Genomic DNA, 55,326 nt, shown 5'->3' on the forward strand with positions numbered 1-55,326 from the left:
TGGCGTGCACAGCGGCGTCCATTCGGTCGGGGGAGTCCATTCCGGCGACCCAGGTCACCATCTGCTGCTCCAGCTGCGGCCACTGTCCGACGTGGTGGACACGGCCCTGTTCGTACAGCTGGGCGATGGGCTCGGCGCGCAGCCTCTTGCCGTGCTTCGCGGTGACCGAGAGCACGGCGGGCATCAGCATGTTCTCGGTGCGCTGCTCGCGCGCTAGTTCCTGCCACGCCTGGTGAAGGATCTGGCGGCTCATGTCGCCGCCGTAGTTGGCCTCCACCACGATCGCGTCCGCCCGCAGCTCGATCGCGAGCAGGCACGCCTCTCGGCCCCAGGCGTCGGCGCCACGGTTTCCGGACCGGTCGTCCAGGACGTACATGTGGCCTTCGGCGTCGCGGGCCGCCGCGACGATGCCCGTCTCGTCGCCCACAGCGGACTCGCCCCCCGCGGGGTCGACTGCGACCACGATCCGGCTGAGGTCGATGCCACGCAGCTGCGCGGCGCTGATCCGGTGGCCGGTGATCCACGCCCAGTCCCAGACTCCGCCGTCCTGCGGCCGGGGCTGCTGCTGGTAGAGACTCCACCAGACGCGCTCACCTACAGAGCGGCGGATCTCCGCGAGCGCGGCTTCGTTGTACCGCTCCGGCCAGAGCGGACCGCCCACCTGACGCCCGAGGGCGTCGTCGTCGGACAGGGCGAGAGCGGGCAGGTCGATGACGGTCCAGCGGCTGCCCTCGTCGGCGAGGACTCGGCCGGCGAGGTCGTCCTCGTCCCATCGGGTCTGGATGAGGATCACGGAGCCGCCCGGCTCGATACGGGTCAGGAGGACGGCCTGCCACCACTCCCACAGGCGCCTGCGCATCGTGGGCGAGGACGCCTCGGCGGCGTCCTTGATCGGGTCGTCCACCACCGCGAGGTGGGCGCCCTTACCGGTCAGGCCACCGCCGACGCCCGCCATGACGGCGCCGCCCTCGGTCCCCGACAAATCGAAGCGGTTTGCCGCCGAGGAGCCCGGCCGCAGCGAGATCCCGATCTGCGGCCCGTAGGTGAGGATCGCGTCGCGGATCCACCGGCCGTGGTCGTCGGCCAGGTCGGAGGAGTAGGAGGCGATCATCACCCGGTGCTCGGGGCGCCGCCGCAGGTACCACAGCGGTGCCCAGCGGGCGGCCCTACGACTCTTGCCGTGCCGGGGAGGCATGGTGAGCAGCAGCTTCGTCGGGACGCCGGCCGCGACCCGTTCGAAGGCAGCGTCGATCAGTCCCAGGTGCGGGGCCTGCATCTCCCGGCCCTCGGTGAGGACGGAAGCCATCGCCCCCGGGGAGCGATCCATCGCCATGTCCCGCTCGATGCGGGCGAGCTGGGCACGGAGCTGTGGTGTGGAGGCGGCGGCTATCTCACGGCGGCGCGGCGCGGGAAGCGACCGGTACAGCTGGAGGACCGCAGCCTCGTCAGCCCTGGCCACCCTCGCCCGGGTCGCCCGCGAGAGCGATCAGCCGCTGGAGCTCTTCCAGCCCCGCGGTCTCGACCTGCACGGCGCCGCCGTCCGGACCTGACACCTCAGTGCGTACTGGCCGGTTGAGTCCCAGAAGGTGGCTGCTGCGCTCGATGATGCGCACGGCGCGGTCGACGGCCTGGAGGTCACCGTTGCGGATCGCGGACCGGTAGACGCCGAAGAAGAGCCGCTCCAGGCGCTCCACCATCAGCTTGCGCAGCTCATCGGCGCTGTCGTCCAGCACGGTGCTGCGCTCGGCCAAGGCCTTGGAGACGTCCTTACAGGCGAGCTCGATCAGCCGGGAATCGGTGGGGGGCTCGTCGCCTCGCTTGTAGGTGTCGATGCCGTACCCCTGCGGGTAGGCGACACCATCGCTGTTGATCGACGGATCGGCGGCGAGTTTCCGTCCGATGGTCAGCCAGTCGACGCCGGCCAGCTTCAAATCGATCGCGTCGGCGCGGCGTTGGGTGATTGCAGCACGCACGGCCCGAGTGGGGCGGCCCATGAACACAACTCCTGGGCCCCGCGCCACCCTCCCATGATCCTGTAGCGAAGGGTGCCGCCCGCGGGTGTGGCACAGCCCGCCCCGCGTCCGAGTGCCTTGACGGACGCGGGGGCCGGGCGGGGAAGGGCTAGCTCTGTGCCAGGGTCCACTTCGTGAGGCGGTCGACGATGTCGAGGACGGAGCGGCGGGGCCCGTCCGCGATGAAGGCGAAGACGACGAATGAGGGAATGAGGGCGATCACGACGAACAGGGCCGGGATGATGCGCACGACGATCGTCAGGAAGTCGACGAGGGCGCGGAGCGTCTTGGCCTGGGCGAGTACGTCAACAAGGCGGTCGAACAAGGTGTCTCCTCAGTTGCGAGTCGGGGCGAGCAACCTGGCTTCCGCTCCGAGGGCAGAGTTCTCCCTCGGTTCGGGGTCTGCCGTCTCCGGCAGAACGTCCAAGTTCAAACCGCCCCGCTGACCCGAACTGCGTGAGTCAGCGGCAGGCTTGGTACCGACTCGCTGATGGCACTTGTGACGCCCTTCCCGACCGTGACCCTGAGGGCCTGTTCCTTCGCCAGACATGCGCCTGGCGGCCCACAGACGCTAGCGGGCCGCCAGACTGCTATACAAGAGGTCGTTCAAGCCACTGGCTGAACAGCATCGGCCGAATTACTCGAAGGCGAGCTGCCCGGTGTCCCCCCGTGGGTCCGGTCGAGATAGCTTCTCGGGGGCATCGGGAACTTCCCTGTGGGTTCGAAGCCACCAGCCGAATTGCCAGTTCCGGCACGTCCGAAACAGTCGAGCTTGTCGCATCGGTGCCTCGGCCGGAATGGAATGCTCCCCCCAGCCAGTGATGGGTCTGGCGTCAGTCAGCCGTACTCGGAGCCCAGGGGTCAGGGCGTTCCCTTCCCACAGCTCACCGGGTGCGTACTCGAAGGCCAGGTGCGCGTTACGGCTCCAATCCCAGGGGGTGGGGAGCGCGCACAGGTACCAGGCCACCGGCGGAGAGTCCGCCGGCAGGAGCAGGGTCTGCCTCTCCAGCCGGCGGTCTACCGTCGGCCTGTCGCACTCGGCGAACGTCTTAAGGCAGTGCTGTGTGAGGTCGAGCTGGCGTATCCCGGCCAGCCACACGATGCCGTACTTTTCGCGTGATTCTATTTCTATGCGAACCTTTTCATGATTCGCCCCCGATTCCATTTACTACCCCTCCATTTGATTATTCCTATCCTTGATCAATTCTATCAGAATTTCGACGATTCCCTCATGTTTGTCATGTCGGAAGTCGTTGGGGTAAGGCATATTGAATTCATTCCGAAAGGCCTCCTCGTATTCCTCGACAGGGAAGGGGCGCGGCTTGCGGCAGACAGCCTTGACGGTCGCCCGCGTCACGTCGCTCACCTCGACTTCCTCGAAGTAGCGGGACAGGAGGCCGCGCAGCGACTCGGGGGTGTGGTACCGGATCCGCTGCCACTTCCCGCGCACGAACCGCATGTCCACGTTTTCGCTGTCCAGGAACGCCAGGCGTGTGGAGTCACGGCTGATGGAGTGCCCGGAGGTCTCGTACGCCTTCTCGCGTTCCAGGTTCCGGGTACCGATGCACACCTGCCCGTCGGCTGCGCACAGCGCGTTCACGGTGAGCAGCACCCAGTGTTGGTATTCGAGGGAGGTGGTCGCGTTGATCACCGAGTCCAACACGACGACCTCGTACAACCCCCGCTCTCGAAGCTCCCGTTCGATCCCGCGGATCATCGACACGATCCCGCGGACGTCGAGGCTGTACTTGCCCTTGAGCGTCCGGTACGGCTCGTAGTCCTGGACCTGGTAGCCCTGAGCGCGCAGGTACTTCGCGTAGTCACCGTGTCCCGCCCCAAAGTCCACGACCCGGTGCGAGGTCGTGAGCCACGGCAGAACCAGCCGCTCCCACACCTCCGACTTGTAGCGGACCTTGTCGGCCTTCGCCTTCGAGGAGTGCTCGCGCAGCCGATTCGGCTGGACGATGTGCTGATTCCAGACGGGGGCCTGATCCTCCAGCCCCGTCCAGTCGTAGACGCCGTACTCCCCGGTCAGGTCTTCCACGAGCTGGCCGGCGTCGAAGGAGGCGACGGTCCACGCGAGGATGTCGAACCTCTGGGCGCGGGCAACGGCCGCGTACTCGGCGTTCAGGACCACACGGCCCTGGTCATCGATGACGACAGATCCCCAGGGGCCGTGAGCTGCGGTCATGAACCCGATCGCCTGCTGGAACGGCAGGTTGCGGGAGGCGATAACCTCGATGCTCTGCCACGGAATCCAGCACCATTGGCCGATCGGCCCGGCCTCCGCGTAGACGACGCTGCTCTCAGTCTCGACGCGGTTGTGCAGGAGGTTGAACTTGATCTCGTCCTGGAGACGCACCTTCTGGGGAAGGATCATCGCGGGCACCGTGGTCTGCCCGATCGCCTTCAACCCCTTGGTCCTCTGGTGACCGGCGACCAGGGTCCCGTCTGCGTTGAGGATGACCGGCTTCACCACGCCGTGGCGGCGCAGCGATCCCTGGAGGCGGACGAAGGAACTCTCCGACAGGCGTCGAGGGTTGTAGTCCGCCGGCCGCAACTTCTCCAGCGGATAGGCGGGATCGAACCGTACGTCGAGGGGGTTCACGCCGCGTCCCCCTCACTGGCGTGGTGCTCCTCGTTGAGGACGTGCCAGCCGAACCCGAGGTCGGAGTCCTGCTCGTCCACGTACCGCTTATAGATCGCGTTGAGGAACTCCACCTCGTCCTGCGTGATCCGCACGCGGGTGGATGACCACTGGAGGTAGCCCCACTGGAGGTAGTCCACGGTCGCAGCGGCCCCCGTGCCAGCGCCGTCGCTCGGCAGCTCGATTGGCGCGGGCAGAGAGGTGTCGTCCAGGAGGTCGTCCAGCTGCTCCTGGTCGTAGCCGGTCCCCTCCAGGTTCGGGAGGTCGGTGAGGATGTCCGCGAGGAGAGCCGTGTCGTAACCTGCCAGGTCGCTGGTCCGGTTGTCGACGATGACGATCTTCGCGGCGGTGGCCTCGTCAACGTCCAGCCAGGTGACCGCGATGTCGTCCCAGCCGAGCTTGCGGGCGGCCTTCGCCGTGTGATTGCCCGCGAGGATCTCGTTCGGACGGCCGGTGTGTGTACCGCGGTTCACCACGATCGGCTTGTACTGGCCGTGCGTGGACAGGGACTCCGCGATGGCGTCCAGGTCGCCGGTGCGGGGGTTGCGGTGGAACGGGGCCAGGTCCGCGAGCGGCACGACGAGGTCGGCCAGCGAAGCAGGAATGCGAGATGCGTCAGTGGACACGGGGCTCCAGCCCCGCGCCCACCTACGACCCTAGGTGATCAAGCGGGTCGCTCCTCCGGCTGCCTCATACGGCCACGTCGCTGTACGTCTGGGCTTGCTTCCGCCACATCGCGGCGTACTCGGCGTCCTGCGCGATCAGCGTGTCGTGGGTGCCCTCTTCGATGACGTGCCCGCGGTCGAGTACAAGGATGCGGTCAGCGGACCGGGTTGAGCCGAGGCGGTGGGTGATGAGGATGACGGTGCGCCCGGCGCTCAGGGCGCGGATCCGCTCGTACATTGCCTCCTCGGCGCGCGGGTCGAGCGCGGAGGTCGGTTCGTCGCAGATGAGGAGCGGGGCCTCGGCTCGGTAGAACGCGCGGGCGGCGGCGAGTCGCTGCCACTGGCCGCCGGAGAGGTCCACGCCGCCCCACTGCGAGGGTGCGAGGTTGGTGTCCAGGCCGTCGGGGAGCCGTTCGAGTACCGCGTCGGCGCTGGCCGCCGCTGCTGCTGCGAGGACGGCAGCATCTCCGCCTTCGCCCTGGCCGAGGGTGATGTTGGCGCGGGCGGTGGTCTGCCAGCGGGCGATGTCCTGGGGGAGCATGGCCAGGCGCCGCCAGATTTCCTCGGGGTCGGCATCGGCAAGGTTGATGCCGTCCCAGGTCACAGCCCCCTGGTCGGGGGCGTAGAGGCCGCAGAGGACTTTGGCGAGGGTGGACTTGCCGGAGCCGTTCGCGCCGACGATGGCGAGGACTTCGCCCCGGTGGACGGTCACGGACACATCGGAGAGGGCGGGTGCCTTGCTGCCGGGGTAGGTGAAGGTGACTTTCTGGGCGCGGATGATGCCGGGCTCCGCGGGGACGGTGGCCGCCGGGAGAGGGAGACGGGTTCGTGTGTCGGCGTCCTTGAGGAAGCTGGCCCAGTCCTGGAGGTAGAGGCCGACCTTGTAGGTGGTGTGGATGCCGGTGACCAGCCCGGTCAGGAGGATGCGGCTGGTCTGTACGGCGATCACTGCTGTGCCTGCGGCGGCGATCGGCACGGTCCCGCCGGTGACCAGCCACACCAGAGCCGCGTAGACCAGGAGCATCGCGCCGCCGGCGAGGGCGTCCCCGAGGAGCTGATAGCGGGCGGTGCTGCGCCCGACCTGTTCGGCATGGGCTTCAAGGCGCCGGGTGACGGTCCCGAACTCGGAGAGCAGCCAGGGCCGCATCGTGGCCGCGCGGACGTCCAGAGCGGTCGCGCGGCCGGAGGTGTGGTACATCAGCGTGTGCCGAAGCCGCCGGTCGGCGAGCGTGTGCCGCTCGGCGCGGTGGCCGGCCCGGGCGCTGTAGACGGCCGCGGCTCCCTTGGGGAGGACGGCGAGGAGCAGTAGCGGCACCAGCACGGGGTGCAGGGTGGCGAGGATCCCGAGGGCGGCAAGGATCCCGAGCGTGGACGCGGCCACCGAGGCGAGGGCCTCGACCATGAGGTGGGTGTCCTTCGAGGCCCGGTTGGCGGCTTCGCTGTGGTCGCACCACGCGGGGTCGTCGTAGGAGGCGAGCGGGACGCGGGTGGCGGCGTCGAGGTAGCGCAGCTCCGCCATGCCATCGACGCGCGGGCCGATGCACGCCGTCACGCTCACCGCCATCGCGGAGGCCAGGGAGCGGGCGACGGCCGCGCCGGTGATCAATGCGAGGGACGGCAGGGCCTGCTGCAGCCGGTCGGCCGCTGCCCCGGGCGTAAACAGCGGGGTGAGGGCGCCGCGGGTGGCGTACAGGCCGATCGCGGTCAGAGCCCCGCCGACAAGCTGGAGCACGGCCAGCCACAGCACGGCACGCCGATCAGCCGTCCAGGCCAGGCGCAGCGCGGCGGCGGCGAGGGCGGGCAGGCGGCGAAGCATGGTGGGTAGCGAGTCGGCGAGTGCGTCTTCGTGACGCTCGGCGCTCACCTTGTACTGCGGCAGGACGTCGCCGACCGCCGGAGTTCGGTTCCGGCGGACAGCGGACCACCGGCGGGCGGCGCTGGAGGGGGTGGGAGTGGTGTCTTCCGTGCCGCTGATGCGGGGTTGTGTGTCTGTCACGCATGGAGCAACGGCTCACCCATACGGGTGGTTGTGGTGGCGAGGGGTGGCGAATTTCAGTTCGATCGTTCCACCTGGAGGGCGGGTGCGTACGGCCACACGCGGTCGGTTTCGGCTTGCCCGACAGCGACTCCTTCGGCCTCGATCCAGGCGTGCGCACCGTGCGGTACGAAGCGTGCGCCCAGAACCCAGCGGACATGGAGGCCGGTCAGCGCGGCGGCAAGGTAGGCACCCAGGGACTCCTCCAGGCAGGCGGCCCGTCCAGGCCAGCCGAGGGCCGCCCGGCGAACAGCTGCGTGAGCGAGGGCAGCCTCGTCGGCGGTCGCAGCCCGGCCTGGGAGCCGCGTCGCGGCGCGGGCAACGGACACGGAGCAGCGCACGGGCAGGCACCGCAGCAACACGAGAGCGAACGCCAGCCCGGCCTGGCCGGCGATCTGATGTCGCAGTGGGACGCCCCCGGCAGAGGCGAAGCGGACCGTCGGGACGGTCTCGTCGCCTGCGGGCGGCTCCTGGACGCCGACAGCGAGTCCGGCGGTCTCGAGATCGTCGGCGACCGCGCGCAGGTCTGCGCGCACTCGGTCCGCGTCGACGCCCCGGCTCGACCAGTGCGCGACCAGTTCCTCGATCGCCTCGGGCACCGCCATGCCTGCGGTCGTCCTTGCCCACAGCTCGGCGCCAACCGGGTCGAGGAACCGCCACTGTCCGCGTCCTCGGCGGGTGTCCAGCAGAGCGACACCGGCGCTGGTCCGTGCGGCGTGGACGCCGCTGGCGCGCTTCACACCGCCTCCTTCGTGGCCGGTACCTGCTCCCAGAACAGCTCACGGCGGATGGGGAGGGAGGCCCGCCACCGTTCGATGGCGACCAGGCTGTGCAGCCCGGCCAGTGCGGCGGGCTCCCCGTGCACGGCAGCCTCCAGGGCGGCGACGACCCGAACCGGGTCGATCAGCCCGGCCTGCGCCAGGGCCGAGGACCTGATGATTCCGGTCAGGGAGGTGGAGTTGGCCCGCAGACCGGCGTAGACGCTCTGCGTGTGCGCCGTCTTCGTCCGCCGGTTCAGCGCGTACGCGGGCATGACCGTGCTGAACGCTGCACGGGCCAGGGGCTTGAAGTCCCCGGGGCGTGAGCGTTCCCAGCCGGGGACCGCGTGGCAGGCGTCGACGACGAGCGTGTCCAGGTAGGGGGCGTGGATCGGAAGGCCCCACCGCTGGCGGGCGATGGCGTCGAACGTCGCGTGCTCTTCCCCCATCCGCTCCAGAGCGAGCCGCTCGTGAAGTGCCCCCGGCCGGGTGTCCGGGTCCGCGCGCCGGGCCGCGTCATCCACCAGGTCGGCTACGGCGGACCGTCCGCCGGCGGTGAGCCACGCTGCGGCAGCTGTCGGCCCGCACCAGGCCATCGGCCCCGGCCGCGAAACCAGCGGCGAGGGGTATTCCAGCTCCTCCGCGAGCCGCGTCAACGCCTGCGGGTACGTCGTGCGCGTGGTGTGGGCGGCCTCGTTGAGGACGGAGAGGACGGAGCGTTGCCGGGCACGGGCGTACGCGCTGGTGTGACGGACGGCCGCTGCCCGCTGCCCGTTGCGGAAGAGGTCGAGGTACGTCGTCGGGGGCGCATCCAGTACGTCGTCGCCGCCGCGTCCGGTCAGGTGGGCGCGGGAGCCGTAGGCGAGCGCGGGCTCCAGGTGCGCGGCCTTGATGGCCAAGAGGCCCAAACTCAGCGACGGGCTGTCGGTCAACGGGAGACCTGTGAGACTGCCGAGCCGGTCGAAGTGCTTCACCCCCTGCGCGGAACCGTCGACCACCGCGTGCTCGACACCGGGCAGATCCTCGGCGAGACGCCGCGCGTACAGCAGGTCGTCCTCCGCGGCCATCTGCCGGTCGGTGTAGGTGATGGCGAGGACCGGGGCCCGCTCAGATGCCACGGCGGTCACTACGCTGCTGTCGATGCCCCCGGAGATGTCGGTGGACGTCTTGCCGTAGAGGGCCGCGCGGCGCACCACCGCCGTCGTGAGCCGTTCCGCCAGGGCCTCGGCTCCGTCCTCGAAACTGAGCGTGCCGGAGACGGAAGGCGTGACCGGTTCGGTGCGCGGGAGCCGGCCGGGCTCCAGCACCAGCGCCCAGCCCGGGGGGACCCTGCTGACCCCTTCGAAGTACGAATGACGGCGGCCCAGCGGATCGATCCGGTGGACGGTGAACGAGGCGGCCAGACCCTCCAACGATGGCTGCGACCCCTCGTACGCCGCCAGCACCAGAGCCGACGTCGACCACAGGACCGCCTCGCCGTCCACGACCCAGAACACGGGGATCGTCCCGGCGCGATCACCGGCCACCCGCACGGTGTCTGCGGTGCGGACCACGCTCAGGTAGGCCCCCGGCAGCCGCGAAGCCAACGCCGTGTTCCCGCGCTCTGCTGCATCCCTGGCCTCGCGCAGCTCGGAGGCCGTGGCCAGGCACGAGCCGAGCGCCACGACCTCGGCGGACCCGCCCAGAGCCGGGCTGGTGCGGACCTCCACGTCGCTGTAGTTCGCGTACCAGATACGGCCCGGCCCCTCCATGGGGATCTCGCGCCGTGCGCACGGCTGCCACCTCCCGCCCGGCGCCCTGCCGCGCCCGGTGTCGTACATCCCTGCCACGAACCTCATCGCCCCGCCCTCCTGCACCTACGAACCGGACCTTCGCCGTCTCAGCGAAAGTGCCCGGGACTCCCGACCTGGCGGGTCGTCCCGGGCACCTGCTCACCGCGTGACGCCCTTTCGGGCGGGCGGGTTAGGACCAGTACTGGGTGTCGTCCGCGTTGTCGTTGCCGGCCGACCCGAGGGTGGCGCCGGTGACCGTGCCGAGGGTCGACACGGCCGGGGTGACGTACTCGGAGGTCTCGTTGACGTCCATTGCATCCTCCACAGAATGCTCGGGGGGGGTAGGGACTGTCCGACGCCCGTCCGGTCTTGCTTTCGCCCCGGTCGGCCGTTCGAACACCTCTATGACACCCCGGCCCAACAGCGTTCAGAAGAGTCGCAGTTGGGCCCTTACTGGGATGCTGTCTGGGAGGAACCTGGTATCGGGTTGGGACGTGCCGAGGTCAGGGCGCATCCAGCAGATCCAGAACGGCCTGGTGGTAGATCGCGTAGACCCGAGGCAGCTCGGAGAGGTCCGCCCGCTCATCGATGCCGTGCAGCCCTTCGTAGGGGAGCCCGAACCCCGCGGTGGCCGGGATGCCGTACATGGCCAGCAGGTTGCCGATGTTGGAGGGTCCGGCGGTCTTGGGACGCACCGGTGCCCCGAGCCGGTGTGCTGCGGACATCAGGGCCGCGGCGGGCTGTTCTTCGGCCCCGAGCTGGAACGGCGGCCAGGCCGCCACGAGCTCGATGCCGGTGGGCTGCGGGCCGGGAAGCTCCGCGTCGAACTCCGCGACCGTCTTGCGGACCAGGTTCTCGGCGTCCGCCGCATCGAAGCCGGGGGTGGTGCGCACGTCGATGTTGAGGTCGCACCGCTGCGGTACGACGGAGAACCCCTGTCCGCCGTGGAACGCGGTCACGGACAGCTTGGGAGGCAGCGGGAAGCGCGCGCCGGCCTCGGGGGTCTGGGGGAGCTGCGCCGCGTCCAGGAGCTGCACGAGGACGGCGGCGCGGGAGATCGCGCCCATGACGGTGCGGCTCGACCCTGAATGCCCAGAGGGGGCGTGCACGGAGATCGTTGCCCGCCATAGCCCGCGCCCGCCCACCACGACCTCGTCCATGCCGGGGTAGCCGATCATCACGCCCGCAGGGGTAGGGGCGTGGGGGTCCGCGAGGTAGGCCAGGGCGCCGCCGAAGCCGCCGGTGTGCTCATCGACATCGAGAAGCACCGCGAGCCCGCCGGCCAGCTCGTGCGCGCGTTCGTGGATCTGGGCCGCGATGTGGCAGAACGCGGAGGCCGCCAGTTTCGAGTCGGCCGATCCCCGGCCCCGCAGCCAGCCGTCTTGGACATCGGCGACGGTGGGGGAGAACGACCAGGAGCGGGCGTCACCGAAGTCGGCGGTGTCCACGCAGGCGTCGAGCGTCCACCACGGTCCGGGCCTGCCACCCGCGATCTCCACCAGGAGGCCGACGAGGTGGCCGTCCGCGTCGTGGAGACGCCGGTGGGGCAGATCCCGGGCAGTCAGCCACGCCTCCAGCGTTGTGAGCACCGGACCGTAGTCATCGACGCCGCCCCGGCTGGGCTGCCGGATCAGATCCTGGGCCAGCCCCACCACGGACTCCACCTGATGGGCTGCAGCCGCCACGGTCTCGTTCACGCTTCTCCCTGTCACAGCGCCCCGCCCTGCCGGTGCGGCAGCGCGCGTACAGCCGCCATCGTCTCCAACGGCCTTGCCGACGCGCACGCTTCTTTCCCATGCTGGAGCAGGCCCACGGCAGCCTCCCGGTTTAGCAGGACCCCGCAGTCGAAGCCGTCGGCCCCGTGGAAGCTCGGGAGCGGCACCACTGCGGCGGTCTCCGAAGCGACGAAGAATCGCTCCATCGCGGACGACGGCTCGACCATCCCGATGTGCATGGTCTTCTGCCCGTTTCGGCGTTCCCCGGGATCACGTAACTCCAGCAGCCGCAGCAGGTGGGCGGCGAGAGCCTCATGCTTGGGCGGCCCGTACAGCACCCGGTAGTGCACAAGGTCCGGCTGCTGCGCCACTGTCGTCTCGATCGCCGACAAGTACGACTTCTCCCTGGACCGCGACCCCGTCACCACCAGCTGCTCGCGGGCGCCGGCCACCACCTCGACCATGGCCTCCAGGAGATCGGAGTGCCGGTTCAGGACACGCACCACCACGGCGGTGCCGCTCGCCTCCAGCACGCTCGTGTTCTCGGCGCCGTCCTGATGGGCGAAGAGGATCTCCCCCCGCTCCCGGTACAGCTGGCACAGGCCCCGCCGGTTCTTCAACCCCGTCCGCTTGCGGCCGGACTCCCACGCGCTGAGCAGGCTCGCGTCCGTCGAGCCGCGCGTGATGGCGTTCAGGGCTGCGGCTGCCTCCTCCAGCGTCATGTGCCGCGACTGGCGGGCGCGCTTGAGCCCCGAGTCGGGATGGACGGAGGCGTTCATGAGTCCCCCAAGGAGAGCGGCGGCGAGGCCGGACGGTGTCGGCAGGCGCAGAACGCAACGCCGCCCAGCATCATGCGCGTTGAGGGCGGAAGCGTGGAGGGGGTACGCGCCATCGCAGCTGAATTTCGCCCCGGACCTGGACGCTTTCGGCCCGCAGGTCGAGCCCGACCCTGGACGTGATCGTGCCCCGCCGACGGGGGATGCGGCGGGGCACAGACCGATCGTATCGGGCGAGTTACGCAGATGCTCCCCTGTCGGGGTCAGGGCTGCGACGAAGGGGCGGGTTCACGCCGCGACGACCCACGCGAGGGTGCGAGCCTCACGCCGCAGCTCGACCAGTGCGGCGTAGGAGTGGCCCGGCTCGGTCCAGTAGGGGTGGGCGTACAGCTCGCGGAGCTCCTGAATCAGCTGGCGTCGGAGAGCCGTGGTGCCGAGTGTCGGACGCTGCCGGGTGAGAGCGTCGTAGGTCCGAATCACGCGGACCTGGGTCAGCAGAAGATCATCGGGGAAGGTGGTTCGCGACATGCAGAAATTAGGCCACCTGTTCGATTTGGCGCGCAAGTCGATCTCGGGCTTCCAGGAGTGGAGCATTCGTTCGGAAGGGCGCCCGTACGGGGCATCGGTCGTAGCCCCAGTCGCGGAGGAGTGGAGTCGCCCGGCTGTCACACCTTAGGCGCGACGCTGGGCGTGCGGAGTCGTTGTTCCGCTGTGAACATCGAAGCGAATCAGGCGGGCCTCCTGCGCATTGAGATCACCGCGCAGGACCTCGACGCGGCCCAGGCGGCAGCGGAGCGGATCTCGACGCTCTGGCTGTCCAGCTCGACTCAGCCCCGGAGAATTCCGGGCGTGGACGGAGTCCAGGTGACCGTTCATGCGGACATGGAACGCAGCCCGGCGGAGGGCGGCTACCTCGAGCCGCCCTCCGCCGAGAACTACGCCATGGGTTAAGGGCCCACCCCGGGTGTCGAACCCGGAACTCTGCGGCCGATATCCCTGAGGGCCGGTACCGCGCACCTCTACCGATTGGGTCAGGCGGGCATGTGTGCTTGATCTAGTGGCTTTGTCAGTGACAACCAGCTCCACTGGAAGGTCTGTCCTGGATCCGCTTGAGGATCTTCTAGCGGCATGATTGTCGGTGAGATTGGGAGCCACCTGGCTTTCCTCTCGCTTGCCACACAGAGCCTGCCTAGGCCGTCTTACGGATCTTGCCTGACCCGGCGTTGTCGGACCGCGTGAGTACGTCCGGTACGAGCCGCAGTCCTCCGCCGTGGAAGCCACCGCCGCCCTGCGCTTCGACACGACACGGGCGTGGCCGCCCACATGGCCGTAAGCGCCTCCTCCAACCGGAGCACCCCTGCCGAGGTGGGGGCCCGCACCCGGCCCGCCGTCGGGTCCGCACGTTCCACGGGCAACGGAGACCTGAGGAATCGTTACGTCTGGGGCATTCGTGTGAATGCCCCAGGTCGCGTTCGCGGCATCGTTGTGCCGATGGGCAGAATCGGTTCTGGTCAGCCGCAGGCGGGCCTGGTGACAGTGTCCGTCCGTGCCTCCCGCATGTGATGCCGCAGTCGGTCCGGGACCGGTACTGAGGCCGCCCGTCGATCACCCAGACCCCGTGATCATTCAGCTATCCGTCAGCTTCCGTGCCACCCAGACCCCGTGGCCGCGCAGGCACTTCACCGATCACCGCGCCCCCGTGATCTTCCTTTAGCTCCTTAATTCGCACGGCCCGTTGCCGTGGTTCCTCGGTGTTGCTCCAGCTGTTCTCGATGTGAGTCGGAGTCCTGCCGCGGGCCCATGTCCCGGACCGTTCTGCACACCTCTCTCCAGCCGCATCCGTACCGGTCGCCGTGCCGGGCAACAGCTATGCCCCGCCGGACTGTCGGCGGACGGGGCCGGTCTGCCGTGCCCTGTCCAGGGGCGGGGTGAAGTTCCCCGGCCGGTGGCTCCCTCACCTGCCCTGCGGGGTGTGCCCAGGGGGCTGCGGTGCCCCGGTGAGGCAGAACGTTCCTCCAGACAGGCCCCGGACCGGGGCCCCCGGTCCGGCGCGCCTGCGCCGGACCGGACGCAGGACATCAACGAAGAAGTGTGAAGGGAAGGACGTCATGAACACAGGTCTCAGGAAGAGGTCCCGGACCGTGCTGTCGGCGGCAGCGGTGGTCGTATCGCTGGCGGCGTTCACGCTGCCCGGCGCTGCGACGGCCGGGGCGGCCGCCGCGACGATGTGCGACGGGAAGGTCGCCACGATCGTCGGGACGGCAGGTAACGACACCCTCGAACAGGCAGATGAGAACGACGTCATCGCGGGTCTGGGAGGCGATGACACCATCACCTTCAGCAGCGACAGTGGCGTCACGGTCTGCGGGGGTGCGGGCAACGACACCATCATCTTCGGCGGGGACGGAGGTACATTCGGCACCAGTGCCGGTTCCGCCAGGATTCTCGGCGGTGACGGTGACGACACGATCAAGGTCGAGGGCACCTTCACCGGAGGCGCGATCTACGGCGGTGTCGGCAACGACCGCATCAGCATCATCGGCGATAGCGGCAGCTCCTCAGGCAACGGTAAGCCGGGCATGACCGGCGGCGCTGTCTACGGCGGCACCGGCCCCGGCGACCTCGACCTCCTCGGCGTCGACACCATTACCATCGAAGGCGGTATCCAGAGCAACGGCAACACTCACGGGGTCACCGCAGGCACCATCGACGGTGGCGCGGCGAATGACACGATCACCATCCGCGGGGGTACATACAGCGTCGGCGGCGACGATACGGGCAACGGTGCGGCGGGTATGACCGGGGGGACGATCACCAACTTCTCCGGCAGCGACACCGTCACCATCACCGGAGCCGACGCCTACCGCACCGACGACAGGCCTGAGGGCGGAACCGGCGGCGCCGGCACCTCCGGGAGCGGCACCCGCATCGACGGCAGCGTCCTGTCCGGCGCCTTCCACGTCACGATCACCGGCGGGCGGGGTGCGGGCAACCATGCTGGTGGTGTCGGTAACTCCAGCACCCTGACCGGCAGCGCCCTCGCCGGCGACACCTTCAGCATCACCGGCGGTGAGCCCAACTTCGACAACGCCAACCCGGTCTCCTCCGCGCACGGCGGGACCGGCAACACCGGCACCGTCAACGGCGGCGGCGGCAACGACACCCTCACCGCAACCGGCGGCAAGGGCGGCGGCGACGCGAACACCGGCGGCGCCGGCAACACCGGCACCCTCAACGGCGGCGCGGGCAACGACCACCTGACCGCCACCGGCGGCACCCCCGGCGGCACCAGCAACGTCGGCGGCACCATCAACGGCGGTGCGGGCACCGACACCTGCAACGCCACCGGCGGCAGCATCACCTGCTGACCCGTCCGCCATCACCGCTGAACGCGGAGACGATCAGCCGTGGCCGGGCCGGGCGCATGCCCGGCCCGGCCACGTGTTTGTCTTCCGCGGTACGCGGGCGCGGGGTCAGCTGTCCGCTGCGTCGGCTGCGGCCTGGGCTCGCTAGCACCCCGAACCTCCCACCACCAGCCCCCCACTGGAGCCAAAACCCATCAACACGAACTCCACCCAGCCCAAGTGGAGCCAGAGGTCACCTTCCGACTGGAGCCGCTTGTCGTCGATAGAGCCAATCTAGGTTGCCGTGGCGCGGGGGCCTACGTACCGCGCCCAGACGTCTGTGCCCTGAGACCGCGCTTCGTAGGCGCCCGCCGGGCGGAAGCTGGAGTGCAGGCCGGCGCGGATGCGGTAGGCGAGATTCGCCGCCCGGCTGGTCGAGTCGCGTGCGTCCACGTGCGCCCACTCGCCGTGCCGGTCCCTCAGGGATCTTGCGGCGGTGTCGGCGTCCGAGTTCCGGGAGGGCGGGGGCTCGAAGCGGGCGTGCATCAGCGGGTGACTCCGTTCGCGTACGGTGCCTCGGCGAGCTGGCGAATGCGGGCAGCGGTGGACCACTGGGCGCCCGCGAGGTCCTCGCAGAGCCTGTTGGAGAGCTCGGCGATCTCCGCGAGGGCCTGCTCGGCGGAGGGGGCGAGGGTGGGCCGGGTGCGAGTGGAGGATCGGCGGGCCGCGGGGGTGTAGGGCATCGTGTTGTCCCTTAGCGGTTGTTGCAACGGCAGGTGTTGGTGATGACGTTGAACCAGCTGTCGCAGGAGTTGCACCAGACCGAGCCGGGGGCCGGGGCGGAGTCGGGGTCGTGGTCCATGGCGTCTTCCTGGTTAGAACGTGTTGGGGAGTGCGGAGTGCGGGCCGTTGGGCGCGAGGGTGGCGACGATGAGCGGAAGGTCGCGCGGCCGCCACAGGGCCACTTCGAGACCGCACGCCGCCAGGTGTGTCAGCCACTCGCGTTGGGCGGGTCGCACCTTGCCGGTGTCGGTCTTCAACTCGACGAAGAGCGTCCGCTGGGTGAGCGGGTGCCCGTACACCTCGTCAGGCCAACCGGCGTCGCTGCGCTGACTGTTGTGGGTGTGATAGGCGAGGGTCCAGCCGCGGAGTAGGGCCAGCTGCCTGACCTGGCGGCGAAACTGCTCCTCGGTCACGGGGTGCTCGCGGCCGGCCGGTAGGTCCAGTTCGCTATCGCAGCCTCAAGAACGGCGTAGTGCTCGGCGGCCTTCGGGTCGGACTGAGGGGCGTAGGCGGGTGCCGGGGGCCGGGGGTTCGTCCGGCGGTGTCGGTCCCGCAGGACGGCGTCGACCGAGTACCGCTCGCTGACGAGTTCGGCGAGGGGGTGCCCGTACTGCTCCATGGCCTGTGCCTCTTCGAGGTCGTCGTAGGTCGTGGTCGTAGGCATCTGCTTCTCCATGGGTGGGCCGGGACCCGCAGTGGGGGCGGGTCCCGGCCGGAGGGGGTGGCTCGTATCTGACGAGCCGGTCCGGGCGGGCTGGGCGCGGGGTGTCGCTGCCCGTCCGGAGGTGGGTGGGTGTCGGGCCGTGCCTGTGGCCTGATGTGCAGGACCGTAACACGATTTTGTGTAGTGGCCTATTTTTCGTGGGTCAGTCCACCTCGACCACGTCGTCGGGGTCGTAGAGCCGCGCCTTGTTCATGCCGCTCCAGAGGACGGCCACCAGGCGCTCGCCGGTGAACGGGTCCGTGGCGTAGCCCGAGACCTCGCCGAGTAGGAGGATCGGGGAGGTGGATCCGCTGCTGGTCTGGGTGACGACCGTGCCGAGTGTGTACTCCATGGTTCAGCCCTTCTGGGTTCGGGTTGTGGCGATGAGTTCCAGGCCGCGACCCCACTCGGCGGTGACGGGTTCGTGGAAGGCGCAGCCGCTGGCCTCGCCTTCCAGGTCGGTGGCGATCCAGTCACCGGGGCCGCCGGCGGCGGGGCGTTCGAAGTGCTGGATGCCGCCCCCGTCCAGGGTGATGGCCAGGCGCCGGTTGCCGGTGGCGGTGACGGATACTGTGAAGCCGCTTCCGGTGGTGAGTGCTTCGTGGGTGAGGGCGTCGCCGAGCTTCATTCCGGATCCTTCATTGGTAGTGGCCTATTTCTGATCAGTAGAGGGCCCCGAAGCCGTCGCAGGTCGGGCACGTGTCGTCGGTGTCGGGGCTCACGCCGTCTTCGCAGTCCGGGCAGTCGATGCGTCGGCCGATGCCGTGGCACTGGGCGCACTCCCGCGTCTGCTCGTGCGGGCCGTGGAGGTAGACCTCCCATCCGAGCCCGTCGCAGCTGTCGCACTCGGGCGCCTGGAAGTTGAAGGTATCGGCGCAGTGGACCGGGGGGTGGGTGAGCGACACGCGGATCTCCTCTCGGTGTGAAGGCGCTGCCGCCCTCCGCATACATTAATTCTACTATGCCTTAGGGGGGTGTCCAGTGGTTCCCGAAACGCCGACCTGCACCCGGCCGTACTCCAACAGCGCGGCAGCAACCCCTTGCACCTGCTGGCCGGTCCACTGGGAACCCGTCAAGGACAGTCGAACGGACCCCACGCAATCGCCCGCGAGCATCAGGCCCGACCTCCCCCACGCCGCAACGCGCTGGCCCGACCTATCGGTGGCCAGTTGCAGCTGGAGACCATCCGTCCTCGCGGGCTCGTCATCCAGAGCCTCGGGCACCTGATGGCCGATCGCGTTGAGCAGCTGCTCGTCGTGGCCGCAGCCGCCCGAGCAGATCACCAGGCAGGCGCCCTGACCCGCCACGAGAAGCGCGTGCCTCGTCGACGCCCGGACTCGAGTCCGCACCTCTACGTGCGGCGCCGGGGCCCAGCTGGTGCGGTCCATCCAGAAGCCCTCGCCGATCTCATCGCGCCGAGCACGGCCAAGCTCCCAGCCCCGCAGCCGGGCCAGGCGCCCCCACGTCCACGACTGCCCGTGACGCCGGTAGTCGGGGTCGGATGCGTCGTCGGTCATCCACAGCGTTGTGGTCCGCCCTCCGGAGAACGGGGCGCCCACCTCGTACGCCGTATCGACCCGGATCAGTACACGCGGCGAGTTGAACGGCACGCGCTCGGCAGCGGCCCCCAGCCCGGTCCACAACGGGCAGCGGGCGCAGGCGCCCGGGTGCACTTGCGTGCACGGGCCGAAGCCTCCCCACCGGGCGCGTCTGGTGTCGAAGCTCTCGCGCAAGGTGGCGTACGACCGCGGGCGCAGCGCGCACTGCGGGCCTCCGGCGCCCATGTGCGCTCCGAGTGAGAGGCGGTTCCATCCCTTGCCGTCCGAGGGCCGGGACGGTGAGGGTTCGGGAAGGAAGACCGGCATCAGAACAGCCCCTCCGGCTCGGGGGCCGGGGCCGACTTGGTTCGCTCGGTCTTCGGTGGCGGGGTGTCGCCGAACAGGGCCTCAGTGCCGAAGGTGTCCGCGGTGGCGTAGATCCGTTTCGGGCCGGAGGTGACGGGGAGCGTGGCCGATGCGCTGCTGTCGAAGTCGCTGTGAGGCATCGCGGTCCAGGCGGGGCCGGCGGGCGGCTGGGTCATGAACGTCTCCTGTGCGAGGGCGGGATGGAGGCCGAGGCGGGGCGGGGCGCGCTGTGCGCCCCACCCCCGCAGCGTCAGGCCGTGACCGGCTCGCCCTTGTGCTCCTCGGCCTCGGCCTCAGGGTTGACGATCAGCTCGGCCGCCTCGGCGTGCGCCTTGGCCTGCTTGAGCTGCCACCGCGCCTTGGTCAGCGAGTCGGCCACCCGGTCCAGCTGGTCGAGGCGCTGGCCGACCTGGCCTTCAAGGGCCTGCGCCAGCTTGACCGGGTCGGTCTTGGCGATCTCGTCCAGCATGGCGCGGATCTGCTCGACGCGGTCGAGCGTGCCCCTGGTCTTCTTCTGGGTCTCGGCGCGCTCCTTGCGCTGCTCCTCGCTCATGTCCTCGACGACCATCAGAACGGCCTGGTCCTGCTGCTGCTTCATGGCGAAGGCGAAGTGCACGATCTCGTTGTCCGCCTTGAACTCTCCGCGAGAGAACTTGCCCAGAAGAGCACCCTGGTTGGCGAGGCTGAGCGAGGCGATCTGAACAGCGGCTGCCGTTCCGATCGCACCGTCCTGCACGAGCTTCTGGAACTCGATGCGCAGGTCCAGAAGCGCAAGGCGCAGCTTGACGTAGGCAGTGGTCTTGCCGAAGTCGGCGGCCACGCTGGCGACTGTGGAGCCGTCCTCCTCGTCCAGGATCCGCTGGTAGCCGTGCGCCTCCTCAAACGGGGTCATGTCCTCGCGGTTGACGTTCTCGGACATGGACCGCTTGAACCGCTTCAACTCGTCCTGCTCCGAGATGATGGAGACCTTGACGGTGGTCTTCCCCAGGAGGGTCAGGGCGCGGTAGCGGCGCTCGCCGGAGACGATCTCGTAACCGCCCTTCTCGTTGTCGGGGGCCACCTCGATCGGGGCGATCTGGCCGTACTGCCTGATGGAGGCGGCGAGTTCGTTGATCGCGTCTTCGTTGAAGTAGTCGCGGGGCTGGTTCGGGTTCGGGCGGACCTGGGTCATCTTCACGGTTCGGTAGGTCATTTCAGGCTCCAAGAGGTGTTTGGCTTTGGGCTTCCCTGCCCTTGCTTATACCTGAATTCTACTATGCATGAGGGGGGTGTCCAGCCCCCGGAGGTGAGGGCAACGTGACCTCGACCACATCAATTCGGGCCCGTGAACTGGGAAAACGCCGAGGGGCGCCGGATCTCTCCGGCGCCCCTCGACTCCCCTCCTCATACCGTGAGCGCACGACCCCCGTCCATGTGCTCACGCCACTGCTGGACCTCGGGCGGCGCGCCAGCCATCAGTGCAGACCTGCATGGCGCGTTGAGCGAGCAGGTGATGCACAGCCCCTTCGGGGCCCGGCCGGCCGCCGCCCTGTACCTCACGTCGCGGCAAGCGGCCTCGCTCCAGGCGATCGGCCGAGCAAGTGGGTTCCCCTCGTGGCCCAAGTCGCCGAGTAGCTGCAGGGCGTGGGGGTGGTCCACCGATGCCCCTTCGTTCTCCGACCGACGCGGCTGCCTCGACAGCGCCACGATGCGCTGCACGTCAATCACAAGCCCCCCATGATTTTCGATCCCCCCGCGGCCCCTGTGGCCGGGCTGACGTGCGTCCCGTCTCGGCCGCACGGCCAGGGTGTAGCCAGTCGCAGGTCATCCGAAGCTGCGGCCTGTCAACATCTCGGTCGGCCCGTGGCGTAATGGCCTGGTTGCTCCGTGCATGTGCTCTCCATGATCAGGCCCGTGCTGAGGCGGGCGCGGGGTGTGACGGGCCGGGTAGGGCGCATGTCACCCCGATGTGAATCGGGTGATCGTTGACGATGTGACCATAAGTCAACTACTCCCGGTCATGTCAAACAGAAGAGCCGTGACCTCAATCCCGATGGCAGGCTGTTGGAAAACAGATGAGACACTGAGGGGGAAGGACGCACAGTGGCCCGACGGTGGGCGAAGGGAGAGGTGACTATGGGCGCGGAAGTTCACGCAGGCCGCACCATGGGCGAGAAGCTCGACTACCTGATCAAGACCCTGCACCCCAAGGGGCGCGGCCCGTACGCGACTCGGGAGATCGAGGCCCTGATCAAGCAGCGGGCAACTGGCGAGGATCCCACGGTGACGCACGCCACCATCAGCAACATCCGGTCCGGCAAGATCACAAATCCGGGAGCGGACTCCCTTCGCGCCCTCGCCTCATTCTTCGGAGTTCCCGTCGGCTACTTCTTTGACGACGCCGTGAGCGGGCCGATTGACGCGCGGATCCGGGAAATCAAGGGTGACGTGGAGCGCGCCGCAGCCGGCGAGGACCTGGCTGATGCCTTGGAAGACAAGGAAGTCCGTGCAGTCCTCTTCCGGCTCGGCGGGCTGTCCACGTCGGCGCTGCGAGGCATCAAGGGCATGGTGGACACGTATCGGGCCGCCGAAGGCCTGCCGAAGGTGAATTCGAAGGCGATCAAGGCGCGAGAACCGGAGTAGGGCGGCACAGATCCGATTCTCACTTTGAATCACCCGGCGCATACAGTGGCCTCACCGTGTGAGCGCACTCCGCGGCGCTGCGTATCTGATCAAGGTGAAGGCTGGACATGTTTTGGACGAGGGGGAGGAAGTCCCTGTCCGTCATCGTTGGCGGGCTTCACATTCCTCAGCCCTTCGATCTTCAGGAGTTCTGCGATTCGATAGCGAACCTGCGGGGCCGCCCCCTGATCCTGCTCCCTGTCGAAGCCGGACCTGCAACGGAGCTGCCTTGTGGCCTCTGGCTCGGTCTCGACGGTGCCGACCTGGTCTTCTACGACTCGGACGCCCCCGACTTTTTGCGGGCACAGATCGTGCTCCACGAGGTCGCACACATGTTGTTGGGGCACACGGCGCCGGAGCTTGAGGACCCGGACCTTGACGGTGCGCAAATCCTTGGCGAAGTAGTCGCGCAGTTGGTCGGGTCCGCAGGTGGCGAGCCTGGACCGTCGGCGTCGGACGTTCTGCGCTCGGAAGCAGCACGCGTCCGCGCCTCGGCCGGTGAAGCCAAGGAAATCGACAGCGAGTTGGGGTTCTCCGCTGATCGAATTACAAGCCTGCTCGCCAGGACTGGCTTCCGTAGTCGACAAGAGCGAGATGCTGAAAGTCTGGCGACGCTCATCCTGGAAAGGGCGAGTCGTCGACCAGAGGTGAAGAGTAAAAGCAGAGAGGCGGGGGGTGTTGTGGGTCGCCTCAACGACGCATTCGGACACCCTGCACGACGTAAGTAATGAACATGATCAAGTTGGCCACCGTCATCCTGCTATGGCTGGTGGTCCTTTGGCGGCTCCCTGCTGCCATACGAAAAGTACGACAGCGCGCGATGTGGACGGCATTCCTGGGATTGGCCGCCGCAGCGACGACATCGGTGTCCAGGGTCGGAGTCTTCATCGACACCGTCCTGGGTGTGTACAACGCTTCCGTTCTGGTGAAGCACATCGTCGGGATCGTCGCCATCGCGGCCGTCCTGGAGTTCGTGGTCGCGATGTCCCGGCCGCGGCTCCTCAAGCGGTTGCGCCCCTACAACGTCGCCGGGGGAATCATCGTCGCGGCCGTCATGACGGGGCTCTTCGCCAGCGTTGAACACCCGGCCAGAGTTGCGAACTTCTATGAGGCGTACCGGGACTCCCGCCCCGCGCTCGGCTACTCGTTGACCTTCGTGCTCTACCTCGGCGCGGCGATGTTCTTCGCCTCGTGGATGTGTGTGACAGCCGCCCGGCTCGCAGCACGAAGCTGGCTGCGCGCAGGATTGTGGCTGCTGGGTGTCGGCACCGGACTCGGAATGGTCTACGGGCTGCTACGGGCGGCTCATCTCACCTACCAGATGCTCGGTGTCACGTTCGCCCTGGAGGAGACCGAGTTTCAGTCCGTGGCCGATGCGGTGCAGTACCTCGCGATTCTCCTGATCATCCTCGGGAACGCCGTCGCCCCCGTTGATGTCCTGCGCAGCGCATGGCACGACTGGAAGGCGGTCCGACGCCTTCGCCCGCTCTGGCGCGACCTGACCACCGCAGTGCCGGACGTCGTCCTGTCCGCACCCCTTGGACGAAACCCGCGCATCCAACTTCACCGCGTCGTCATCGAAATCCGTGACGCCGCATCCGCGCTGGACCCCTACGTCCCCGCGACCCTCCGCCAGCAAGACCCCGGCGGCGACGCGGCCGAGCAAGCCGCTGGCCTGCTCGCCGCGCGAGAGTGCAAGACCCGCGGGTACCACCCAGCGGGCACAGACTCGGGCCACTTCACGATCAACGAAGCTGCTGCCGATCTTGACGAACTCGACTTCGACGCAGAGGTACAGCGCCTCATCGCCCTAGCTGACGCCTACGAGGCAGCCAGCACCCCTACCGCTACGAGGACCGCACGATGACCACACCAACCCGCTCCGAGACCGGGCGCCGGATGGAGGTAGCCAAATGGCTCACCGACGCCTTGGAGCCGAAGAACTGGCTGCTGGTGATCACCCTGCTGGTGGGCTGGAATGCAGCAGGCTGGCCCGGGATCGCCTGGGGCGTCGTCGCGGGAATTTTCTCCGGTGTCCTGCCGATCCTGTGGATCAAGTGGGGTGAGCGCCGGAAGCTCTGGGGAGACCGCCACGTCCGCATCCGGCAGGACAGGCTCCTGGTCATCCCCGGAATCATGGTTTCCGTCGGCTCCGGCATTGCCGTCATGATGGCCTTCGGCGCCCCCCGCGCACTGCTCGCCCTCGTCGCCGCGATGATGGCGGCCCTGGCTGTGTTCCTCCTGATCACCACAGCGTGGAAGATCTCGTTCCACACAGCGGTGCCGGCCGGAGCCGTGGCGGTAGCCACGCTCGCCCTCGGATGGTGGGCCCTAGCCGCCGTGCCGCTCATCGCCGTGATCGGCTGGAGTCGCCTCGTGCTCTCCGCCCACACCCTCGCCCAGGTCCTCGCGGGTGCGGCGGCAGGGGCGGGGATCGCCGCTGCCGTCTTCACCTGGCTGCGCTGACGCGACAGTCCCGGCGCTCTTCCCAGCGCCGGGACCGGGTCCGGCTGTCGCCGGCGGAAGGTAAGTGTGTCGCTGGTCATCACCAGCGGCCTCCAGGCCGTCGCCGGGTCCGCGAGGATCAGGCTGCGAGCCCGGTCCTCGCGGACCCGGGCCATCGCGTCGGCGACCAGTTCGCGGAGACGGCAGTCCGGGTCCGGGCCCCGCAGGATCAGCCGGGTGACCGCCTCCGCCGGGTCCCGGGGTTCGCCGGCCGTGTGCAGGAGCTTGGCGGCCAGGGCCGGTAAGCCTCCAGACCGGCGCCGAGGACTGCGTCGGGGTCGAAGAGGACCAGTGCCTGGGCGGACGTAGCCCATCAGGAACTCGTCGGGGCCGAGGCCGCCGATCGCGACCTTGAGACCGAGGTCGGAGATCTCCCGGTAGAGCAGCTTCTGCGCAGTGGGCATGAACATCTGCGCAGGTGAACAGGCTCAAGGCCAGTAGGTCGATGCATCGCCTGACTGGATTAGGGCGGGATCGCTGGCGGAGCCGCCTTCAGCCTGGGCCGCCGACGGCGCCGGAGCCGACAACATGCCGATGGTCTCGTTCAGGGTGTCGTCCCCCGTCGCCGGTGTTCTGTGCCTGGCGGATCAAGCGCGGGCCATCGAACCTTGGTCGGGTCTGCGTAACGCCAAAGGCCCCGCCGGAGCGGCGCCCAGAACGTGCCGGTCAGCCAGGCTGACTAGTCGATGATCAGGTCCGTTCCAGCTTCGAGGGTGACGCCCGAGTATTCGACTTTCTGCAGCTGGGACTTCTTCGTGACGGGCTGGGCCTCGGTGGTCGCTGCCGGGATCTGCTGGATCCCCTCGTCTGCGGTGACGGGAGTATTCTCGGAATCGTTGCTGGTCATAGGCACCCCTTGAACTCGACTGAACTGGTCGTCGTCAGGTTAGGGCCGCCACCGGAGCCCTCGGGGTGATTCTTGATCCACTAGTCGAGAACCGGCCATCACTTGGCCTGTCGTCAGGTGTTGACGCGCTACTCGTGCGACGGCATGCGCCTCACCGAGGTAGCGGTATCCGCAGCGGACCGAGCGGCCGAGCAACTACTCGAACGCGGCGACCAGGAGCACGAGGGCCAAGCCCGCCACGGCGACGGCTGCCATCCCGACAGTCACATGATCCCCCGGACAGAACCTAGTTGGTCGTGGTCCGCCAGTCGATCCGAATGCGGCTGTGCGGATCGTGGCCGCGGCCGCCGCCCGACGCCAGGACGTGCACCTTCGTTACCGCCAGCTGGACCAGCGCGCGCTGCGAGGCGCGGGGTGCCGACATCCACCATGCCACGATGTCGTGCACGTCTGAAATCGGGACGCTCGTGAGCTGCTCAAGGAAGCGGATGCGGGCCCTGCACGCCTTAAGGTCGTCCTTCGTAGCCGTCTCAGCCGCCTTGTACGCCTGGGGGACCATGGACTTCCGCATGGACCTGAGTACGGCGAACCGCTCTTCGGCGCCCTCGACGTGGGTGCGCAGCCGCCCGACTTCCTCGGAGGCGTCCTTCTGAAGCCGCAGCAGTTTCTCGTGGACGCCCGGACGCAGAAGATCCGCGAGGACCTGTTCAGCGACCGCGGGCTCCAAGCGGTCCGCGTTCATGCGTACCTTGCCGCACGACTTGCGGGTCTCGGTGGGGGGCAGGCAGCGATAGCCGGGCCCTGCGTCGGCGTTGACCCGGGCACCTGAAATGTCGTACCCGCACTCGCCGCAGTCCGCGATCCCCTGCGTGACCAGGTACTCGTACGCGTCTCGGCGCGGCGCCGGCTGGGCCTGCCGTTCCTTGAAGCGGGCCAGCAGGCGGTGGTGCTCGGTCGGGGTCATGACGGATTCCCCGAAGCCTTCAATCGGGTTCCCGTCAGCGTCCAGTCCTGCCATCTTCGGGTTGGACAGCGTGCGGACCAGGGTCTCGCCGCGCCAAGGTCCGCCGGTGACGGTGGTGCTTCCCTGGCTGTTGAGCCAGGTGGCGATGGAGTTCTGGGATTCCTGCGGGTCGGTTGGGAAGAACCTGGAAGCCGCTCGCCGCAGGAACGCCGCCTCGCGGGAGTCGAGCCCCCCGCCGCTGGCGTAGCCGGACAGCCGTCCCATATGTCTCAATCCCTCGCGTGGTGCTCGCGTGCAGATGAGTAGCCGCTCACCTGCCTAATAGGCCAATGTACGTGTTAAGCAACGCTCGAACGGTCCGCCGTGGTGCCTGTTCATGGGCGGTAAATGAAAGCCACTGGTAGGAGACCTGAAAGGTTGCCCCATTGTGGCGCACCTCACAATGTTTCGGGTCCGTGAACGTACGCAAGGTGAATTATTCGAACACGCAGGTCAGGGGCAGTCAGCGCGAAGCCCGCCACCTCGACGCGAGGGGCGGGCTTCGGGGAAATAGGTCAACGTGCAGACGTCAGCGGCGGACGCCCAGCAGCTCCCACAGTGAGGCGGTCGAGATCTTAGAGGTCGACCCCAGGGGGATGACCTGCACGGGAAACTCCCCGGCCTTGATCAGCTTGTACGCCGTGTCCTTCCCGATCGACAGGGCGCGCGCCGCAGTCGTCACGCTCACCGCAGGAGGCAGCTCCAAAAGCTCAGCCATGGTCATTCCCCCACGCGGCTCCCGGCCCCCCGGAAGCGCCCGCGTGACAGATGCAGATGAGGACATAGGTGGTCACATCCCTCTTCCCCGCGCCACCTGACCAAAAGCCTACGGTGCCCAAGGAGGCGTCACGCTCGCTACAGAAGGATGAGGACACATAAGGACAGTCCAGCTCAGAGGGGGGACGACACATGTTCCAGGGGAGCGTCTACAAACGGTGCAAGTGCACCGAACCCAAGATCGACGAGACCGGCGCACCGGTGCTCAACGAAGCCACCGGCCAGCCTGTCAAGAGAGAACTCGGCAGCGACTGCCCCCGCATCCAGAAGCGCGAGAAGAACCACGGCTCCTGGTACTACTACCTCCGCCTCCCCGACGGTCCCCGCGGGGAACGCCGCCGCCCCCGCAAGGGAGGCTTCGTCACGCAGAAGAAGGCCGAGGAAGCAGCCCAGAAGCTGTGGGACGAAGCAGGAGCCGGCATCGACATCGACGCCAAGACCACCGTCGCCGACTACCTGCGTACCTGGGTGGCAAACCGAGCAGACCTAAAGGTCGGAACACAGGAGGAGTACGCGGCCGACATCGAGAAGGTCTTCATCCCCGCCCTCGGTCACTTCCTGATGCGCGAGCTCCGCACCCCGCACATCCAGGCACTCTTCGCCGACATCTGGGCATACAACGCGGTCAAGGCCGCCAATCAGGTAGCTGCTGACCAGGCCCGCGCCATCTGCCAGGCAGCCCACGCCGACTGGAAGAACACCCCAGCCCCACGTCCGCCCGAGCTCCGAGCGAACTGGGACCTGGCCAAGGTCAACCTCAAGAAGGCTCTCGCCAAGCCCCGACGGAACACCGGCCCCGGCCGGCAGCACAAGCTCCTCAACACCCTTTCGGGTGCACTCAAGGACGCGGTCAGGACGGACAAGCTGATCACGGAGAACTGGTGCGACGGGGTCAACATCCCCAAGTACGAGGCTCCCGACCCGCTGGTCTGGACGGACGAGCGCGTCGCACGTTGGCAGGACACCGGTGAGATCCCCGGCCCCGTCATGGTGTGGACCCCCGAACAGACCGGCCGCTTCCTGGACGCCGCCGTCAACGAGCGCCTGTACCCCGCCTACCACCTCATGGTCTTCCGCGCCCCGCGCCGCGGGGAGGCGGCCGGACTCCCCTGGACCGAGATAGACATGGCCCTGGGCACCGTGAACATCATCGAGACCCTCGTCACCAACCGAGATCACAAGGTGCGCTCCGAGACCACCAAGAGCCGTGCCGGCAAACGCACAGTCAGGCTCGACGGCGCGACCTTCGCCCTGCTGACAGCCTGGCGCGACGTCCAACGCAGGGAAAAGACGCAGTGGCAGGCAAAGCATCGCAAGGACTCCAAGAAGTACGGGCCCTACGTCGACTCCGGGTACGTCTTCACCATGCCGGACGGCCGCCCCTGGCACCCTGACACGATCTCGCAGTCCTTCAGCCGCCTCATCAAGCGCCTCGGCCTCCCGCCCATCCGACTTCACGACCTCCGGCACTGCGCGGCTTCCCTCAGCCTGGCCGCCGGCCTGTCCATGAAGGCCATCCAGGCACTCCTAGGGCACGCATCCTTCGCCCTCACCGCCAACACCTACACGAGCCTCATGCCTCAGTTCGCACAGGCGGAGGCGGACGCCACCGTGGCGATGGTCCCGCGGAAGGGCGCCCCGGAGGCTCCTACCGACCCGGACGGCGGCCCCCGCCCGGAGACAACGCAACCGGAGCCCGCCCCAGCAGAGGCCCCGCAGCTCGCCCTCGTCCCCCAGCTCGAACCAGCCCCGCTGATCGCCGCCTGACCCAGGCCCCGCACGGAATACCGGGCGGGGCCTTCCCGCGTCCGCCACCTGCGGAAGCGTGGGGGACACCGGGGGACAGGCGGGGGACACGACCCCGCCCGGGGGACATACGGGGGACAGAAGGGCGAGGACGGATAGGGAAAGCCGAGGACGGGACAGCACAGCCGAGGATGGTCTTCCAACGTCTCCGCGAACCAGTCTCGGGCCCTTGACCTGCAAAGATGTGCTGCCTGGATTGTGCAGGCCAGTCGTACCAAGGGCTGTGCGCCGTTCCGGTGGTTCCGACGGAAGAGACCGCCTTCGGTGACCTGACACTCTTACAAAGCAGATGTCGGCGGTTCGAAACCGTCCGCGCCCACCAGTGAAGAAGGCCCCGACCGGTTACGGTCGGGGCCTTCGGCGTTCGTCGGGTTGCCAGGCGGATGCGTGCCGACTCCCCGGGTACTCGGCACGGCGGCAGGGATCGGGGGAGGTCGACGCGGTCACCTTCAGCGCGGATCCGCGTCCGCGTGTGAACGTCACCGGGTGCGATCTCTTTCACGCTGGTGGTCGTGCGCCGACCCTGGATCACCGCCCTGACAGTGCCGGTGTGCGCCGGGAGCCCGGGGGTGTGTCTAGGGTGTCGTCGAAGCGCGGGGAAGCTGCTTGAGGGGATCGATCGGATCGGTCCGGAGAGGTCATGGCCCCATGAAGTTGGTTGCGATAACGCTCGATTGTGCCGATCCGCTCGCCCTGGCGGCGTTCTACCAGGAGGCCACCGGACTGGAACCGCACCCCAAGTCCGACGCCGATTTCGCGAGCCTCAACGGTGAGCACGGGCTCTGCATCGGCTTTCAGCGGGTCGATGACTACCGGGCCCCGAGCTGGCCCGACCAGATCGTTCCGCAGCAGCTCCACCTCTGCTTCGCGGTCGAGGAGGGGTTGGACGCGGCCGAGGCCAGGCTGCTGGGGTTGGGCGCCGGCAAGCCGGAACACCAGCCCGTGGGGGACAAGTGGCGGGTGCTCACGGATCCGGCCGGGCATCCCTTCTGCATCGCGACGAGCTGATGCCCGATGGCGGCGTGCCGATCTCCGAAGCCGAGGCGGCGCGGAGGTGGGCGGGCGCGTGGACGCCCGCCGAAGTGGCGGCACGGATGGCGGGCGTTTCGGCGCCCTGGTACGTGGCCGGGGGCTGGGCCGTCGACCTGTTCGTGGGCGAGCGCACCCGCGAGCACGCCGACCTGGAGATCGCCGTTCCGGCCGCTCGGTTCCCCGAGGTCCAAGGCCGGTTCTCCGAGTTCGAGTTCGACGTCGTCGCGCACGACCGGATCTGGCCGTACGCACCGCAGGTGTCGGACCTGACCCACCAGACCTGGCTGCGCGATCCGTCGAGCGGGAACTACCTCGTGGACGTCTTCCGCGAACCGCACGACGGCTCGACCTGGGTCTGCAGGCGCGATCCGTCGATCCGCCTGCCGTACGCGGAGGTCGTCCGTCGCACGGCGGACGGGATCCCCTACCTCGCACCCGAGTTGGTGCTGCTCTTCAAGGCTAAGTCGGTCCGCCCCAAGGACCAGCAGGACTTCACCAGTGCCCTCCCCTTCATGGACGCGGTCCAGCGGCGGACCCTGGCCGAACTCCTCAGCCGGGTGCACCCCGGGCACGGGTGGCTGACGTGCCTCCGCCGTTCGTAGGGGCGGCGCGAGCTCCGGTCGTGGGATTCCCCGCGCGGGTACGGCGTGGGATCGTCGGGGGATGGTGGGGAGCTTCGGATGGGCCGACGCGGCGCTGAGCGCCGCGTCGGTGGTGGGTGTCGCGGTGGGCGGGATCGTGCTGGCCCTGCGCGACGGGGTGCGCTTCGACCGCAAGCGGGACGAGGAGCGCGAGCGGCTGCTCGGTCAGGTCCACCGGATCAGTCAGGTCGGCCAGCCGGGCGGGGACGAGGTCGAGGACGGAGACGAGGCGGGGGACGAGGTCGGGGACGAGAGGCCCAAGTACACGGACGTCGGCGGGAGCAGGCCGATCGTGCGCCGGCCGGCGGGTCGCCTCGGGGACCGGCGGGACGACTTCACCCCGCTCCTCGTCGAGTACTACGCCTACGGGCTGACCCAGGCGCGCAGCAGCTTCGCCACCAGTCAGCGGTTCGCCGGGTTCGGGGCGACCATCCTGCTGCTCGGGGTGGGGCTGGCGGTGTGGAAGGCCGAGAGCACCGGGGACCTGTACCTGGGGATCGTGACGAGTTCGGTCGGGGCGGTGGTCACGCTGATCGGGCAGCTCTTCCACCGGCGGGCCGACCTCGCGCTGCGGCACATGGCCGAGCAGACCGCCTCGCTCCGGGACGACCGGCGGGCCGCCGAGACCACGCAGCAGGCCATCGGGCTGCTGGCGGAAGTGGCGGATCCGGCGCTCAGGGCGCGGCTGCAAGCCGGCTTGATCATGAAGCTGTCCGGCGCCGAACTGCCGCCGTCGGAAGGCAGCAGGTGAAGGACCCGTAGACAGGGGGCTGGGGGCCGGAGCAGGGGGATAGTGGAGGCATGTGCCGGAGTATCAAGACGTTGCGACCGCCAGCCATCCCCGAGAAGGCCACCGAGGAGGAGGTCCGGGCCGCCGCCTTGCAGTACGTGCGCAAGGTGTCCGGCTTCCGGGTGCCCGCCGCGCACAACCGGGAGGTCTTCGATGCGGCCGTGGCCGCAATCGCCGAGGCGACCCAGGTCCTGCTCGACGGGGTGCACGTACGCGGCCGGCCGCCCCAGCAGCCACAGGAGGCGGCCGCCGTCACGCCGTGACCGGCACCGCGTCCTCCTCCAGGGGGACCACGGCCGCCGGGCAGGCCGTGTGCAGCAGTACCGCATTGGTCACCGACCCCAGATGCGGTGACAGCAGCCGCTTGCGGTGGCGGCCGATGACGATCAGGTCCGCCGCCCGGGAGGCCGCGACCAGGTGACCCGCGGCGTCGCCCGGCGCCGTGACCACCTCGACGACCACGTCGGGGTGCCGCGCCCGGTGCGGGCGCAGGTGGGCCTCGGCGAGCGCGGTGACCGCGGAACCGGTCGTCGTCTCGTCCTGCGCCACGGCGGCGGCGGTGGTGAGGGTGCCGCCCGGGGCGAAGACGGGACCCGGCCAGGTGTGCGCCACCACCACCTGGAGGCGGGCCCCGCGCCGGGACGCCTCGCGGAAGGCGAAGTGGCTGGTGCTGTCGTCGGGGGCGGCACTGTTGAGACCGAGCACGACCTGGTCGTACGGGTCCCGCAGCGCGGGTTCGCCGCTCGGCACCACCACGACCGGGCAGGCGGCGCGGCTCGCGCACGCCAGACCGTTCGAGCCGAGCAGCAGGCTGGCGAAGCCGCCGCGCCCTCGCGAACCCAACACCATCATCTGCGCGCCCCCGCCCAGCTCCGGCAGCACGTTGTCGGGGGTGCCGGGGTGCGACGCGTACGCGATCACCGGCAGCCCGATGCGGCCCGCCAGGGTTGCGCGGACCCGGATCAGCACCGGGTCGTCGTCCTGCCCCGGCTGCTCGAAGCCGCTCGCCATGACCGAGCCGATCGAGGACGCGTAGAGGCGGGCGTGGACGATGCGCAGGGGCGCCCCGGACATGAGGGCCTGCGCGATGGCCCATTCCAGTGCCCTGTTGCCGTTCTCCGAACCGTCTACGGCGGCGATCACTGGGCGCTGGTCCATGGCGGGCTCCTTGCGAGTAGTGCGTGGCCTCAGCCTTGCGGAGCGCGGTGCGGAGCGGGAGGGGGGAAGGTCCCGAGGCGACGGGACCATTGGCCGTCCCGTGCGGCGGAGCTCAGGCGTCCGCTTCGGTGCGGCGCCGCATCACGTGGAACCTCGCGCCGAGCGCGCCCGCGACCGGTGCGCCGCCGACCGCGATCTGGCCGGTGCTCGTCGAGCCGATGCCGCCGCCCGAACCGCCGCGCGCCGCGCCGGCGATCACGGTCAACGGGACGGTGACGCGGGTGCCGCCCGGGCCGCCGCCCTCGAAGGTCACCGGGTGGGAGCCGACGGCCGCGGCGGTCGGCGGCGGACGGCGGTACGTGGCGGGCCTGTAGGGGGACTCCTCGGCTCCTGGCACGGCGCGGCCGGTCGGGCACCGTGCTGTGGACGCTAGGAGGCGGGCCCCGGGGCGGCGATCGGGACCGGGTGAACGGGCGAGCCACTGGTCCGCCCGAGGGAGCCACGGCGCACGAGGGCCCCGGGGCACCCGGAATGCCCGGAGTACCTGGGTGCTTCGGGCGCCCCCGGGTGCGCTGGGTGCTCCGGGTACCTCGGCTCGGTCAGGAGGCCGGGGCGTGGACCGGGGTGGGGCGGCGGACCATGTACGCGGCCAGGCCGCCCGCGCCGAAGAGGGCGATCACCGAGACCGCCGTGCCGAGCCAGGTCGCGCCGAGCCACTGGGTGCCGTAGTAGCCGAGCGAGACGCTGTAGCCGGCCCAGGCCATGCCGGCCAGCAGCGACCAGGGCAGGAACTCCCGCACCTCGCGGTTGCGCTTGCCCGCGCCCAGCGACACCACCGAGCGGCCGGCCGGGGCGAAGCGGGCGATCACCACGAGGGCGCCGCCGCCGCGGGCCAGTGCCACGCCGAGTCGCTCTTGGGCGCGGCTGAGTCGGCGTGAGCGGGAGATGGCCCGGTCGAGCCAGTCCCCGCCACGGCGGCCCGCCCGGTACGCGGCCAGGTCGCCCAGTACCGACGCGCTGGTGGCCACGGCGAGCAACGGCAGGATGTCGGGCACCTGGCCCGGCATCGCCACGGGCGCGCCGCCTCCGGTCGCCGCCGCGGCGGCCGCGGCGATCACCAGGACACCGCTCGGTAGTACCGGCAGAAAGACGTCGAGCAGCACGGAAAGTGCCACGACGGCGTAGATCCACGGGCTCGTGGTCAGCGACCCCACAGTCTCAAACAAAACGGGACTCCCCAGTCCAGTGACGTGCTTCAGCGTTGAAGCGCCGCGACGTCGCGGGGGAGCGGCAGGGGCGGCTGACAGCCATACAGCGTACGCCGCACGCTGGCACCATGTGTCCCCGGGGCACCTCCTCTGTCATGTTTACTGTCACACCCGTGCGTGCCCTGCTGCCACAGAGGGCGTCGGATCCGCGTCAGCACGCTGCCGGAACAGGGCCGCCACGCCCTCCGCCCCTGGTCGGCCCCGGCTCAGCCCCGGTCAGCAGCGGTCAGCTCGCGGTCCAGGACGGTCACCAGCTTGGGCTCGCCCCGTCGTGGCCAGCGCTCCTTGTGCGCCTGGTCCAGCCGCAGCCGCGCGGTGCGTCCCGTCAGGGCCAGGGTCATCAGCTGGTTGCCGAACCAGGGCCCGTCCGTACGTCGCCAGCTCAGCGGCGGTCGGCCCGTCCGCCCGTGCCGCGACAGCCCGCGCCCCAGCCACCGCCCGGTGCGGGACCAGCCGAGCCGGAAGCCGAGCTTCACCGCGGTGTGGACGGAGTTGTGCACCGGCGAGCAGGTCAGTTGGTAGACCCGGGATGTGGTGGGTATTCGGGGCTGGGCCACATACGCATGGTGGACGTCTCCCGACAGGACGCAGACCGTCGCCGGAGCCCGTGGCCCCGTCCCCACCTGCTCGATCAGATCGCTCAGCGCCTCGAAGGAGGCCGGGAAAGCGGCCCAGTGCTCCAGATCGGCGCGCCGGCGCAGGTCCTCCGCGATCCGGGCCCAGCGCGGCCCGCGCTCGCCCCGGCACAGCGTCGCGTTCCACACCTCGGCGTCATGGATCAGCGGTGGCATCAGCCAGGGCAGCGAGGAGCCGATCAGGAGGTGGTCGTATCCTCCGTGCCCCTCCATCGCGTTGTCCCGGACCCACTGCTCCTCGGCCGGGTCGAGCATCGCCCGCCCGTCCTCCGCCAACACCCGCGCGGCCCGGGTGTCCACCATCAGCAGGCGGGTCCGTCCGAAATCCCGGCGGTAGCTCCAGCGGACGGTGGACGGGTCGGCATCGGCCCCGGCGGCGAAGGCGCGCAGCGCCTCCGTCCCGTCAGGGGTCTGTCGAACGGCCTCGTAGAGCGGGTCGGCCTCCAGGTCGTCGGGGGAGAGGTTCCCCAGGTGCTGGTGCACCCAGTACGACATGAGCGCACTCAGGATCCGCTCCCGCCACCACGGGGTGGCCCGCATCTGGGCCAGCCAGGCGGCGCTGGTGTTCCAGTCGTCGCAGACGTCGTGGTCGTCGAATATCTGGAGGCTGGGCACGGTCGACAGCAGCCAGCGGATCTCCGGGTCCAACCAGGATTCGTAGTAGAGCTGCGTGTACTCCTCGTAATCGGCGACCTGAGCTCCGGGCGCCTCGCGCAGGTCCCGGCGGGCCGCGAGCCACGCCCTGGTCCGCCGGGACAACTGGTCGGCGTAGACCTGGTCGCCCAGCAGGAGCAGGAGATCGGGCCGCTCCGCCGCGGGATCGGCGGCGAGCCGCGCGGCGAGGGTGTCGAGGGCGTCCGCGCCGTGCGGGCCGCGGCGGCCGGCGGGCGGGGCGGCCTGGCGGCAGGACCCGAAGGTGACCCTCAACCCGGGACCCGGGCCGGGGCGACCGCGACCGGCAACGGCCGGGGTGCTGATGGTGCTCGGTGGGAACCCGCTGTCGGGCTGCGGCCACACCCGGACGCCGTCGAGCACCACTTCGTACGCGGTGGTGCTGCCCGGGGTCAGCCCGGTCACCGGAACCAATGCGTAGTGGTGACCGGCTATCTGGAAGGTGCGCGCGCTCCCGCCGGCGCCGTCGGCGCAGCGCACCTCGGCAGTGGTCGGCCGGTCGGCTTCGACCCAGATCGTCGCCGAACCGCCCGTGTCCCAGTCGACGTACCGCAGCAATGGCCCCAGACGCAGTCCCGCCATCGAACTCCCCCTCCTCCATGTCCCCTTGGATCACAAGGTACGGCGTGGAGGAGGGAGAGCGGTTCCCCCTGGCGGGGGAGATCGATTCCCCGCACGGGGGAGGTGGGTGGTGGCGGCGATGGGCGAATGTTGAGGGGACAAGGACGAGAGGTGACAGGGAAGAGGGGAGGCATTGGTCGTGAGGTGCGAAGTGCGCGGTGCGAAGCTCGAACGTGAGGTGCGAAGGGTGAGGGGAGAGGGCGGTGGGGCGAGGGCTCAGCAGCCGTTGAGGACGTTCGTGAGGGCGGTCTTCTCGGCGGAGTCGATGCTGAGGCCCCAGTACTGCTTCACGTTCACCCACATACGGACGTAGGTGCACCGGTAGGCGGTCCGGGGCGGCAGCCAAGCCGCCGGGTCCTTGTCTCCCTTGGCCTGGTTGACGTTGTCGGTCACGGCTATGAGCTGGGGGCGGGTCAGGTCATTGGCGAACTGCTGGCGCTTGGCGGTCGTCCAGGAGCTGGCACCGGAGCGCCAGGCTTCGGCGAGCGGCACCATGTGGTCGATGTCCAGGTCGGAGGCGGCCGTCCAGGTGGCACCGTCGTATTCGGAGTACCAACTCCCGCTGACGGCCGCACAGGAGGAGTCCTGGACCACGTTCACGCCGTCGCGCTTGAGCACGACCTCGCGGGTGTTACAGGTCCCGGACTGGGTGATCCAGTGCGGGAAGAGGGCGCGGCTGTAGCCGCTGGAGGAGCCTTCCGCCGTGGGCGTCACCGTGGCCAGGTACGTGCGGGCGGCGGCGGCACTGATCGGCGCGGGCGGGGCGGCCTGGGCGGTCGGGGCGTTCGCGAGGACGGCGAGGGACGTGAGGGCGGCGGCTGAGGCGAGCATGCCAATGCGACGCGCGTAGATGGCGGGCACGAAGGACTCCCTTGGTGTGGGGGACTGGCCGTACGCCCCGGCGGGGCCCGGCCATGGTTGCGGCGCCGGGTTTCGCGGGGATGGGCGCCAGGTGACAGCGTGGCGACATGAGCACGTCACATCAAGGTGTGCAACGGCCTTGATAGAAAAGGAGGTTGTGATTCCGGATGGGGCAGGAGGTGGTGCGGTGGCGAGAGAGGGGGTGGTGCGCGCGAGGTGGCGGGGTCCAGAAGGGACCAAGGGCCTATTTCGGGCGGCGCCGGGGGTCGCGTAAGGTGTACCGAGCAGAAGGGGAGTAGCTCTTCGCCGGACCGTCGACATACTGCTGGGTCATCCCAGCCGGCGCCCGGAGGCAGGCCGCGTCAGCGGTCGGCCAGCGAGACCTTCGGCCGCAGTGTCCTGTTTGCACACAGGGCGCCGCCGTGCCGAAGCGACCCCTGAAACACCCAGGTCTCTCGGTTCCGATGGCGTCCTGCCCGACCGATTGAGGTTTCACCCCGTGATCAGCTTCAGCATTCTGGCGATCGCATTCGGCGTCGTCTTCCTCGCCGAACTCCCCGACAAGACGGCCCTCGCCGGACTGATGCTCGGCACCCGCTACCGGGCGTCCTACGTCTTCGTGGGCGTGGCCGCGGCCTTCGCGGTGCACGTGGCGCTCGCCATCGCCGCGGCCAGCGTGTTGACCCTGCTGCCGCACCGCCTCGTCCAAGCGGTCGTGGGCGTCCTGTTCCTGGCGGGCGCGGCGATGCTGCTCTTGAAGAAGAAGGAGGAGGACGAGGAGGTCAAGGAGCCTGCTGACCAATCCTTCTGGAAGGTGTCGGGGGCGGGCTTCATGTTGATCCTGGTCGCCGAGTTCGGTGACCTGACGCAGATCATGACGGCCAACCTCGCGGCCCGCTATGACGACCCCGTCTCGGTCGGCATCGGAGCGGTCCTGGCGCTGTGGGCGGTCGCGGGGATCGGAATCCTGGGCGGGCGCACGCTGATGAAGTACATCCCGCTGCGCCTGATCACGAAGGTCGCGGCGTGCGTGATGGCCGCGCTGGCCGTGTTCTCGCTGTACGAGGCGATCGCGGGCTGACCGGGGGTTCCCGTGGGGGCGGGTGGCACTGGCGGGCGGGCCCGGGCGCGCGCCGGGACCGCCGCGCCGGGACCGCGCCGCCCCTGCGTCCGGGGGCCTGGGGCGGGGGTGCTGGGCCCCGGGCGCTGGGCCGGGGGCGCTGGACGCGGGTCGGGCTCCCGGCCCCGGTCTGGGGGTTCTGGGCTCGGGCTCGGCTTGGTGTGCGGGCCCCGGTCTGGGGGTTCCGGGCTCGGCCTTGGCGCGCCGGGCTCGGGCTCGGCTTGGCTCGCCGGGCTCGGCTTGGTGTGCCGGCCTCGGGTTCGGCTGTGGTGGGCCGGCCTGGGCCTTCGCGCGCGGGGCTCGGCCTGGTGGGACCGGTGGCGGTGGCGGTGGCGGTGGTGGTGCCCGCTGGATCCGGCGTGCTGGGCCCGGTGGCGCTGTCCGCTGGCCCCCGGCGCACCGTATGACTCCTGAGGTAATCGACCGCCTCGGGGCCGCGGGGCAAGGATGGCTGTCGTACGGGCCGCCGCCGCTGACCGTCACTCGCCGAAGGGACCCCCGTCATGCCGTACTTCGAGTCCGCCACCGACAGCACCCGCCTCCACTTCGTGGACTACGGCCCCTCGGACGGTCCCGTCATCGTCTTCGTCAACAGTTCGTACTTCGGTACCGAGATGTGGGAGTACCAGATGCTGCCGCTGGCGGCCGAGGGCTTCCGTTGCGTGGGCTTCGACCGACGGGGGCACGGCAGGTCCGAGGACGTCTGGGGCGGCTTCGACCTCGACACCCTCGCCGGGGATCTGGCCTCGTTGCTCGATCACCTGGACCTGCGCGACATCACTTTGGTCGGGCATTCCATGGGCACCGTGGAGGTGGTCCGGTACCTGACCCTCCGCGGTAGCGGCCGGGTGGCGCGGGTCGCGCTCGTCGGCGGGATCGCCCCGGGGCCGGCCCGTTCCGCGGACCACCCCGAGGGACTGGACCCGGAGCTGATCCGCGGATTCAACGAGACCTTCCGGCAGGACCGGGCGAAGTTCTTCGCCGACGGGGCCGACGCGTTCTTCGCCCGCCACCTGCCCGGGCCGCGGGTGTCGGACGCGTACGTGGCGTACATGGTGGACCGCTGCCTCGGGGCGACGGCGCGCGCCGCCAATGCCCTGGGGGACCTCGTCCCCTCCCTGAACCTCGTCCCGGAGCTGGTGAAGATCGACTGCCCGGTCCTGGTCGTCCACGGGTCGGACGACGCCTCCGCGCCCCTGGCCCTCACGGGCCGCCGCGCGGCCGACCTGATCCCGGGGGCGGAGCTGCACTTGTACGAGTACGCCGGCCACGGACTGTTCGCGACCCACGCGGACCGCCTCAACGACGACCTGCGCGCCTTCGCCCGCGCATGACGGGGAGGGGCGGGGGCGGGGTGGTTACGGGGCCAGGGTGAGGGTGAGGGTGCCCGTGGGGGTGGTGGTGAGGGTGAGGGCGGTGAGGTCGGGGACATGGGCGGTGGGGGCGTGGGCGGCGGCGCGGGGGCCGACGCCGATGACGCGCATGCCGGCCGCGAGGCCCGCTGCGATGCCCGCCTCGGAGTCTTCGAAGACGATGCAGTCGGCCGGGTCGATGCCGAGTTCGGCGGCGCCCTTGAGGAAGCCCTCCGGGTCGGGCTTGCTGGCCGACACCGACTCGGCCGTCACCCGGATCCGCGGCATCGGGAGGCCGGCCGCGGACATCCGGGCCGTGGCCAGCGCCAGGTCGGCGGACGTGACCAGGGCGTGCGGGAGTTCCGCGAGGGCCGCCATGAACTCCGCGGCGCCACCGACCGGGACCACGCCCTCGGTGTCGGCGGTCTCGCGGGCCAGCATCACGGTGTTCTCGGCGTAGTTCTCCGCCATCGGGCGTTCCGGGAGGAGGAGCGCCATGGTGGCGTAGCCCTGGCGGCCGTGGACGACCTTGATGACCTCGTGCGGATCCAAGCCGTGCGTCACGGCCCACTCGCGCCAGCAGCGCTCGACCACCGCGTCGGAGTTGACGATGGTGCCGTCCATGTCCAGGAGGAGCGCCTTCGCGCTCAGGACGACGGGGGCGGCGGTGGCAGCGGCGGCGGAGGTGGTGCTGGCCGGCATCAGGGGTCTCCAGAGGGGGCGCGGCAGTGGGGAAACAAAAACAAGTGGCTCCGCCTACCGGTCAGGGTATGCAGGCGGAGCCACTTTGTTCCACCAAGATACAAAACATTTCCCCGATTCGGCCAATCCAGTGACGTAGGTCTCCCAGCAGGCCGTAACGGGACGCACCGCTCAGGATGGAGATGTCCTACCGCCGCCCGGTCCCCGAGGAGGAGCCGATGGCCCAGGAAGTGACCCCCTCGGTCGTGGATCCCGCGCGTGGCCCGGGCGACGAACACGCCTCCCGCGAAGTCCTCGTATCCATCGGCGCGCTGCTGCTCGGCCTGCTGATCGCCTCGCTCGACCAGACCATCGTCTCCACCGCCCTACCGACGATCGTCAGCGACCTCGGCGGGATGGAGCACCTGTCCTGGGTCGTCACCGCCTACATGCTCGCCTCCACCGCCGCCACGCCCCTGTGGGGCAAGCTCGGTGACCAGTACGGGCGCAAGAAGCTCTTCCAGGCGGCCATCGTCCTCTTCCTGATCGGCTCCGCGCTCTGCGGCCTGGCCCAGAACATGCCCCAGCTCATCGGCTTCCGGGCGGTGCAGGGGTTGGGCGGCGGTGGACTGATGGTGCTGTCGATGGCGATCGTCGGCGACATCGTCCCGCCCCGGGAGCGCGGCAAGTACCAAGGGCTCTTCGGCGCGGTCTTCGGCGCGACCAGCGTGCTGGGCCCGCTGCTGGGCGGCCTGTTCGTGGACAACCTGTCCTGGCGGTGGGTCTTCTACATCAACCTCCCCATCGGCCTCGTCGCCCTGGCCGTGATCGCCGCGGTGCTGCACATCCCCAAGCGCTCCTCCCGGCACACGATCGACTACCTCGGCACCTTCCTGATCGCCTCCGTCGCCACCTGCCTGGTGCTGGTCGCCTCCTTCGGCGGCACCTGGGGCTGGGGCTCGACGCGGATCATCGGGCTGGCCGCGCTCGGCCTGGTGCTGCTCGTCGTGTTCCTCGTGGTGGAGCGCCGCGCGGCCGAACCCGTGCTGCCGCTGAAGCTCTTCCGGATCCGGACCTTCACGCTCTGCTCGCTGATCAGCTTCATCGTCGGCTTCGCGATGTTCGGCGCGATGGTCTACCTGCCGACCTTCCTCCAGGTCGTCCAGGGCGTCTCGCCCACCATGTCCGGCGTCCACATGCTGCCGATGGTGCTCGGCCTGCTGATCTCCTCAACGGCCTCGGGCCAGATCGTCAGCCGCACCGGACGGTGGAAGGTCTTCCCCATCGTCGGCACCGCCATCACCGCCGTCGGGCTGCTCCTGCTGCACCAGTTGCAGCGCACCAGCTCCACCTGGGAGATGAGCGCCTACTTCTTCGTCTTCGGCGTCGGCCTCGGTCTGGTCATGCAGGTGCTGGTCCTGGCGGTGCAGAACGCGGTCACCTACGCCGACCTCGGCGTCGCCACCTCCGGCGCGACCTTCTTCCGCTCCATCGGGGCGTCCTTCGGCGTGGCCATCTTCGGCACGATCTTCACCAACCGGCTCGACGAGAAGCTCGTCTCCGCCCTCGCCGGCATCCCGCTGCCGCCCGGCACGGCGGCCCAGCTGAAGGCCGACCCGCGCGCCATCGCCGCCCTGCCGCCGGCCCTGCGCCCCCGGGTCCTGGACGCCTACGCGACATCCATCACCGACGTCTTCCTCTACGCGGTCCCCGTCGTCCTCCTGGCCTTCCTGGTCGCCTGGTTCCTCAAGGAGGACAAGCTGCGCGGCTCGGTGACCGCCCCGGACGTGACCGAGACCCTCGCCTCCAACCCCGTCCAGCGCTCCTCGCACGACGAGGTCGCCCGGGCGCTGTCGGTCCTCGGAACCCGGGAGGGCCGTCGGCACGTCTACGAGGACATCACCGAAAAGGCGGGCTTCGACCTCCTCCCCGCCGCGAGCTGGCTGCTGCTGCGGATGAAGAAGTACGGATCGGTCGAGCCTGCGATGCTGGCCGAACGCACCAGCGTGCCGCTGAAGGCGATCACCGAGGCCGCCCGGCAGGTCGAAGAGCGCGGTCTCGCCGTCCGTGACGGGATCCCGCTGGTCCTGACCGAGCCCGGGCGCTCGGCTGCCGTACGGCTGGCGGACGCGCGGCAGGAGTCCCTCGCGGAGCTGCTCGGCGACTGGTGGGGACCGGACCGGCCCACCGACCTGATCAAACTGGTCGGCGAGATCAACGCCGAGCTGTGCGGTTCCGACGCGGAGGAGCCCTACGACACCCTGCCGCGCCGCGACCACGAGGCCCGCTGAGGCTGCGGCCGCGACCGGCCTACAGGCGCTTGCCGAACCAGTGCTGGGCGTACTCGCTGTCGTTGTAGGCCGGTATCTCGTCGTACCCGTGCTTCGCGTACAGGCTGCGGGCCTCCACCAGGTCGGAGCGGGTGTCCAGGATGACCCGCCGCGCGCCGAGGGAGCGTGCCACGTCCTCCAGCGCCGCGAGGACCGCCCCGCCGCCGCCCGTGCCGCGGGTGCGGGGATCGACGTACACCCGCGTCAGCTCGGCGGTCTCCGGGTCCAGCAGTCGTACGCCGCCGCACGCCAGCGGCGCGCCGGCCAGTCGGCCGACCACGAACTCTCCCGTGGGCAGGACGAGGTCGTCGTCCGGGAAGTCCACGATCAGGGCCTCGTCGATCTCGGCCTCCGTCATCGTGCGGTCGAAGTACCGCCCGGCGAGCTCCGCGTAGTACGCGCGGCGCAGGACCACGGAGTCCGGGTCCGTGTACGGCTCCGGAGCGACCGACCACCCGTCCCCACCGACGCCCCCCGTGCTCGTGCTCGTGTTCGTGCCCGCGTTCGTGCCCGCGCCCGTGCTGTTCATGGCGTCATTCTGGAGGCTGCGGCCGCGCCGCCGCATGGAATATCCACAGCCCCGGGCCGATGATAGGAAAAAGGGCAATTCCCCCCCGCTCCCCCTCACCGAAGGGTGTGAACGTCATGTCGGAGCACCCCGACTGCGCCCTGATCCGTCGCGGATACGCGGCCTTCAGCGCGGGCGACATGGAGACGATGGCCACATTGCTGACGGCCGACGTCGTCCACCACGTTCCCGGCAGCAGCCCGCTGTCCGGGCACCACAAGGGCCGGGAGGCCGTGCTCGACCTCTACCGTCGCCTCGGCGCGGAGACGAACGGCACCTTGCGGGTGGACCTGGAGACGCTGCTGGCCGACGGCCGGGGGCACGTGATCGCGGTCCACCGCTCCCGCGGAGACCGGGGCGACCGCGGGATCGAGATGCACGGCGGACTCTTCTTCACCCTCGTCGGCAACAAGATCACCGACATCGACGAGTGCGTCGCGGACATCGAAGAGTCCGACGCCTTCTGGAGCTAGAGAGCTAGAGAGCTAGAGAGCTAGGCAGCTACGGGGCCAGGGGAGCCGAGCCACCCGGCCCTACTGCTTCGGAGCGGTCTGCTGCACGACCTCGAAGGACCACACCTGGGACGCCGAAGCCGCCGGCTTCGGCCGCTCCCCGCCGCCCTGTCCGCCGCCCTGGTGCGCCGCCTTCATGGGCCCTTCCATCCACGCCTGGAAGTCGGCCTCCGAGCGCCACCGGGTGTACACGAGGTACTGATCGGTGCCCTCGACGGGGCGCAGCAGCTCGAACCACTCGAACCCGTCCGAGCTCTCCACGGAGCCCGCCCGCGAGGCGAACCGCTGCTCCAGTACCTCCCGCTGTTCCGCCGGTACGGACAGTGCGTTGATCTTCACGATGCTCATGCCCGCCATCCTAGGTATCCCATGCGGGATATCGTCGTCCCGGGTAATTCATCGCGGCAGCCAGGCGAAGTCACGGTTGCAGTCAACAAGGGCGGGAGGCCGGCGGGGCGTGGCCAACGCGGCGGAGCACAGCGGTGTCAACGGACATGCCGGAGTCATAGGCGGTGGTGGTAGCGGCAACAGGCTTGGCGCCGCGCGCCTCGTCCTATGGGCGCTGGCGGGCCTCCTGGCCGTCAGACAGGCGTCCGCGGTGCTGCGCGTGCCACCCGGCGAGTGGCTCACCGGCTTCTACCTGCCGGGCCTTCCGGGCTCGCTCTACGACGCCGGACAGTTCACCGGGACCCCCTTCGCGGGCCTCGTCCTCAAGCCCCTGGTCGGGCTGGCGGACCAGTCGCTGGAGGTCGCCTGGACCTGCGTGACCCTGCTGTTCGTCGCCGCCATCGGGCTGGTGGCCGCGCGGGGCCTGCCGGATCCGGTGCCCCGGCGCACCGCGCTGCTGGCCGCGCCCGTGCTCGTCGCCCTGATGATGGTCTCGCTGCCCGTGCGCGAGGCGGCCTCCCCGGGGCAGACCGCCGTGCTGCCGGTGCTGCTGGTGCTCCTCGCCTTCTTCCGGGTGCCGGGCGAGCGTCCGGCGGGCTTCCTGATGGGACTCGCCGCCGCGCTCCAGCCCGCCCTGCTGCTCTTCGCGCCGCTGCTGTGGCTCACCGAACGACGCCCCACCGCGCGCACCGCCCTCACCACCTTCGCCGCCTGCACGCTGCTGTCCTGGGCCGCGCTGCCGCACGACTCCTGGACGTACTGGATCCACCACCTGGCCGGGACCGGCCTCGGCGGCAGCCCCAGTGGCCTCGCCAACCAGTCCGTCCACGGTGCGCTGCTGCGGCTCGGGCTCTCCGGCCCCGCCGAGATCCTTCTGTACGTCGCCCTCGCGGCCGGGATCGCCTGGCTCGGCCTGCGCCGCGCGGCGCGCTACGCCCGCGACGGGCAGCTGCTGCTCGCGGTCGCGATCACCGGTTGCGTGGCCGTCGCCGTGTCGCCGACCGGCTGGCGCCACCAGCTGCTGTGGGTGCTGCTCGCGGTGGCGGGCAAGGTCGGCAAGCGGGCCGCCGACCGGCCGGTGTGGCCGGTCGCGGTGATCCTCGCCATGACGCTGCCCAGCGCGATGCTGCTGCCGAACCTGGCCGTACTGGCGCCCGTACGGGACAACGTGCTGCTGCTGGCGGCCCTCGCCGCGGCCTGCGCGGTGCCGTTCCTGCCGCGAAGCTCGCCGTACTGGCGCGAACCCGTCCCGACCGCCTACGCGCGGCCCGCGACCGCCCGCTGGGCGCGGATCCCGCTGCTGCCGTTCTGGCGGCGCGTGCTGGCCCGTCCCAACCTGCTGCTTGAGCTGCTGCTGATACGGGTCGGGTACTCGCTGTACTCGTACATCCGTGCCGCCGCGCCCACCAGCCGCTCGCTCGCCGAGGGCAACGGGACGCAGATCCTCTCCATCGAGCGGGCCCTGGGCATCGACATCGAGCACGCCGTGAACCACGCCGTGGTCAGCCTCCGCTGGCTGGAGGCGTTCTTCAACTTCTACTACACGTCGTTCCACTTCGTGGTCCCGCTGACGATCCTGGCCGTCCTGTACTGGCGCCGTCCCGCCGACTACCGCTGGGCCCGTGCCTCGCTGGGGCTGGCGACCGTCCTCGCGCTCGTCGGTTTCTGGCTGTACCCGTTGGCGCCGCCGCGGCTCATGCCGGGGCTGGGGTTCATCGACACCGTGCACGGCGTGCAGGACCTGGCGAACCCGCAGTACGGGGCGATGACCGCGATCTCCAACCAGTACGCGGCGATGCCCTCGCTGCACTTCGGCTGGTCGCTGTGGTGCGGGGTCGTGATCGTCACGCTGGCGCCCAAGGGGTGGCAGAAGGTGCTGGGGGCGATGCATCCGCTGATCACGGTGTGCGCGATCATCGCGACCGCCAACCACTGGGTGCTGGATGCGGTGGGTGGTGCGGTGGTCGTGGGTGCGGGGTTCGGGCTGGTGTACGTGCTCTCCGGGCCCCGGGGGGCGGCTGTGCCGGCCGGGGTGGCGGTGCCTGGGCCGCGGGTGCCGGAGCGGGCCGTCGTGGGGGGCGGGGATGGGCGTAAGGCGGGGAGTGTGGTGGGGCGGGACGTTGTGTGACGCGTGGCGCGTGGCGCGTGCGCGCGTGACGCGTGACGTGTGACGTTTGGCGCGTGGCCAAGGGGCGTCGGAGCGGTGGGTCGTGCCCGCTCCGGCGCCCCTTTCGTGGATCGCCGCGTCCTGTCAGGATCCGCCCGGTGGGGGTGTCCCGCCAGTCGGGCGGCCCTGTGGGGGCCCTCAAGCGCCGGGCGGGCTGGGTGTGGCGGGTTGCCGCCGCCGGGTGGATGCCGTGGGGTGCGTTGCTGGTGATCGTGCCTCCGGCGGGCCCTCAAACGCCGGGCGGGCTGGATTTGGTCGGGCGGGCCCTCAAACGCCGGGTGGGCTGGATTTGGTCGGGCGGGCCCTCAAGCGCCGGGCGGGCTGGATTTGGCCGGGTGGGCTGGGTGTGGCTGGGCTCGTAACGGGTGGGTCAGGGGTGGGTTACTCGGAGTTCTTTGATGCCGTTCAGCCAGGCGGCGCGGAGGCGGCGGGGTGGGGGGCCGGCGAGGTGGAGGTTCGGGAGGGCGTCGGCCAGGGCGTTGAAGATCAGGTCGATCTCCATGATCGCCAGGGACTTGCCGAGGCAGAAGTGCGGGCCGCCGCCGCCGAAGCCGAGGTGGGGGTTCGGGTCGCGGGTGATGTCGAAGACGTCCGGGTTCTCGAAGACCTCGGGGTCGTGGTTGGCGGAGGAGTAGAACATCCCCACCCGGTCACCCGCCTTGATCTTCTGGCCGCCCAGCTCCGTGTCCTGGGTGGCGGTGCGCTGGAAGGACACCACGGGGGTGGCCCAGCGCACGATCTCCTCGGCCGCCGTCGAGGGCCGGGTCGCCTTGTAGAGCTCCCACTGCTCGGGGTGGGTGAGGAAGGCGTGCATGCCGTGGCTGATCGCGTTGCGCGTGGTCTCGTTGCCCGCGACCGCGAGCAGCAGCACGAAGAAGCCGAACTCGTCCGAGCCCAGGTTGCCCTGACCCTCGGCCGCGACGAGCTGCGTCACGATGTCCTTGGCCGGGCACTCCTTGCGCGCGGCGGAGAGGTTCATGGCGTAGCCGATGAGTTCCATCGCCGCCGTGGAGCCGACCTCCTCGGTGATCGCGTACTCCGGGTCGTCGTAGGCGATCATCTTGTTCGACCAGTCGAAGATCCGCGCGCGGTCCTCCTGCGGTACGCCGATCAGCTCGGCGATGGCCTGGAGGGGCAGCTCGCAGGCGACTTGGGTGACGAAGTCGAAGCTCCCGTCGGCCGCGGCGCCGGCCGCGGCGGCCGCCTCTTCGGCGATCTTCGAGGCGCGGGCGCGCAGGGCGGCCTCCAGGCCGCGGATGGCGCGGGGGGTGAAGCCGCGCTGCACGATCTGGCGGACCCGGGTGTGTTCCGGCGGATCCATGTTCAGCATGATCAGGCGCTGGGCATCGATCTGCTCACGCTGGATGTGCTCGTTGAAGCGGATGATCGCGGTGTTGGTGGTGGAGGAGAACAACTCCGGGTGCGTGGAGACGTACTTGACGTCCGCGTGCCGGGTGACGACCCAGTAGCCCTCGTCGTCGAAGCCGGTGATGCCCCGGGTCTGCGGGCACCACCACACCGGAGCGGTCTGCCGAAGCTGCGCGAACTCCGGGAAGGGGACGCGGGCTTGGAGCAGGTCGGGGTCGGTGGCGTCGAAGCCGTCGGGCAGTGCGGGGCAGGACATTCGGCAACTCCAAAGTCTGACGGCCCATCAGAAGTTGGCTCGAAGGTAGTAACGAGTTCTAGAAGTGACAAGGGTAGGCGCGGCAACTGTTGCGTGTGGAATCCGTGCAAGCCGTGTGCAAGACCCTTGCGTGCGGGGCCCGCAGGTCATAAAACTGCCAGAGAACTAGAACGCGTACTAGTTCAGGCGCGCCGCCGGGACGGCCCGCCGCAGTGGAGGAGAGGACGGCTCATGGCCGCGGAACCCGTCATCGTCGAAGCCGTACGCACGCCCATCGGCAAGCGGGGTGGCGCGCTCGCCAACCTCCACCCCGCCTACTTGCTCGGTGAGACCTACCGCGAGCTGCTCGCCCGTACGGGGATCCAGCCCGACTGCGTCGAGCAGATCGTCGGCGGCACCGTCACCCACGCGGGCGAACAGTCGATGAACCCGGCCCGCAACGCCTGGCTCGCGATGGGTCTGCCGTACGAGACCGCCGCGACCACGGTGGACTGCCAGTGCGGCAGCTCCCAGCAGGCCAACCACATGGTCGCCAACATGATCTCCGGCGGGGTGATGGACATCGGCATCGCCTGCGGGGTCGAGGCGATGAGCCGGGTGCCGCTCGGCTCCGGTTCCAAGCACGGCCCGGGGAAGCCCTTCCCGGACGAGTGGAACGTCGACCTCCCCAACCAGTTCGAGGCCGCCGAGCGGATCGCCCGGCACCGCGGACTGACCCGCGAGGACGTCGACCGCCTCGGCGTCCTCTCCCAGCAGCGGGCCGCCACCGCCTGGGCCGAGGAGCGCTTCAAGCGCGAGACCTTCGCCGTCCAGGTGCCGACCACCGAGGCCGAGCAGGCCGCGGGACAGGGCATGTGGCGCCTGGTCGACCGGGACGAGGGCCTGCGCGACACCAGCATGGAGGCACTGGCCCGGCTCAAGCCCGTCATGCCGACCGCCGTGCACACCGCGGGGAACTCCTCGCAGATATCCGACGGCGCCTGCGCCGTGATGTGGGCCTCGCGCAAGATGGCCCGCGCGCTCAAGCTCAAGCCGCGCGCCCGGATCGTCGCCCAGACCCTGGTCGGCGCGGACCCGCACTACCACCTCGACGGACCGATCGACGCGACCCGCGCGGTCCTCGGCAAGGCCGGGATGTCCCTCAAGGACATCGACCTCGTCGAGATCAACGAGGCCTTCGCCTCCGTGGTGCTCAGCTGGGGACGGGTCTTCGAGCAGGACATGGAGAAGGTCAACGTCAATGGCGGGGCGATCGCGCTGGGCCACCCGGTCGGGGCCACCGGCGCCCGTCTGATCACCACCGCGCTGCACGAGCTGGAGCGTCGCGACAAGGAATTCGCGCTGATCACGATGTGCGCGGGCGGCGCCCTCGCCACCGGCACGATCATCCAGCGCCTCTGAGCCCCGTGGGCTCCCGAGCCCCCGTGGGATGGGAAACAGAAGGCCCCGGCGGCCGGACCTGGGGAGGTCGGCCGTCGGGGCCCTCGTCCGCGCGGTCGTCCGCGCGGGGGTGTACGTCTACCGGCCGGGCCGGCTTAGTACCAGTGGTGGGAGGACCAGAAGTTCCACGCGCCGACGGGGCTGCCGTAGCGGGAGTTCATGTAGTCCAGGCCCCACTTGATCTGGGTGGCCGGGTTGGTCTTCCAGTCCGAGCCCGCCGAGGCCATCTTCGAGGCCGGCAGGGCCTGGACCAGGCCGTACGCACCGGAGGAGGAGTTCGTGGCCGTGTGGTCCCAGCCGCTCTCGCGGGAGACGATCTTGGCGAACGCCGCGTACTGGGCCGGGTCCTTGATCATCTGCTGCGCGATGGACTTCGCGTCCATCGGGGCCGCCTGAGCGGGAACCGCGGCGAGCATGGAACCGGCCACACCCAGGGCGAGCACGGTACCGGCGAAGGTCTTCTTGGAGGCGGCGATGCGGCGGATGACGGCGTTGGACACGGAAAGCCTTCCGTAGGGAACAGGGACGGTCGCTCGCACGTCGAGGACGTACGTGAGCCACTCACGCGGTGGAGAGGGGTTCGTCGGGCGGGGGGCGGAGCGCCCCTGCCGCCGTGGCGACAACACCAGTTAGCCAGGCTGCCGGGGGGCCTGGCAACGCCCCCCTCTTACTAGTGGAGGTCGCAGCCGGGGCTGAACGACCCCTCCCCGGGGCGAAGGGGATCGGCGCAGGTGGGAGCCGGTTTGAGCGGGTGGATATGGAACATTTAAGGACTACTATCCCGGGCCGTATGTGACCAAGGTCCTGTGGGGCGGGTCACCGCTCAGGGGCCCGGATCTCACGTTCCGTGGCCGCTCGTACCCCTTTGGGGCGTGTGTCCGGGGCCACTTTCGACCCCTGAATCGAAGGAAACGGGGGCGTCGAAGGCAGCTTTCCTCGTCGCCCGGCGCAGCGCCTTCAGCAGCGTGGCGCCGAGCGTCATGGTCAGTACGACGGTCAGCACGGCCCGGCCGAGGTCCCAGCCCAGCGAGGTGGCCAGGCAGTACGCCAGGAACCGCGCGAGGTTCGCGCCGACCGGGTCGCCGGGGTGGAAGGAGATCCCCTGGCCCATGCCCTGCAGGATCACCCAGCCCTGGAGGTTCATGATCGTGCCGTACGCGAAGGACCCGGCGAAGCCGTACGCGGACAGCATCACCAGCTCCGCCCGCCCCCGGATCCGGTCCGGGCCCGGCAGCAGCCCGGCGCCCAGCGAGAACCAGCCCAGCGCCAGCATCTGGAACGGCATCCACGGCCCCACGCCGCCCGTGAGCAGCGCGGACGCGAACATCGTCACGGAACCCAGGACGAAGCCGAAGCCCGGCCCGAGCACCCGGCCGCTCAGCACCATCAGGAAGAACATGGGCTCCAGGCCGGCCGTGCCGGCCCCCAGCGGCCGCAGCGCGGCGCCCACCGCGGCCAGCACGCCGAGCATCGCCACCGCCTTCGCGTCCATGCCGTTGTCGGCGATCGTCGCGACCACGACGGCGACGAGGAGCGGGAGCAGCGCGGCGAAAAGCCACGGGGCGTCCTGCGAGTGCGCGAGCCCCGACTGGCGGTCCGCGAGCAGCGGCCAGCCGAAGGCGGCGATCCCGACGAGGGTGACGAGGACCAGGGCGGCGGCGCCGCGCGGGCCGATCCGGACGGGGCGGCTCACGGGGCGGTCCCGGGGTCGGCGCCGGTGTGTGCGTGGGCGGCCCGTTCATGGGCGGCCCGTTCGTGGGCGGTCAGGGCGGCGGCCACCTGGGAGACGGTGAGCCAGTGGCCCGGGGCCAGCACCTTCGCGACCTGCGGGGCGAAGGCGGGGGAGGAGACGACCACCTCGGCGGTCGGGCCGTCCGCGACGATCTCGCCGCCGGCCAGGATCACCACCCGGTGGGCCAGCTCGGCGGCCAGTTCCACGTCGTGGGTGGCCAGGACGATCGCGTGGCCGCGCGCGGCGAGGTCCCGCAGGATCTCGATCAGGCGGGCCTTGGCGGCGTAGTCCAGACCGCGGGTCGGCTCGTCCAGGAGCAGCAGGGCGGGCCTGCCGGTGAGGACGAGGGCCAGGGCGAGGGCGAGGCGCTGGCCCTCGGAGAGGTCGCGGGGGTGGGTGTCGTCGGGGACGTCGGGGAGGAGGGACGACACCAGGGCGCGGCAGGTGCCGGGCGCGGCGGCGGCGTCCGCGTCGGCCGCCTCGCACTCGGCGCCGACCGTGTCGGCGTACAGCAGGTCCCGGGGCTCCTGCGGTACGAGGCCCACGCGGCGGACCATCTCCGCGGGCGGGGTGCGGTGCGGTTGCTTGCCGCCGACGTGGAGGTGGCCCGAGGCGGGCTCGATCATGCCGACGAGGGTGGCGAGGAGGGTGGACTTGCCGGCGCCGTTGCGGCCCATGAGGGCGAGGGTTTCGCCGGGGGCGAGGGTGAGGGTGATGTCGTGCAGGATCTCCCGGCGGGCGCGGCGGACGGAGAGGTGGCTGGTGGTTACGGGGGGTGCCGGGGGTGCCGGGGATGCCGGGGGCGGCGGGGGTGTGGGGGTGCGGCGGAAGGGGTGTCGCAGCGTGCGGGTCCGGGGGGCCCGGGCCTTCGCCTCAATCGCCGGCGGGGCTGGGATGGGCTGCTCCCCTTCAGCCTGCCCGACGTCTGAGGGCCCGCCGGGGGTGACTGGCGTTGCCTCCGGCGGCGCCTCAAACGCCGGCGGGGCTGGGATGGGTTGAGCCTGCGTCGCAGTGGGGGTGGCCTCCGGCGGCGCCTCAATCGCCGGCGGGGCTGGGATGGGTTGAGCCTGCGTCGCAGTGGGGGCTGGGATGGGCTGGGCCTGCGTCGCCGGTGGGGCTGGGGTGGGCTGGGGCTGCGTCGCAGTGGGGGTGGCCTCCGGCGGCGCCTCAATCGCCGGCGGGGCTGGGATGGGTTGAGCCTGCGTCGCAGTGGGGGCTGGGATGGGTTGAGCCTGCGTCGCAGTGGGGGCTGGGATGGGTTGAGCCTGCGTCGCAGTCGGGGCCGGGATGGGCTGGGCCTGCGTCGCCGTCGGGGTGGGCTGGGCCTTTTTAGCCTGCCCGGCGTTTGAGGGCCCGCCGGAGGCGAGGGTGGGCTCTCCGGGGGTGAGGGTGGGCTCGCCGGAGGCGAGGGTGGGGCCGCCGGCGATGGTGGTGAGGAGGGTGTGGAGGGGGGTGGCTTGGCGGCGGGCGTCGCGGATGGAGAGGGGGAGGGGGGTCCAGTGGGCCAGGCGGCCCAGGGCCACCACCGGGGGGTGGACGGGGGAGACGGCCATCATGTCGGCCGGGGAGCCGAGGACGGGGGCCGCGCCCGGGGCGGGGATCAGCAGGACCTGGTCGGCGTACTGCACCACCCGCTCCAGCCGGTGCTCCGCCATCAGAACCGTCGTACCGAGGTCGTGCACCAGGCGCTGGAGGACCGCCAGGACCTCCTCCGCCGCCGCCGGGTCGAGCGCGGACGTCGGCTCGTCCAGGACGAGGACCGCGGGGTGCGGGGTCAGGACCGAGCCGATCGCGACCCGCTGCTGCTGGCCCCCGGAGAGCGTGGCGATGGGGCGGTCCCGCAGCTCGTTGAGGCCCAGCAGGTCCAGGGTCTCCTCCACCCGGCGCCGCATCACCGCAGGTGCCAGCCCCAGGGACTCCATCCCGTAGGCCAGCTCGTCCTCGACCACGTCCGTGACGAAGTGCGCCAGCGGGTCCTGGCCGACCGTGCCGACGACATCGGCCAGCTCGCGCGGCCTGTGCGTGCGGGTGTCGCGCCCGGCGACCGTGACCCGGCCGCGCAGGGTGCCCCCGGTGAAGTGCGGGACCAGCCCGGACACGGCACCGAGCAGGGTCGACTTGCCGACACCGGACGGGCCGACCAGGAGCGTCAGCTCACCCTCGGGGACGGTGAAGTCCGCGTTGTGGAGCGTCGGCCCGGGCCTGCCGTCGTAGGTGATGGACACCTGGTCGAAGCGGATCACGTTACGAGCCCTCCTTCGGGGGGACGGGGGCCACCACGGCGGGCAGCAGACCGATCAGCACCGCCGCCGCGGGCCACAGCGGCAGTCCGGGCGCGACCAGCGGCACCACACCGGGGCGCAGCGCCTCAGGGTCGACGGACCCGGCGTAGATCATCAGCGCGGCGACGGCCGCGCCGGAAGCGGACACCAGCCAGGCGCGCACGCCCCACCGGTCGGGCCGGTAGCGGGTGCGCACGCTGCGCCGCCCGCCCAGGCGCAGGCCCCCGAGGGCGAGCGCGAGGCCGATCAGGAGGACGGGGAGGCCGTACCCGGCGCCTTCGGCGGCGAGCAGCCCGTACGTTCCGGCGCACACGCCGAGGAGCCCGCCGAGGGTGAGGACATTGGTGGTGTGCCGGACCAGGGCCGGGACCCGGGCGGTACGGCCGTACCCGCGCGCGTCCATCGACGCGGCCACGGCCACCGAGCGCTCCAGGGCGCCTTCGAGGACGGGCAGGCCGATCTGCAGGATCGCCCGCACCCCGCCGGTGGGGCGCCCGCGCAGGCGGCGGGCGGTCCGCAGGCGGACCACGTCGGCGACCATGTTCGGCGCGAACGTCATGGCGACGACGACGGCCACGCCCGCCTCGTACAGGGCGGCGGGCAGGGACTTCAGCAGCCGGGCCGGATTGGCGAGGGCGTTCGCGGCGCCGACGCAGATGAGGAGCGCGGCGAGCTTGGCGCCGTCGTAGAAGGCGAAGACCAGCTGCTCGGCCGTGACCCTCCCGCCGAACCGGATGCCCTGCGCCCAGGCCGGCAGCGGGATCTCGGGCAGGGTGAAGAGGACGTGCGCCCCGGGGATCGGGGAACCGAGCAGCATGGAGAAGAGCAGCCGCAGGCCGATCACGACGAGGCCGAGCTTGACGAAGGCGCCGTAGGACCGGGCCCAGGGGGCGGCGGTCCGGCGGGCCGCGACGACGTAACCGGCGACGCCGACGATCAGGCCGAGCAGCAGCGGATTGGTGGTCCGGGACGCCGCCGTGGCCAGCCCCAGCGCCCAGAGCCACCACGCACCGGCGTGCAGCGCGTTGCGCCGCGCGGCGGCCGGCGCCTCCCAACGCTCCCGCCGCCGGGGCCGGACGTAGGCGCGATCGGGCGGCCCCGGCGGCGCGCCGACCCCGGCTCGGTCGGCCGGGTGGGTCACCGGGCGCGGCGGCGGCGGGACTGCCACACGGCCGCCCCGGCCAGGGCGATCACGGCCGCGATTCCGGCGAGGAACCCCACGGAGGGACTGCCCCCGTCCGTGTCCCCGTCCCCGTCCCCGGACGCGGCGGCGGTGGCGGACGAAGACGCCGAGGCCGAGCCGGACGGCTTCGGTTCGCTCGCGCCGACCTGGTCGCCGCAGCCCTGCTTCGGGTACCCGGAGATCGCGCACAGCAGCGCCGCGCTGTTGTACCGCAGCGGCTTCGCCACCTCGGCCAGCGCGTCGGCGGCCGTCGCGTCGGGAGCCACCACCGCGCAGGCCGTCCGCGGGGCGTCCTGCGGCGGGGTCTCGCCGGCCGGAGCGTCCGCGGGAACGCCGAAGTCGACGACCAGGGCCACCCGCTTGCGGCCCTCGACCGCGGCGGTGCCCGAGCAGATCGCCCCGAAGTCCGCGGCGGCGCGCGGCGTGGCCGCCTCGTCGGCCGCGTCCTTGCTGACGGCGAAGCGGAAGCCCTGGACGGACCCGTCCTTGGGCCTGGCCATGGAGGCTCCCTGGGTGGCGTACGTCCACGAGCCGCTCGTACCGTCCCAGAACGACCAGTACCGGTAACCGGCAGCCAGCGCGGGAGCCGCGCCCAGCAGCGTCAGCGCCAGGCCCAGGACGACGGCCAGGGCCACGGGCAGGGACAGGAGCGCCGACAGCGACCGGGCGCGGGACGAGCGGGTCCGAACCGGACGGGTCCGGCCGGTCACGGCTGCTGCTTGCGTCGGCTCATGACGAAGCCGATGCCCACGCCGGCCACGGCGCCCAGGCCGACGATCCACCAGATGCCGATGGGGGAGGAGTCGGAGTCCTTCGCGGAGTCCGCGGACGGTCCGGCGTCAGCGGCTGCCGACTGCTGGGGCGTCGCGGCCGCGGCGTCGCTCGGGCCGGTCGCGTTCAGCGCGGCCACCAGGTCGGTGGCGCCGAAGGCCTTCGGGTCCGTGCCGGTCGCGTGCGCGGTCAGGACCAGGGTGGCGAGGGCGGCCGGGTTGCCCTTGGACCACTCGGCCGAGTTGGCCTTGAGCCACTCCAGCGCGCCCGCGGCGGACTGCTTGTGCCCGGCGGCGGCCAGCGCGATCACGGCGTCGGCGGTGTTGCCGACGTCCGCCGTGACCGTCTCGGCGCCCGGGGTCTTCACGACCAGGTGGCCGTCCTTCTTGAGGGCCTCGGCCAGGTAGCCGGCCGAGGCCTGGGCGGCCGCCGCCGGGTCCTTCGCTCCGGCCGGGCACTCCAGCGCCGCGGCGGGGGTGTCCGTGGCGGCCGGGGCGACGACCGGGCCGGTGCCGAGCCCGGCGAGCACCGAGGCGGCCGAGGCGCCGGCGTTCGCCGGGAGCTTGCCGTCCTGCAGCTGGTAGCCGAAGGCGCCGCGGTCGGCGGCCGGTTCGGTGGCGCAGCCGAGCTGGAAGGAGAGGAGGGCGTCGTACGCCGACTTGCCCGCCTTCGACTTCACCTCGGCCGGCTTCTCACCGGCCGCGACCAGCGCGCTGATCACGAGCGGGGTGGAGCTGCCCTCGCTCGGGGCGCCCGGGTTGTAGGGCCAGCCGCCGTCCTCGTTCT

General features: G+C 70.4%; 56 protein-coding genes (2 of these 56 cut by a window edge). 17 read left to right on the forward strand and 39 right to left on the reverse strand.

Annotated elements, in window-relative coordinates; genetic code table 11:
• The 12 genes from ACZ4UB_RS09970 to ACZ4UB_RS10025 form a co-directional block, all read right to left on the reverse strand.
• Positions 1-1,459: the 5' portion of a terminase large subunit domain-containing protein gene (locus ACZ4UB_RS09970; RefSeq protein ID WP_468069505.1), read on the reverse strand. 80 nt of this gene lie to the left of the window's left edge; only the first 1,459 of its 1,539 coding nucleotides appear in the window; it begins with the start codon at positions 1,457-1,459; its stop codon lies off the left edge, out of view.
• Entirely contained in the window at positions 1,446-1,973 is a 528-nt protein-coding gene (locus ACZ4UB_RS09975; RefSeq protein ID WP_468069506.1) for a hypothetical protein, read from the reverse strand. Before ACZ4UB_RS09975 ends, ACZ4UB_RS09970 begins: the two co-directional genes overlap by 14 nt.
• A gap of 148 nt (positions 1,974-2,121) precedes the next feature.
• Positions 2,122-2,337 carry a hypothetical protein gene (locus ACZ4UB_RS09980; RefSeq protein ID WP_468069507.1) on the reverse strand — a complete coding sequence of 72 codons (216 nt, stop codon included), beginning with the start codon at positions 2,335-2,337 and terminating at the stop codon, positions 2,122-2,124.
• 843 nt (positions 2,338-3,180) lie between these two features.
• The gene (locus ACZ4UB_RS09985) at positions 3,181-4,620 is read right to left on the reverse strand and encodes a ParB N-terminal domain-containing protein (RefSeq protein WP_468069509.1); all 1,440 of its coding nucleotides are present in this window, start codon (positions 4,618-4,620) and stop codon (positions 3,181-3,183) included.
• Positions 4,617-5,285 (reverse strand): ParB/RepB/Spo0J family partition protein, encoded by a 669-nt coding sequence (locus tag ACZ4UB_RS09990; RefSeq protein ID WP_468069510.1) that lies wholly within the window; start codon positions 5,283-5,285, stop codon positions 4,617-4,619. The genes ACZ4UB_RS09985 and ACZ4UB_RS09990 overlap by 4 nt, the downstream gene beginning before the upstream one ends.
• Before the next feature lie 64 nt (positions 5,286-5,349).
• Positions 5,350-7,320: an ABC transporter ATP-binding protein gene (locus ACZ4UB_RS09995; protein ID WP_468069511.1), complete on the reverse strand. Its 1,971-nt coding sequence runs from the start codon at positions 7,318-7,320 to the stop codon at positions 5,350-5,352.
• Between the two features lie 56 nt (positions 7,321-7,376).
• The gene (locus ACZ4UB_RS10000) at positions 7,377-8,099 is read right to left on the reverse strand and encodes a lasso peptide biosynthesis B2 protein (protein ID WP_468069513.1); all 723 of its coding nucleotides are present in this window, start codon (positions 8,097-8,099) and stop codon (positions 7,377-7,379) included.
• Entirely contained in the window at positions 8,096-9,955 is a 1,860-nt protein-coding gene (locus ACZ4UB_RS10005; protein ID WP_468069514.1) for an asparagine synthase-related protein, read from the reverse strand. The genes ACZ4UB_RS10000 and ACZ4UB_RS10005 overlap by 4 nt, the downstream gene beginning before the upstream one ends.
• 124 nt (positions 9,956-10,079) lie before the next feature.
• Positions 10,080-10,202 (reverse strand): hypothetical protein, encoded by a 123-nt coding sequence (locus ACZ4UB_RS10010; protein WP_468069515.1) that lies wholly within the window; start codon positions 10,200-10,202, stop codon positions 10,080-10,082.
• Positions 10,203-10,392: 190 nt separating this feature from the next.
• Positions 10,393-11,586, reverse strand: a complete 1,194-nt coding sequence (locus tag ACZ4UB_RS10015) for a M20 family metallopeptidase (RefSeq protein WP_468069516.1) — start codon at positions 11,584-11,586, stop codon at positions 10,393-10,395.
• 11 nt (positions 11,587-11,597) lie between these two features.
• Positions 11,598-12,383 (reverse strand): XRE family transcriptional regulator, encoded by a 786-nt coding sequence (locus ACZ4UB_RS10020; protein WP_468069517.1) that lies wholly within the window; start codon positions 12,381-12,383, stop codon positions 11,598-11,600.
• 285 nt (positions 12,384-12,668) lie between these two features.
• Positions 12,669-12,908, reverse strand: coding sequence for a hypothetical protein (locus tag ACZ4UB_RS10025; RefSeq protein ID WP_468069518.1), 240 nt, complete (start codon positions 12,906-12,908; stop codon positions 12,669-12,671).
• Between the two features lie 183 nt (positions 12,909-13,091).
• On the opposite strand from ACZ4UB_RS10025, the gene ACZ4UB_RS10030 reads away from it, so the two are divergent.
• Positions 13,092-13,331, forward strand: a complete 240-nt coding sequence (locus ACZ4UB_RS10030) for a DUF6207 family protein (protein ID WP_468069520.1) — start codon at positions 13,092-13,094, stop codon at positions 13,329-13,331.
• Positions 13,332-14,488: 1,157 nt separating this feature from the next.
• Positions 14,489-15,748, forward strand: a complete 1,260-nt coding sequence (locus tag ACZ4UB_RS10035) for a hypothetical protein (RefSeq protein WP_468069521.1) — start codon at positions 14,489-14,491, stop codon at positions 15,746-15,748.
• 521 nt (positions 15,749-16,269) lie between these two features.
• On the opposite strand, the gene ACZ4UB_RS10040 is transcribed toward ACZ4UB_RS10035, so the two are convergent.
• From ACZ4UB_RS10040 to ACZ4UB_RS10080, 9 genes are all read right to left on the reverse strand, one after another.
• The gene (locus tag ACZ4UB_RS10040) at positions 16,270-16,467 is read right to left on the reverse strand and encodes a hypothetical protein (protein WP_468069522.1); all 198 of its coding nucleotides are present in this window, start codon (positions 16,465-16,467) and stop codon (positions 16,270-16,272) included.
• A 132-nt stretch (positions 16,468-16,599) separates the two neighbouring features.
• Entirely contained in the window at positions 16,600-16,920 is a 321-nt protein-coding gene (locus tag ACZ4UB_RS10045) for a VRR-NUC domain-containing protein (protein WP_468069523.1), read from the reverse strand.
• Entirely contained in the window at positions 16,917-17,171 is a 255-nt protein-coding gene (locus tag ACZ4UB_RS10050; protein ID WP_468069524.1) for a hypothetical protein, read from the reverse strand. Before ACZ4UB_RS10050 ends, ACZ4UB_RS10045 begins: the two co-directional genes overlap by 4 nt.
• A 202-nt stretch (positions 17,172-17,373) precedes the next feature.
• Positions 17,374-17,562, reverse strand: a complete 189-nt coding sequence (locus ACZ4UB_RS10055) for a hypothetical protein (RefSeq protein ID WP_468069525.1) — start codon at positions 17,560-17,562, stop codon at positions 17,374-17,376.
• Positions 17,563-17,565: 3 nt separating this feature from the next.
• Positions 17,566-17,838: a hypothetical protein gene (locus ACZ4UB_RS10060; protein WP_468069527.1), complete on the reverse strand. Its 273-nt coding sequence runs from the start codon at positions 17,836-17,838 to the stop codon at positions 17,566-17,568.
• A 34-nt stretch (positions 17,839-17,872) separates the two neighbouring features.
• On the reverse strand, positions 17,873-18,115 hold the full coding sequence (locus ACZ4UB_RS10065; protein WP_468069528.1) for a hypothetical protein: 243 nt from the start codon (positions 18,113-18,115) through the stop codon (positions 17,873-17,875).
• Positions 18,116-18,169: 54 nt separating this feature from the next.
• Entirely contained in the window at positions 18,170-18,727 is a 558-nt protein-coding gene (locus tag ACZ4UB_RS10070) for a hypothetical protein (protein WP_468069530.1), read from the reverse strand.
• A gap of 347 nt (positions 18,728-19,074) precedes the next feature.
• Entirely contained in the window at positions 19,075-19,290 is a 216-nt protein-coding gene (locus ACZ4UB_RS10075) for a hypothetical protein (RefSeq protein ID WP_468069531.1), read from the reverse strand.
• Positions 19,291-19,364: 74 nt separating this feature from the next.
• A complete protein-coding gene (locus ACZ4UB_RS10080) occupies positions 19,365-20,306 on the reverse strand; it encodes a ParB/RepB/Spo0J family partition protein (protein WP_468069532.1) in 942 nt (313 codons plus the stop codon).
• Positions 20,307-21,229: 923 nt separating this feature from the next.
• Here ACZ4UB_RS10080 and ACZ4UB_RS10085 point away from each other — a divergent pair.
• The 4 genes from ACZ4UB_RS10085 to ACZ4UB_RS10100 all read left to right on the forward strand — a co-directional run bounded on the left by ACZ4UB_RS10085 (position 21,230) and on the right by ACZ4UB_RS10100 (position 24,241).
• Positions 21,230-21,736 carry a helix-turn-helix domain-containing protein gene (locus ACZ4UB_RS10085; RefSeq protein ID WP_468069533.1) on the forward strand — a complete coding sequence of 169 codons (507 nt, stop codon included), beginning with the start codon at positions 21,230-21,232 and terminating at the stop codon, positions 21,734-21,736.
• 107 nt (positions 21,737-21,843) lie between these two features.
• Complete coding sequence (locus ACZ4UB_RS10090; RefSeq protein WP_468069534.1) at positions 21,844-22,503, forward strand: hypothetical protein; 660 nt, start codon at positions 21,844-21,846, stop codon at positions 22,501-22,503.
• The gene (locus tag ACZ4UB_RS10095) at positions 22,503-23,642 is read left to right on the forward strand and encodes an MAB_1171c family putative transporter (protein WP_468069536.1); all 1,140 of its coding nucleotides are present in this window, start codon (positions 22,503-22,505) and stop codon (positions 23,640-23,642) included. Before ACZ4UB_RS10090 ends, ACZ4UB_RS10095 begins: the two co-directional genes overlap by 1 nt.
• Complete coding sequence (locus ACZ4UB_RS10100; RefSeq protein WP_468069537.1) at positions 23,639-24,241, forward strand: hypothetical protein; 603 nt, start codon at positions 23,639-23,641, stop codon at positions 24,239-24,241. The genes ACZ4UB_RS10095 and ACZ4UB_RS10100 overlap by 4 nt, the downstream gene beginning before the upstream one ends.
• 718 nt (positions 24,242-24,959) lie before the next feature.
• Here the strand turns inward: ACZ4UB_RS10100 and ACZ4UB_RS10105 are convergent.
• The 3 genes from ACZ4UB_RS10105 to ACZ4UB_RS10115 all read right to left on the reverse strand — a co-directional run bounded on the left by ACZ4UB_RS10105 (position 24,960) and on the right by ACZ4UB_RS10115 (position 26,848).
• Positions 24,960-25,127, reverse strand: a complete 168-nt coding sequence (locus ACZ4UB_RS10105; RefSeq protein WP_468069538.1) for a hypothetical protein — start codon at positions 25,125-25,127, stop codon at positions 24,960-24,962.
• Between the two features lie 286 nt (positions 25,128-25,413).
• Complete coding sequence (locus tag ACZ4UB_RS10110) at positions 25,414-26,355, reverse strand: recombinase family protein (RefSeq protein WP_468069540.1); 942 nt, start codon at positions 26,353-26,355, stop codon at positions 25,414-25,416.
• A gap of 304 nt (positions 26,356-26,659) precedes the next feature.
• Positions 26,660-26,848, reverse strand: coding sequence for a DNA-binding protein (locus ACZ4UB_RS10115; RefSeq protein ID WP_468069541.1), 189 nt, complete (start codon positions 26,846-26,848; stop codon positions 26,660-26,662).
• Between the two features lie 191 nt (positions 26,849-27,039).
• Here ACZ4UB_RS10115 and ACZ4UB_RS10120 point away from each other — a divergent pair, with 191 nt between their 5' ends.
• The 5 genes from ACZ4UB_RS10120 to ACZ4UB_RS10140 all read left to right on the forward strand — a co-directional run bounded on the left by ACZ4UB_RS10120 (position 27,040) and on the right by ACZ4UB_RS10140 (position 31,439).
• The gene (locus ACZ4UB_RS10120) at positions 27,040-28,674 is read left to right on the forward strand and encodes a tyrosine-type recombinase/integrase (RefSeq protein ID WP_468069543.1); all 1,635 of its coding nucleotides are present in this window, start codon (positions 27,040-27,042) and stop codon (positions 28,672-28,674) included.
• 687 nt (positions 28,675-29,361) lie between these two features.
• Positions 29,362-29,721, forward strand: a complete 360-nt coding sequence (locus ACZ4UB_RS10125; protein WP_468069544.1) for a VOC family protein — start codon at positions 29,362-29,364, stop codon at positions 29,719-29,721.
• Complete coding sequence (locus tag ACZ4UB_RS10130; protein WP_468069545.1) at positions 29,721-30,347, forward strand: nucleotidyltransferase domain-containing protein; 627 nt, start codon at positions 29,721-29,723, stop codon at positions 30,345-30,347. The genes ACZ4UB_RS10125 and ACZ4UB_RS10130 overlap by 1 nt, the downstream gene beginning before the upstream one ends.
• A 61-nt stretch (positions 30,348-30,408) precedes the next feature.
• Entirely contained in the window at positions 30,409-31,137 is a 729-nt protein-coding gene (locus tag ACZ4UB_RS10135) for a TRADD-N-associated membrane domain-containing protein (protein WP_468069547.1), read from the forward strand.
• A 50-nt stretch (positions 31,138-31,187) separates the two neighbouring features.
• Positions 31,188-31,439 (forward strand): DUF2277 domain-containing protein, encoded by a 252-nt coding sequence (locus ACZ4UB_RS10140; protein ID WP_468069548.1) that lies wholly within the window; start codon positions 31,188-31,190, stop codon positions 31,437-31,439.
• Here the strand turns inward: ACZ4UB_RS10140 and ACZ4UB_RS10145 are convergent.
• The 5 genes from ACZ4UB_RS10145 to ACZ4UB_RS10165 all read right to left on the reverse strand — a co-directional run bounded on the left by ACZ4UB_RS10145 (position 31,429) and on the right by ACZ4UB_RS10165 (position 36,391).
• Entirely contained in the window at positions 31,429-32,334 is a 906-nt protein-coding gene (locus ACZ4UB_RS10145; protein WP_468069549.1) for a universal stress protein, read from the reverse strand. The genes ACZ4UB_RS10140 and ACZ4UB_RS10145 overlap by 11 nt on opposite strands.
• A 112-nt stretch (positions 32,335-32,446) precedes the next feature.
• Entirely contained in the window at positions 32,447-32,731 is a 285-nt protein-coding gene (locus ACZ4UB_RS10150) for a hypothetical protein (RefSeq protein WP_468069550.1), read from the reverse strand.
• A 202-nt stretch (positions 32,732-32,933) separates the two neighbouring features.
• On the reverse strand, positions 32,934-33,560 hold the full coding sequence (locus tag ACZ4UB_RS10155; protein WP_467958347.1) for a DedA family protein: 627 nt from the start codon (positions 33,558-33,560) through the stop codon (positions 32,934-32,936).
• Between the two features lie 248 nt (positions 33,561-33,808).
• Positions 33,809-35,491, reverse strand: a complete 1,683-nt coding sequence (locus tag ACZ4UB_RS10160) for an alkaline phosphatase D family protein (protein ID WP_468069552.1) — start codon at positions 35,489-35,491, stop codon at positions 33,809-33,811.
• A gap of 255 nt (positions 35,492-35,746) precedes the next feature.
• Positions 35,747-36,391 carry an HNH endonuclease family protein gene (locus tag ACZ4UB_RS10165; protein WP_468069554.1) on the reverse strand — a complete coding sequence of 215 codons (645 nt, stop codon included), beginning with the start codon at positions 36,389-36,391 and terminating at the stop codon, positions 35,747-35,749.
• 499 nt (positions 36,392-36,890) lie between these two features.
• On the opposite strand from ACZ4UB_RS10165, the gene ACZ4UB_RS10170 reads away from it, so the two are divergent.
• Both ACZ4UB_RS10170 and ACZ4UB_RS10175 read left to right on the forward strand, forming a co-directional pair.
• The gene (locus ACZ4UB_RS10170; protein WP_354381844.1) at positions 36,891-37,472 is read left to right on the forward strand and encodes a TMEM165/GDT1 family protein; all 582 of its coding nucleotides are present in this window, start codon (positions 36,891-36,893) and stop codon (positions 37,470-37,472) included.
• 542 nt (positions 37,473-38,014) lie between these two features.
• Positions 38,015-38,845, forward strand: a complete 831-nt coding sequence (locus ACZ4UB_RS10175) for an alpha/beta fold hydrolase (protein WP_468069556.1) — start codon at positions 38,015-38,017, stop codon at positions 38,843-38,845.
• A gap of 24 nt (positions 38,846-38,869) precedes the next feature.
• Here the strand turns inward: ACZ4UB_RS10175 and ACZ4UB_RS10180 are convergent, their stop codons facing one another.
• Positions 38,870-39,565: an HAD-IA family hydrolase gene (locus tag ACZ4UB_RS10180; RefSeq protein WP_354381842.1), complete on the reverse strand. Its 696-nt coding sequence runs from the start codon at positions 39,563-39,565 to the stop codon at positions 38,870-38,872.
• Between the two features lie 218 nt (positions 39,566-39,783).
• Here ACZ4UB_RS10180 and ACZ4UB_RS10185 point away from each other — a divergent pair, with 218 nt between their 5' ends.
• On the forward strand, positions 39,784-41,835 hold the full coding sequence (locus ACZ4UB_RS10185) for a DHA2 family efflux MFS transporter permease subunit (protein WP_468069664.1): 2,052 nt from the start codon (positions 39,784-39,786) through the stop codon (positions 41,833-41,835).
• Between the two features lie 19 nt (positions 41,836-41,854).
• Here the strand turns inward: ACZ4UB_RS10185 and ACZ4UB_RS10190 are convergent, their stop codons facing one another.
• Positions 41,855-42,403, reverse strand: coding sequence for a GNAT family N-acetyltransferase (locus ACZ4UB_RS10190; protein ID WP_468069557.1), 549 nt, complete (start codon positions 42,401-42,403; stop codon positions 41,855-41,857).
• 116 nt (positions 42,404-42,519) lie between these two features.
• Here ACZ4UB_RS10190 and ACZ4UB_RS10195 point away from each other — a divergent pair, with 116 nt between their 5' ends.
• The gene (locus ACZ4UB_RS10195; protein ID WP_467958356.1) at positions 42,520-42,915 is read left to right on the forward strand and encodes a nuclear transport factor 2 family protein; all 396 of its coding nucleotides are present in this window, start codon (positions 42,520-42,522) and stop codon (positions 42,913-42,915) included.
• A 60-nt stretch (positions 42,916-42,975) separates the two neighbouring features.
• Here the strand turns inward: ACZ4UB_RS10195 and ACZ4UB_RS10200 are convergent, their stop codons facing one another.
• Positions 42,976-43,302: an antibiotic biosynthesis monooxygenase family protein gene (locus ACZ4UB_RS10200; protein ID WP_467958358.1), complete on the reverse strand. Its 327-nt coding sequence runs from the start codon at positions 43,300-43,302 to the stop codon at positions 42,976-42,978.
• Between the two features lie 109 nt (positions 43,303-43,411).
• On the opposite strand from ACZ4UB_RS10200, the gene ACZ4UB_RS10205 reads away from it, so the two are divergent.
• A complete protein-coding gene (locus tag ACZ4UB_RS10205; protein WP_468069559.1) occupies positions 43,412-45,469 on the forward strand; it encodes a bifunctional glycosyltransferase 87/phosphatase PAP2 family protein in 2,058 nt (685 codons plus the stop codon).
• Positions 45,470-45,878: 409 nt separating this feature from the next.
• On the opposite strand, the gene ACZ4UB_RS10210 is transcribed toward ACZ4UB_RS10205, so the two are convergent.
• On the reverse strand, positions 45,879-47,132 hold the full coding sequence (locus tag ACZ4UB_RS10210; protein ID WP_354381838.1) for a cytochrome P450: 1,254 nt from the start codon (positions 47,130-47,132) through the stop codon (positions 45,879-45,881).
• Between the two features lie 231 nt (positions 47,133-47,363).
• Here ACZ4UB_RS10210 and ACZ4UB_RS10215 point away from each other — a divergent pair, with 231 nt between their 5' ends.
• A complete protein-coding gene (locus ACZ4UB_RS10215) occupies positions 47,364-48,533 on the forward strand; it encodes a steroid 3-ketoacyl-CoA thiolase (protein ID WP_351044217.1) in 1,170 nt (389 codons plus the stop codon).
• Between the two features lie 134 nt (positions 48,534-48,667).
• Here ACZ4UB_RS10215 and ACZ4UB_RS10220 read toward each other — a convergent pair whose 3' ends face one another.
• The 6 genes from ACZ4UB_RS10220 to ACZ4UB_RS10245 form a co-directional block, all read right to left on the reverse strand.
• Positions 48,668-49,072 carry an aggregation-promoting factor C-terminal-like domain-containing protein gene (locus ACZ4UB_RS10220; protein ID WP_354381836.1) on the reverse strand — a complete coding sequence of 135 codons (405 nt, stop codon included), beginning with the start codon at positions 49,070-49,072 and terminating at the stop codon, positions 48,668-48,670.
• A 338-nt stretch (positions 49,073-49,410) separates the two neighbouring features.
• Positions 49,411-50,265: an ECF transporter S component gene (locus tag ACZ4UB_RS10225; protein WP_468069562.1), complete on the reverse strand. Its 855-nt coding sequence runs from the start codon at positions 50,263-50,265 to the stop codon at positions 49,411-49,413.
• On the reverse strand, positions 50,262-52,547 hold the full coding sequence (locus ACZ4UB_RS10230) for an ABC transporter ATP-binding protein (protein WP_468069563.1): 2,286 nt from the start codon (positions 52,545-52,547) through the stop codon (positions 50,262-50,264). The genes ACZ4UB_RS10225 and ACZ4UB_RS10230 overlap by 4 nt, the downstream gene beginning before the upstream one ends.
• A gap of 1 nt (position 52,548) precedes the next feature.
• On the reverse strand, positions 52,549-53,727 hold the full coding sequence (locus ACZ4UB_RS10235) for an energy-coupling factor transporter transmembrane component T (protein WP_468069666.1): 1,179 nt from the start codon (positions 53,725-53,727) through the stop codon (positions 52,549-52,551).
• On the reverse strand, positions 53,724-54,479 hold the full coding sequence (locus tag ACZ4UB_RS10240; RefSeq protein WP_468069564.1) for an SCO2322 family protein: 756 nt from the start codon (positions 54,477-54,479) through the stop codon (positions 53,724-53,726). Before ACZ4UB_RS10240 ends, ACZ4UB_RS10235 begins: the two co-directional genes overlap by 4 nt.
• Positions 54,476-55,326, reverse strand: the 3' portion of a protein-coding gene (locus ACZ4UB_RS10245) for a prenyltransferase/squalene oxidase repeat-containing protein (protein ID WP_468069566.1). 406 nt of this gene lie beyond the right edge of the window; the window shows 851 of its 1,257 coding nt (coding positions 407-1,257); the start codon falls outside the window, past its right edge — the gene reads right to left on this strand; it ends in the stop codon at positions 54,476-54,478. Before ACZ4UB_RS10245 ends, ACZ4UB_RS10240 begins: the two co-directional genes overlap by 4 nt.

The sequence above is a fragment of the Streptomyces sp. NPDC028419 genome (genome assembly GCF_055565515.1).

What these genes read in the sequence shown, in the direction of transcription:
- ACZ4UB_RS10080 (WP_468069532.1), bottom strand. Translation starts at nt 20,306, where the DNA reads ATGACCTACCGAACCGTGAAGATGACCCAGGTCCGCCCGAACCCGAAC.
- ACZ4UB_RS10090 (WP_468069534.1), top strand. Translation starts at nt 21,844, where the DNA reads ATGTTTTGGACGAGGGGGAGGAAGTCCCTGTCCGTCATCGTTGGCGGG.
- ACZ4UB_RS10050 (WP_468069524.1), bottom strand. Translation starts at nt 17,171, where the DNA reads ATGCCTACGACCACGACCTACGACGACCTCGAAGAGGCACAGGCCATG.
- ACZ4UB_RS10180 (WP_354381842.1), bottom strand. Translation starts at nt 39,565, where the DNA reads ATGCCGGCCAGCACCACCTCCGCCGCCGCTGCCACCGCCGCCCCCGTC.
- ACZ4UB_RS10060 (WP_468069527.1), bottom strand. Translation starts at nt 17,838, where the DNA reads ATGAAGCTCGGCGACGCCCTCACCCACGAAGCACTCACCACCGGAAGC.
- ACZ4UB_RS10175 (WP_468069556.1), top strand. Translation starts at nt 38,015, where the DNA reads ATGCCGTACTTCGAGTCCGCCACCGACAGCACCCGCCTCCACTTCGTG.
- ACZ4UB_RS10095 (WP_468069536.1), top strand. Translation starts at nt 22,503, where the DNA reads ATGAACATGATCAAGTTGGCCACCGTCATCCTGCTATGGCTGGTGGTC.
- ACZ4UB_RS10120 (WP_468069543.1), top strand. Translation starts at nt 27,040, where the DNA reads ATGTTCCAGGGGAGCGTCTACAAACGGTGCAAGTGCACCGAACCCAAG.
- ACZ4UB_RS10055 (WP_468069525.1), bottom strand. Translation starts at nt 17,562, where the DNA reads ATGGAGTACACACTCGGCACGGTCGTCACCCAGACCAGCAGCGGATCC.
- ACZ4UB_RS10135 (WP_468069547.1), top strand. Translation starts at nt 30,409, where the DNA reads ATGGTGGGGAGCTTCGGATGGGCCGACGCGGCGCTGAGCGCCGCGTCG.
- ACZ4UB_RS10195 (WP_467958356.1), top strand. Translation starts at nt 42,520, where the DNA reads ATGTCGGAGCACCCCGACTGCGCCCTGATCCGTCGCGGATACGCGGCC.
- ACZ4UB_RS10110 (WP_468069540.1), bottom strand. Translation starts at nt 26,355, where the DNA reads ATGGGACGGCTGTCCGGCTACGCCAGCGGCGGGGGGCTCGACTCCCGC.
- ACZ4UB_RS10075 (WP_468069531.1), bottom strand. Translation starts at nt 19,290, where the DNA reads ATGACCCAGCCGCCCGCCGGCCCCGCCTGGACCGCGATGCCTCACAGC.
- ACZ4UB_RS10160 (WP_468069552.1), bottom strand. Translation starts at nt 35,491, where the DNA reads ATGGCGGGACTGCGTCTGGGGCCATTGCTGCGGTACGTCGACTGGGAC.
- ACZ4UB_RS10100 (WP_468069537.1), top strand. Translation starts at nt 23,639, where the DNA reads ATGACCACACCAACCCGCTCCGAGACCGGGCGCCGGATGGAGGTAGCC.
- ACZ4UB_RS10130 (WP_468069545.1), top strand. Translation starts at nt 29,721, where the DNA reads ATGCCCGATGGCGGCGTGCCGATCTCCGAAGCCGAGGCGGCGCGGAGG.
- ACZ4UB_RS10190 (WP_468069557.1), bottom strand. Translation starts at nt 42,403, where the DNA reads ATGAACAGCACGGGCGCGGGCACGAACGCGGGCACGAACACGAGCACG.
- ACZ4UB_RS10125 (WP_468069544.1), top strand. Translation starts at nt 29,362, where the DNA reads ATGAAGTTGGTTGCGATAACGCTCGATTGTGCCGATCCGCTCGCCCTG.
- ACZ4UB_RS10215 (WP_351044217.1), top strand. Translation starts at nt 47,364, where the DNA reads ATGGCCGCGGAACCCGTCATCGTCGAAGCCGTACGCACGCCCATCGGC.
- ACZ4UB_RS10145 (WP_468069549.1), bottom strand. Translation starts at nt 32,334, where the DNA reads ATGGACCAGCGCCCAGTGATCGCCGCCGTAGACGGTTCGGAGAACGGC.
- ACZ4UB_RS10025 (WP_468069518.1), bottom strand. Translation starts at nt 12,908, where the DNA reads ATGTCGCGAACCACCTTCCCCGATGATCTTCTGCTGACCCAGGTCCGC.
- ACZ4UB_RS10035 (WP_468069521.1), top strand. Translation starts at nt 14,489, where the DNA reads ATGAACACAGGTCTCAGGAAGAGGTCCCGGACCGTGCTGTCGGCGGCA.
- ACZ4UB_RS10020 (WP_468069517.1), bottom strand. Translation starts at nt 12,383, where the DNA reads ATGAACGCCTCCGTCCATCCCGACTCGGGGCTCAAGCGCGCCCGCCAG.
- ACZ4UB_RS10070 (WP_468069530.1), bottom strand. Translation starts at nt 18,727, where the DNA reads ATGACCGACGACGCATCCGACCCCGACTACCGGCGTCACGGGCAGTCG.
- ACZ4UB_RS10005 (WP_468069514.1), bottom strand. Translation starts at nt 9,955, where the DNA reads ATGAGGTTCGTGGCAGGGATGTACGACACCGGGCGCGGCAGGGCGCCG.
- ACZ4UB_RS10200 (WP_467958358.1), bottom strand. Translation starts at nt 43,302, where the DNA reads ATGAGCATCGTGAAGATCAACGCACTGTCCGTACCGGCGGAACAGCGG.
- ACZ4UB_RS10040 (WP_468069522.1), bottom strand. Translation starts at nt 16,467, where the DNA reads ATGCCCTACACCCCCGCGGCCCGCCGATCCTCCACTCGCACCCGGCCC.
- ACZ4UB_RS10115 (WP_468069541.1), bottom strand. Translation starts at nt 26,848, where the DNA reads ATGGCTGAGCTTTTGGAGCTGCCTCCTGCGGTGAGCGTGACGACTGCG.
- ACZ4UB_RS10140 (WP_468069548.1), top strand. Translation starts at nt 31,188, where the DNA reads ATGTGCCGGAGTATCAAGACGTTGCGACCGCCAGCCATCCCCGAGAAG.
- ACZ4UB_RS10210 (WP_354381838.1), bottom strand. Translation starts at nt 47,132, where the DNA reads ATGTCCTGCCCCGCACTGCCCGACGGCTTCGACGCCACCGACCCCGAC.
- ACZ4UB_RS10105 (WP_468069538.1), bottom strand. Translation starts at nt 25,127, where the DNA reads ATGACCAGCAACGATTCCGAGAATACTCCCGTCACCGCAGACGAGGGG.
- ACZ4UB_RS10185 (WP_468069664.1), top strand. Translation starts at nt 39,784, where the DNA reads ATGGCCCAGGAAGTGACCCCCTCGGTCGTGGATCCCGCGCGTGGCCCG.
- ACZ4UB_RS10010 (WP_468069515.1), bottom strand. Translation starts at nt 10,202, where the DNA reads ATGGACGTCAACGAGACCTCCGAGTACGTCACCCCGGCCGTGTCGACC.
- ACZ4UB_RS10085 (WP_468069533.1), top strand. Translation starts at nt 21,230, where the DNA reads ATGGGCGCGGAAGTTCACGCAGGCCGCACCATGGGCGAGAAGCTCGAC.